This window comes from Streptomyces sp. NBC_01429 (assembly GCF_036231945.1).
Classification (GTDB): Bacteria; Actinomycetota; Actinomycetes; order Streptomycetales; family Streptomycetaceae; genus Streptomyces.
This window is the reverse complement of record NZ_CP109599.1, coordinates 4,987,501-5,045,171: the sequence shown is the minus strand read 5'-3', so window position 1 is coordinate 5,045,171 and position 57,671 is coordinate 4,987,501. Positions and strand designations below refer to the sequence as shown.

42 protein-coding genes, 2 rRNA genes and 1 other RNA gene (2 of these 45 only partly in view) are annotated in these 57,671 nt (G+C 70.8%); 19 read left to right on the top strand and 26 right to left on the bottom strand.

Translation table 11 applies throughout. The features are described 5' to 3' along the window. From OG627_RS22215 to ftsE, 7 genes are all read right to left on the bottom strand, one after another. Window positions 1–1,739, bottom strand: partial view of a glycosyltransferase gene (locus OG627_RS22215; RefSeq protein WP_329072876.1) — the 5' portion only. The gene continues 391 nt to the left of window position 1, outside the view; the window shows 1,739 of its 2,130 coding nt (coding positions 1–1,739); its start codon is at window positions 1,737–1,739; its stop codon lies beyond the left edge, outside the window. Between the two features lie 65 nt (window positions 1,740–1,804). Then, complete coding sequence (locus OG627_RS22210; RefSeq protein WP_329067725.1) at window positions 1,805–2,554, bottom strand: hypothetical protein; 750 nt, start codon at window positions 2,552–2,554, stop codon at window positions 1,805–1,807. Window positions 2,555–2,926: 372 nt separating this feature from the next. Next, window positions 2,927–3,313: a transfer-messenger RNA gene (ssrA, locus tag OG627_RS22205) on the bottom strand. A 159-nt stretch (window positions 3,314–3,472) separates the two neighbouring features. Continuing rightward, on the bottom strand, window positions 3,473–3,952 hold the full coding sequence (smpB, locus tag OG627_RS22200) for an SsrA-binding protein SmpB (protein WP_329067723.1): 480 nt from the start codon (window positions 3,950–3,952) through the stop codon (window positions 3,473–3,475). A gap of 34 nt (window positions 3,953–3,986) precedes the next feature. Beyond that, entirely contained in the window at window positions 3,987–5,258 is a 1,272-nt protein-coding gene (locus OG627_RS22195; RefSeq protein WP_329067721.1) for a S41 family peptidase, read from the bottom strand. Window positions 5,259–5,325: 67 nt separating this feature from the next. After that, the gene (gene ftsX / locus OG627_RS22190) at window positions 5,326–6,243 is read right to left on the bottom strand and encodes a permease-like cell division protein FtsX (protein ID WP_329067719.1); all 918 of its coding nucleotides are present in this window, start codon (window positions 6,241–6,243) and stop codon (window positions 5,326–5,328) included. 65 nt (window positions 6,244–6,308) lie between these two features. After that, a complete protein-coding gene (gene ftsE, locus OG627_RS22185; RefSeq protein WP_114622971.1) occupies window positions 6,309–6,998 on the bottom strand; it encodes a cell division ATP-binding protein FtsE in 690 nt (229 codons plus the stop codon). A 294-nt stretch (window positions 6,999–7,292) separates the two neighbouring features. Here ftsE and OG627_RS22180 point away from each other — a divergent pair, with 294 nt between their 5' ends. Beyond that, window positions 7,293–7,487 (top strand): hypothetical protein, encoded by a 195-nt coding sequence (locus tag OG627_RS22180; RefSeq protein WP_329067717.1) that lies wholly within the window; start codon window positions 7,293–7,295, stop codon window positions 7,485–7,487. Window positions 7,488–7,654: 167 nt separating this feature from the next. On the opposite strand, the gene OG627_RS22175 is transcribed toward OG627_RS22180, so the two are convergent. From OG627_RS22175 to OG627_RS22160, 4 genes are all read right to left on the bottom strand, one after another. Next, on the bottom strand, window positions 7,655–8,494 hold the full coding sequence (locus tag OG627_RS22175; protein WP_329067715.1) for a hypothetical protein: 840 nt from the start codon (window positions 8,492–8,494) through the stop codon (window positions 7,655–7,657). Window positions 8,495–8,796: 302 nt separating this feature from the next. Continuing rightward, a complete protein-coding gene (gene prfB, locus OG627_RS22170; protein ID WP_329067714.1) occupies window positions 8,797–9,903 on the bottom strand; it encodes a peptide chain release factor 2 in 1,107 nt (368 codons plus the stop codon). Between the two features lie 145 nt (window positions 9,904–10,048). After that, window positions 10,049–11,284 (bottom strand): serine/threonine-protein kinase, encoded by a 1,236-nt coding sequence (locus OG627_RS22165; RefSeq protein ID WP_329067712.1) that lies wholly within the window; start codon window positions 11,282–11,284, stop codon window positions 10,049–10,051. Between the two features lie 136 nt (window positions 11,285–11,420). Next, on the bottom strand, window positions 11,421–13,124 hold the full coding sequence (locus tag OG627_RS22160) for a serine/threonine-protein kinase (protein ID WP_329072874.1): 1,704 nt from the start codon (window positions 13,122–13,124) through the stop codon (window positions 11,421–11,423). A 482-nt stretch (window positions 13,125–13,606) separates the two neighbouring features. On the opposite strand from OG627_RS22160, the gene OG627_RS22155 reads away from it, so the two are divergent. The 4 genes from OG627_RS22155 to OG627_RS22140 all read left to right on the top strand — a co-directional run bounded on the left by OG627_RS22155 (window position 13,607) and on the right by OG627_RS22140 (window position 21,346). Next, window positions 13,607–17,488, top strand: a complete 3,882-nt coding sequence (locus tag OG627_RS22155) for an FHA domain-containing protein (protein WP_329067710.1) — start codon at window positions 13,607–13,609, stop codon at window positions 17,486–17,488. A gap of 210 nt (window positions 17,489–17,698) precedes the next feature. Next, on the top strand, window positions 17,699–19,117 hold the full coding sequence (locus OG627_RS22150) for an ABC transporter substrate-binding protein (protein WP_329067708.1): 1,419 nt from the start codon (window positions 17,699–17,701) through the stop codon (window positions 19,115–19,117). A gap of 4 nt (window positions 19,118–19,121) precedes the next feature. Then, on the top strand, window positions 19,122–20,468 hold the full coding sequence (locus OG627_RS22145; RefSeq protein WP_329067706.1) for a carbohydrate ABC transporter permease: 1,347 nt from the start codon (window positions 19,122–19,124) through the stop codon (window positions 20,466–20,468). Further along, window positions 20,465–21,346 carry a carbohydrate ABC transporter permease gene (locus OG627_RS22140; RefSeq protein ID WP_329067703.1) on the top strand — a complete coding sequence of 294 codons (882 nt, stop codon included), beginning with the start codon at window positions 20,465–20,467 and terminating at the stop codon, window positions 21,344–21,346. Before OG627_RS22145 ends, OG627_RS22140 begins: the two co-directional genes overlap by 4 nt. Before the next feature lie 127 nt (window positions 21,347–21,473). Here the strand turns inward: OG627_RS22140 and OG627_RS22135 are convergent, their stop codons facing one another. Both OG627_RS22135 and OG627_RS22130 read right to left on the bottom strand, forming a co-directional pair. Next, window positions 21,474–22,238 carry a dienelactone hydrolase family protein gene (locus OG627_RS22135; RefSeq protein WP_329067702.1) on the bottom strand — a complete coding sequence of 255 codons (765 nt, stop codon included), beginning with the start codon at window positions 22,236–22,238 and terminating at the stop codon, window positions 21,474–21,476. A 323-nt stretch (window positions 22,239–22,561) separates the two neighbouring features. Continuing rightward, window positions 22,562–23,185 carry a TetR/AcrR family transcriptional regulator gene (locus OG627_RS22130; protein ID WP_329067700.1) on the bottom strand — a complete coding sequence of 208 codons (624 nt, stop codon included), beginning with the start codon at window positions 23,183–23,185 and terminating at the stop codon, window positions 22,562–22,564. Window positions 23,186–23,406: 221 nt separating this feature from the next. Here OG627_RS22130 and OG627_RS22125 point away from each other — a divergent pair, with 221 nt between their 5' ends. From OG627_RS22125 to OG627_RS22100, 6 genes are all read left to right on the top strand, one after another. Further along, a complete protein-coding gene (locus tag OG627_RS22125) occupies window positions 23,407–24,363 on the top strand; it encodes an ABC transporter permease (protein WP_443073521.1) in 957 nt (318 codons plus the stop codon). Then, complete coding sequence (locus tag OG627_RS22120; RefSeq protein WP_329067698.1) at window positions 24,356–25,168, top strand: ABC transporter ATP-binding protein; 813 nt, start codon at window positions 24,356–24,358, stop codon at window positions 25,166–25,168. The genes OG627_RS22125 and OG627_RS22120 overlap by 8 nt, the downstream gene beginning before the upstream one ends. Before the next feature lie 167 nt (window positions 25,169–25,335). Continuing rightward, window positions 25,336–26,520: a helix-turn-helix domain-containing protein gene (locus tag OG627_RS22115; RefSeq protein ID WP_329067696.1), complete on the top strand. Its 1,185-nt coding sequence runs from the start codon at window positions 25,336–25,338 to the stop codon at window positions 26,518–26,520. Window positions 26,521–26,625: 105 nt separating this feature from the next. Continuing rightward, the gene (locus OG627_RS22110; protein WP_329067694.1) at window positions 26,626–27,276 is read left to right on the top strand and encodes a hypothetical protein; all 651 of its coding nucleotides are present in this window, start codon (window positions 26,626–26,628) and stop codon (window positions 27,274–27,276) included. Beyond that, complete coding sequence (locus tag OG627_RS22105; RefSeq protein ID WP_329067692.1) at window positions 27,273–27,674, top strand: hypothetical protein; 402 nt, start codon at window positions 27,273–27,275, stop codon at window positions 27,672–27,674. Before OG627_RS22110 ends, OG627_RS22105 begins: the two co-directional genes overlap by 4 nt. Continuing rightward, window positions 27,671–27,898, top strand: a complete 228-nt coding sequence (locus OG627_RS22100) for a hypothetical protein (protein WP_114622986.1) — start codon at window positions 27,671–27,673, stop codon at window positions 27,896–27,898. The genes OG627_RS22105 and OG627_RS22100 overlap by 4 nt, the downstream gene beginning before the upstream one ends. A 325-nt stretch (window positions 27,899–28,223) precedes the next feature. On the opposite strand, the gene OG627_RS22095 is transcribed toward OG627_RS22100, so the two are convergent. From OG627_RS22095 to OG627_RS22085, 3 genes are all read right to left on the bottom strand, one after another. Further along, the gene (locus tag OG627_RS22095) at window positions 28,224–33,224 is read right to left on the bottom strand and encodes an NAD-glutamate dehydrogenase (protein WP_329067690.1); all 5,001 of its coding nucleotides are present in this window, start codon (window positions 33,222–33,224) and stop codon (window positions 28,224–28,226) included. A gap of 416 nt (window positions 33,225–33,640) precedes the next feature. Then, a complete protein-coding gene (locus OG627_RS22090; RefSeq protein ID WP_329067688.1) occupies window positions 33,641–34,309 on the bottom strand; it encodes an HAD family hydrolase in 669 nt (222 codons plus the stop codon). 73 nt (window positions 34,310–34,382) lie between these two features. Beyond that, entirely contained in the window at window positions 34,383–34,889 is a 507-nt protein-coding gene (locus OG627_RS22085) for a DUF6912 family protein (RefSeq protein ID WP_329067686.1), read from the bottom strand. Window positions 34,890–35,172: 283 nt separating this feature from the next. On the opposite strand from OG627_RS22085, the gene OG627_RS22080 reads away from it, so the two are divergent. Then, entirely contained in the window at window positions 35,173–35,676 is a 504-nt protein-coding gene (locus OG627_RS22080) for an Rv3235 family protein (protein ID WP_329067684.1), read from the top strand. A gap of 146 nt (window positions 35,677–35,822) precedes the next feature. Here the strand turns inward: OG627_RS22080 and secA are convergent, their stop codons facing one another. Then, on the bottom strand, window positions 35,823–38,654 hold the full coding sequence (gene secA, locus OG627_RS22075; protein WP_329067682.1) for a preprotein translocase subunit SecA: 2,832 nt from the start codon (window positions 38,652–38,654) through the stop codon (window positions 35,823–35,825). Window positions 38,655–38,895: 241 nt separating this feature from the next. On the opposite strand from secA, the gene OG627_RS22070 reads away from it, so the two are divergent. Continuing rightward, window positions 38,896–39,468: a GNAT family N-acetyltransferase gene (locus OG627_RS22070; RefSeq protein ID WP_329067680.1), complete on the top strand. Its 573-nt coding sequence runs from the start codon at window positions 38,896–38,898 to the stop codon at window positions 39,466–39,468. Window positions 39,469–39,516: 48 nt separating this feature from the next. Further along, window positions 39,517–40,713 (top strand): winged helix-turn-helix domain-containing protein, encoded by a 1,197-nt coding sequence (locus tag OG627_RS22065; protein ID WP_329067678.1) that lies wholly within the window; start codon window positions 39,517–39,519, stop codon window positions 40,711–40,713. A gap of 13 nt (window positions 40,714–40,726) precedes the next feature. Here OG627_RS22065 and OG627_RS22060 read toward each other — a convergent pair whose 3' ends face one another. From OG627_RS22060 to mtnA, 7 genes are all read right to left on the bottom strand, one after another. Further along, entirely contained in the window at window positions 40,727–41,488 is a 762-nt protein-coding gene (locus OG627_RS22060; protein WP_329067676.1) for a response regulator transcription factor, read from the bottom strand. Window positions 41,489–41,738: 250 nt separating this feature from the next. After that, window positions 41,739–42,437 (bottom strand): ribosome hibernation-promoting factor, HPF/YfiA family, encoded by a 699-nt coding sequence (gene hpf / locus OG627_RS22055; protein WP_329067674.1) that lies wholly within the window; start codon window positions 42,435–42,437, stop codon window positions 41,739–41,741. Between the two features lie 313 nt (window positions 42,438–42,750). Further along, entirely contained in the window at window positions 42,751–43,473 is a 723-nt protein-coding gene (locus tag OG627_RS22050) for a ComF family protein (protein ID WP_329067672.1), read from the bottom strand. A gap of 198 nt (window positions 43,474–43,671) precedes the next feature. Further along, window positions 43,672–45,564, bottom strand: a complete 1,893-nt coding sequence (locus tag OG627_RS22045) for an LpqB family beta-propeller domain-containing protein (protein ID WP_443073520.1) — start codon at window positions 45,562–45,564, stop codon at window positions 43,672–43,674. Continuing rightward, window positions 45,554–47,605 carry an MtrAB system histidine kinase MtrB gene (mtrB, locus tag OG627_RS22040; RefSeq protein WP_329067670.1) on the bottom strand — a complete coding sequence of 684 codons (2,052 nt, stop codon included), beginning with the start codon at window positions 47,603–47,605 and terminating at the stop codon, window positions 45,554–45,556. Before mtrB ends, OG627_RS22045 begins: the two co-directional genes overlap by 11 nt. A gap of 1 nt (window position 47,606) precedes the next feature. Continuing rightward, window positions 47,607–48,284 (bottom strand): two-component system response regulator MtrA, encoded by a 678-nt coding sequence (gene mtrA, locus OG627_RS22035; RefSeq protein ID WP_114659522.1) that lies wholly within the window; start codon window positions 48,282–48,284, stop codon window positions 47,607–47,609. A 238-nt stretch (window positions 48,285–48,522) separates the two neighbouring features. Then, window positions 48,523–49,671, bottom strand: coding sequence for an S-methyl-5-thioribose-1-phosphate isomerase (gene mtnA, locus OG627_RS22030; protein ID WP_329067665.1), 1,149 nt, complete (start codon window positions 49,669–49,671; stop codon window positions 48,523–48,525). 194 nt (window positions 49,672–49,865) lie between these two features. Between mtnA and OG627_RS22025 the strand changes: the two genes are divergently transcribed. From OG627_RS22025 to OG627_RS22005, 5 genes are read left to right on the top strand one after another with little or no spacing between them, the layout of a single operon-like run. Continuing rightward, window positions 49,866–51,077, top strand: a complete 1,212-nt coding sequence (locus OG627_RS22025; RefSeq protein WP_329067663.1) for a DUF7544 domain-containing protein — start codon at window positions 49,866–49,868, stop codon at window positions 51,075–51,077. Between the two features lie 4 nt (window positions 51,078–51,081). Next, a complete protein-coding gene (locus OG627_RS22020) occupies window positions 51,082–51,765 on the top strand; it encodes a DUF4129 domain-containing protein (RefSeq protein WP_329067661.1) in 684 nt (227 codons plus the stop codon). Further along, window positions 51,762–52,961, top strand: a complete 1,200-nt coding sequence (locus tag OG627_RS22015) for a DUF4350 domain-containing protein (protein WP_329067659.1) — start codon at window positions 51,762–51,764, stop codon at window positions 52,959–52,961. The genes OG627_RS22020 and OG627_RS22015 overlap by 4 nt, the downstream gene beginning before the upstream one ends. Then, window positions 52,958–53,959 carry an AAA family ATPase gene (locus OG627_RS22010; protein ID WP_329067657.1) on the top strand — a complete coding sequence of 334 codons (1,002 nt, stop codon included), beginning with the start codon at window positions 52,958–52,960 and terminating at the stop codon, window positions 53,957–53,959. Before OG627_RS22015 ends, OG627_RS22010 begins: the two co-directional genes overlap by 4 nt. An 11-nt stretch (window positions 53,960–53,970) precedes the next feature. Beyond that, window positions 53,971–55,281, top strand: a complete 1,311-nt coding sequence (locus OG627_RS22005; RefSeq protein ID WP_329067655.1) for a DUF58 domain-containing protein — start codon at window positions 53,971–53,973, stop codon at window positions 55,279–55,281. Window positions 55,282–55,429: 148 nt separating this feature from the next. Here the strand turns inward: OG627_RS22005 and rrf are convergent. Together rrf and OG627_RS21995 are read right to left on the bottom strand one after the other, a co-directional pair. Beyond that, window positions 55,430–55,546: ribosomal RNA gene (gene rrf / locus OG627_RS22000) — 5S ribosomal RNA — on the bottom strand. A gap of 96 nt (window positions 55,547–55,642) precedes the next feature. Beyond that, window positions 55,643–57,671, bottom strand: a 23S ribosomal RNA gene (locus tag OG627_RS21995); it runs 1,094 nt beyond the window's last position.

Genomic DNA, 57,671 nt, shown 5'->3' with positions numbered 1-57,671 from the left:
CGCCCGAAGCGCCCGGAGGGGCCGCGCTCCACGAGCGCGCGGCGGTGCTTCCAGATCGCCTGCATCGTGCCGTAACTCCAGCGGTAGCGCTGGGACCACAGCTGCTGTACGGACTCGGGCGCCTCGGTCCAGGCGCGGGCGCGCTCGGCGTAGACGACGCGCCAGCCGTCGCGGTGCAGGGCCATGGTGATGTCGGTGTCCTCGGCGAGGGTGTCCTCGCTCATCCCGCCGACGCGCTCCAGGGCCCGCCGCCGGAAGGCGCCCACCGCGCCCGGGATGGTGGGCATGCAGCCGAGCATGTCGTACATGCGCCGGTCGAGGTTGAAGCCCATCACGTACTCGATGTGCTGCCACGCGCCGATGAGGGTGTCGCGGTTGCCGACCTTGGCGTTGCCCGCGACCGCGCCCACGCGCGGGTCGCCGAAGGGCTGCACCAGTTCGCGCACGGTGGACGGTTCGAAGACGGTGTCGCCGTCCATCATCACGACGATGTCGTGACTCGCGTGCGCGATGCCGTTGTTGAGGGCGGCCGGTTTGCCGGAGTTCGGCTGGCGTACGACACGGACGTTCGGCAGCCGGAGCGCCTCGACGATGTCGGCGGTCCCGTCGTTCGAGCCGTCGTCGATGACGATGACCTCGATGCGATGTTCGCTCGCCGTCAGCGAGTTGACCGTGTTGGCTATGCACTCGCGTTCGTTGTACGCGGGCACCAGCACCGTGACCGGTTCGGTGACGGGCGGCCCCCAGGCGAAGTCCCTGCGGCGCACCTTGCGCGCGTGCGCGAAGGACAGCAGCAGCATCAGGCCGAACCGGGTGATGACCAGGACGCCGATCACCGACAGTCCGACGACCAGGACCGAGGTGATGTTGTCCGAGAGGGCGACGGCGGCGACCCACGCCTTGCCCTTCCAGAGGGCTGTGCCGGTGACCGGGGTGTGGGCGCTGGGCGCGCCGAGCGCCTCGGTGAGGTTGGTGAAGCGGAAGCCGCGCTCCTTCATCTCGGGCAGGTAGCGGCCGAGCGCCTCGACGGTCTGCGAGCGGTCGCCGCCGGAGTCGTGCATCAGCACGACCGCTCCCCCGGTGCCCCGGGGGGTGGCCCGCTTGATGATCTCGTCGACGCCGGGGCGCTTCCAGTCCTCGCTGTCGGAGCTTTCGAGGACGGTGATGTAGCCGCGGGTGCCGATGTACCGGGCGACGGGCCAGGTCTTGTCGTCCATCGCGTTCGCGTCGGAGGAGTACGGCGGCCGGAAGAGCGAGGAGCGGATCCCGGCGGCGCCCGCCAGCGCGAGCTGGTTCTGCGACAGCTCCCAGTCGATGTCGGACGTGGTCTGGAGGGAGAGGTCGGGGTGGTTGAAGGTGTGCAGGCCGACCTCGTGGCCCTCGGCCACCATGCGTCTGACCAGTTCCGGGTAGCGCGAGGCCATGGTGCCGGTGACGAAGAAGACGGCGTGGGCGTCGTACCGCTTGAGCTGGTCGAGCACCTTCGGCGTCCACTCGGGGTCGGGGCCGTCGTCGAAGGTGAGGACGAGTCTGCGGTCGGGGACGCTCAGGGAGGTGGGTGCTCCGGTGCCCCGCGCGTCGATGACGGGGCCGCCCCGGAGGATGTGGTCGGGCACCTGGTCGGTGGCGGCCGGGGAGCCGACCCGGTGGTCGGCGAGGATCTCGCTGTGTACGTAGCCGCGCAGCATGAGCATGGCGAGCAGCGCGACCAGGATGAGTGTGGGCAGCAGATAGCGCATGGGCAGTACGCGCCGTCCGGCCCGTGCGTTCCTGCGGCCGCGGGCCCGCCTGCGGGAAGAGGCCACTACCGCGCGCCTTCCGCGGCGGCCAGGTCCTGGCCGCCGCCGTCGAGTCCCGGCTGGGGGTCGGCGGAGGTGGCCGGGTCCGAGGGGGTCGGCTCCGGTTCCGAGGGCTGCGTCGACTGGCTCGGCTGCCCGTCGCCGCCACCGGTGCCGGCCGCGCCGCCGCTGGTTCCGCCGGTGACCGCGGTGGCGGTCGCGGACGGTACGCCGGGGGCGGGCTGGGTACGGGTGGCGGCGCCGGCCGGGGCGGGGCCCGCCGTGCCGGAGGCGCCGGGCGCGGGCGCGTCGGCGTCGCCCGCGCCGCTCGGCGCCGTCCTGCCGGGGGTACGGGGGACGGCGGCCGGGTCGTCGGAGTCGGGATCCGGCGCCGAGGTCCCCTCCCCCGGCGCGCCGGGGCTCGCCGGGACGGAGCCGCTCGCGGTCACACCGGGCCGTATCTCGACGCTGTCCGCCTTGCCCTTCTCCGCGAGGCCGGGTATCGGGAGCCAGGGCGCGTCGGAGTTGCCGCCGACGAGCGCCGCCACCACCGTCACCGCGTAGCAGGCACAGGCGACGGCGACGAACCAGCCCGCCTTGCGGAGCTTCCTGCTCCGCCGGCCGCTCTCGTCCACGAAGACCGGCCCGTCGGAACCCTCGGGTCCCGCTTCCGGTACGGCGGCGGCGAGGCCGGCGGGACGTGATCCGGCCGGGAGTTCGGAGAGTTGACGGCCCAGGCCGTCCAGTTCGACGGTGACGTCGTTCGGTTCGTACACATGCCCCTTTTGCGCACTATTTCGCACATTTTCCACTGCTGGATGCACATCCCCCACCACTCAATTCACTGATCCGGGCAGATACGCAGCTGGTCGGTTCCCTCGCCGGCCGGGTCCCCACCCGAACCGGACGCCCCCCTACCACACCGCACCCGGGGGATGAATGTAGCCCACGCCGCCGACGCCAGAGTTACGTTTCAGCGGTTGCCGTACATCAATGCGGTGGCGGTGGTAGGGAGCCAACTCCCGGGAGGCCGCTCCAGCCACCCCGTCGCGGCACCCAACTCCCTTGCGGCGCCGGACAGTCGGACCGCGCACGACACGACGAAGGCCCCGCTGCCTGAGCAGCGGGGCCTTCGCCTCACATGAGAATTGTGGAGATGGCGGGAATCGAACCCGCGTCCAACGGTGCGGAACCAGGGCTTCTCCGAGTGCAGTCCGCTACGATTTTCTCGGCCCCGGAGATCACACGGACAAGTCTCCGACGGGCTCAGTCACTGTTTGATTTCCCTCTGTGTCCCGTGACCGGGCTCAGAGGTTTAGTCCCCTAATTGATGCCAGGATCCGGGTCGGGAACAGCCCCGGGCTGACACTCCGCAGAGTCTTCGCTAGCTGCTAATTAGGCAGCGAGGGCGAAGGCGGAGGAATCGCGCTTGGAAGTGGCGATTATTGTTTGCGACATATGGTTAACGAGATCATTGCCGCTTCCTCGACTCGCTTCCCCTGCTTCGACATCCGATGTCGAAACCGATCATCCCCATGTGTTTTTTTCAAAAGCCCATTTTCATGGGCGGATGCTCACTTTCATGAGCGTGTACCCGCTGTGTGCCGGTACGTGTTCCATCCTACGTGACCAACGCACCACCGTGCCAGCCTATTCCCGCCGGACGCGCGGCCGGGGCCGCTCTCACGCCGCGCTCACGCCCGCTGACGCCGCTTGACCGCCGAGATCGCCCGGTCGGTCTCGCGCCGGTCCTGCTTCTCCCGCAGCGTCTGGCGCTTGTCGTACTCCTTCTTGCCCTTGGCCAGCGCGATCTCGATCTTGGCCCGGCCGTCCTTGAAGTACAGCGCCAGAGGCACGATCGTGTGACCCGACTCCTGGGACTTCGACTCCAGCTTGTCGATCTCGGCGCGGTGCATGAGCAGCTTCCGCTTGCGCCGGGCGGTGTGGTTGGTCCACGTCCCCTGGCTGTACTCGGGTACGTGGACGTTGTGCAGCCACGCCTCGTGTCCGTCGATCTGTACGAAGCCGTCGGCCAGGGAGGCCCGTCCCTGGCGCAGGGACTTCACTTCCGTGCCCGTCAGCACGAGACCGCACTCATAGGTGTCGAGAATGAGGTAGTCGTGCCGCGCCTTCTTGTTCTGCGCGATCAGTTTGCGCCCTGTTTCCTTAGCCATAGTCCCGCCATTTTCGCACCCCGGCGCAACTCCTTTACTCCTTGCCGCCGAGGCCGCTCAGCACCGTCCTGGCCCGCTCCTGGGCGCTGCGGCCCACCAGCAGATCCGGCGTGACGCCCTGGCCGTCCACCCCGTGCCCCGCCGGGGTGCGGTAGTGGCCGACGGTCAGTTCGGCGACGGAGCCGTCGGGCAGCTTGCTGGGCATCTGGACCGAGCCCTTGCCGAAGGTGGGCGAGCCCACGGTGACGGACCGGCCCCGGTCCTGGAGGGCGCCGGTGAGCAGCTCGGCGGCGCTCATCGTGCCGCCGTCGACCAGCACCACCACGGGCCGCTCGGTGTCGCCGCCCTGCTCGGCGTAGAGGGCGCGCTGCTCACCGCGTATGTCGTACGTGGCGACGAGGCCGCCGTCGAGGAAGGCGGAGGCGGCGGTCACGGCCTCGGCGACCAGCCCGCCCGCGTTCCCCCGCAGGTCCAGCAGGACGCCGGCGCCGCGCGGGGCGTCCAGGACGGCTTCGCGCACCAGCTCGCCCGAGCCCTTCGTGAACGCGTTGACCTTGATCCGCCGGGCGCCGCCCTCGATCGGGTCGACGGTGACGGACTCGGTGGTGAGCCGGGCGCGGCGCAGGCTCTGCGTCCAGCGGTGGCCGTCCCGCTCCAGGCCGATCGCGACGCGGGTGCCGACGGCGGACGTCTTCTTTCCGGCCGCGCCGCGCCCACCGGCCGGGTCGCCGGCCCTGTCGCGCTCACCGGCCGTGCCGCCCGCGCCCGTCGTACCCGTACCCGCACCGCTACCGGCCTTGTCGCCGCGCAGCAGCGCCATGACCTCGGTGACGGGCCGCTTCGCGACGCCCGTGCCGTTGACGCTCCTGACCATGTCCCCCGGGCCGATGCCTGCCTTCGCGGCCGGGCCGCCGGGCTGGACGCGGGTGACCTCGATCAGGCCGCCCGCCGTGCGCCGGGCCGAGAGCCCGACCCCGGTGTACTCGCCGTCGAGGGCCTGCTGGAACTCCTCGTACTCTTTCTTGTCGTACACCGCGCCCCAGCGGTCGCCGCTGCGGCTGACGACCTCCTCGGCCGCCTCCGTGGCCGACTTGCCGTCGGCCATGGCCTTGGCCGCCGCCCGGGTCATCTCCTCGCGGTCGACCGTCGAGGCGGCCGGGCGGGAGGCGACGCGGGACGTCTCCTCCTCGCCGCGCGGCAGCGAGTTGGTGGCCGCGCCCGCGGCCAGCACACTCGCGAAAACCAATGTCAGAGCCGCCCCGCGGCCCATGCCGCGGGGTCCTCGGTACGCATCGGAGCCCGACATGGCGTCGAGTCTAGGACAACGACGGACACCCGAAAGGTGCTTGCCGAGAGCGCGCCAGGGGCGCTTGTCACACCCGGAGGTACTTGCGCAGCGCTATGAAAGCCGCAATGGCGGGCATCAGCAGGCCGATCGCGAGCACCAGCGGAAGCTTGGCGAGCACCGCGTCCCAGCCGATGAAGTTGACGAGTTCCATCTTCTGGGCGAGGGCGAGACCGTGATCGATCAGGAAGTAGCGGCCGACGAGCAGCATCGCGCAGGCGACGGCGCCGCCGATCAGCCCGGCGAACGCGGCCTCCATGATGAACGGCATCTGGATGTAGAAGCTGGAGGCGCCGACGAGCCGCATGATCCCGGTCTCCCGGCGGCGACTGAACGCCGATACGCGCACGGTGTTGACGATCAGCATCAGCGCGATCACCAGCATCAGCGCCATCACCCCGAGCGCGGCGATTCTCATCCCGCTCATCAGATCGAAGAGGTTCTGGAGGATGTCCCGCTGGTCCTGGACGGACTGGACCCCGTCCCGGCCGGCGAAGGCCGTCGCCACCACCTGGTACTTCTCGGGGTCCTTGAGCTTGACGCGGAACGACTCCGGCATCTGGTCCGGGGTGATGGTGGCGGCGATGGGGCTGTCGCCGTACCGCTCCTTGTAGTGCTTGAACGCCTCGTCCGACGTTTCGTAGTGGACGGTCTGGACGATGTCCATCTTCTCCAGATCGCCCTTGATCTGGTCCCGCTGCTGGCCCGTCGCCGCGCCCTTGACGCACTTGGGCGTGGTCGCCGCGTCGTTCTTGTTGCAGAGGAAGATGGAGACGTTGACCTTGTCGTACCAGTAGTCCTTCATCACGCTGACCTGCTCGCTCATGAGCAGCGCGCCGCCGAACAGAGCGAGCGAGAGGGCTACGGAGACGACGACCGCGAAAGTCATCGTGAGATTCCGGCGAAGACCGACGCCGATCTCCGACAGGACGAACTGGGCGCGCATGGCGTCCTTTCAGCTTTTGATACTCGGTGCGCAGATGCTGCTGGCGCCGCTGATGGCGCTGATGCTCAGTGCTGGTAGCCGTAGACGCCGCGCGCCTGGTCTCGGACCAGACGGCCCTTCTCCAGCTCGATGACGCGCTTGCGCATCTGGTCGACGATGTTCTGGTCGTGGGTCGCCATCACCACGGTCGTACCGGTGCGGTTGATGCGGTCCAGCAGCTTCATGATGCCGACGGAGGTCTGCGGGTCGAGGTTGCCGGTCGGCTCGTCCGCGATCAGCAGCATCGGGCGGTTGACGAAGGCCCGGGCGATCGCGACGCGCTGCTGCTCACCACCGGACAGCTCGCCGGGCATGCGGTCCTCCTTGCCGCCGAGACCGACCAGGTCGAGCACCTGGGGTACGGCCTTGCGGGTCTCGCCGCGCGGCTTTCCGATGACCTCCTGCGCGAACGCGACGTTCTGCGCGACGGTCTTGTTGGGAAGCAGCCGGAAGTCCTGGAAGACCGTGCCGAGCTGACGGCGCATCTGCGGCACCTTCCAGTTCGACAGGCGCGCGAGGTCCTTGCCGAGGACGTGCACCATGCCGTGGCTGGTGCGCTCCTCGCGCAGGAGCAGTCTCAGGAAGGTCGACTTACCGGAACCGGACGAGCCGACCAGGAAGACGAACTCCCCCTTCTCGATTTCGAGGGAGACGTCACGCAGGGCGGGGCGGTTCTGCTTCGGGTAGGTCTTGGAGACGTTGTCGAATCGAATCACGAGATGCACCACGGTCGGCAGGGAGTAGGTGAGCGAGACATTACGCGAACCGGGCCGACGCGCGCAGTCCGCGTCCGAGGTTGGTGCCGGGACCGGGCCGCCCTGGTCCGCGCTTGGGGTGATTTATCACGGATGCGCGGGGAGCGCCAGAGGTGGCGGGCCGGCGGATTCCGGCCGACCGCGCCGAACCGGCCGGGAACTGGCACAGTAGGAGGGGGGAACGCTCGCGTTCCCCCGAGCGTTGAGCGAAAGACACCTGCTAGCGGCTCCGCCGCGCGGTGAGGAGGAATGCGCATGACCTACGACCGATTGGTGTGCGCCAACTGCGCGGGACCGGTCGCCGAGGGCCGATGCCGCGTGTGCCGCGCCCACCGGGACCGTCTCCAGCAGCAGGGCCCCCTGGGGGGCCTGAACCCCGCGGCTCTGCTGACCCTGCTGGTGCTGCTCGTGGCGGCGGTGGCGTTCGTGGCGGCACACCAGCCCGCGTGACCGGTGCGCGTGACCGGTACAGCCGCCCACGCGGCCCCGGGCACGTGACTTCGCGCACATAGAGATTCGTACGTGGAAGGGCCCGGACGCTGAACCAGCGTCCGGGCCCTTCCGTACCTCCCGCACCTGCCCGGCGATACGGGCGGGTACGGGTGCGGTACGGGGTGTTACGCGGCCGTGCGGCCACCGGCGACCAGACGCGGCAGCATCCGGAAGCCGATGCCACCCGCGATCATGGTCGCGGCGCCGATCAGCAGGAACGTGGTCTCGGCGGCGCCGGTCTCCGCCAGCTCCTCCTTGACCTCGCCCTGCTGGACCGGCTGCGAGCCGACACTGTCGGTGTCCGCGCCGTTGCCGCCGGTGGTCGAACCACCGGCGGTGGAGGTCGAACCGCCGTCGGCCGAGCCGCCGGTGGACGAACCGCCGGTGGTGGAGGTCGAACCGCCGGTGGTGGAACCGCCGGACGTGGCGCCGCCGTCGGTGCCGCCGGTGGTGGTCTCGCCGGTGGTGCCGCCGTCGGTGGAGCCACCGTCCGTCGTACCGCCGTCGGTCGTGCCGCCGTCCGTCGCGCCGCCGTCGGTGGTCCCGCCGTCCGTCGTACCGCCGTCGGTCGTGCCGCCGTCCGTGGTACCACCGTCGGTCGTGCCACCGTCGGTGGTCCCGCCGTCCGTCGTACCGCCGTCGGCCGTGCCACCGTCCGTGGTGCCACCGTCGGTGGAGGAACCGCCGTCCGTGGAACCGCCGTCCGTGGTACCGCCGTCGGTCGTGCCACCGTCCGTCGTACCGGCGTCGGCGCCGCCGTCGGTGCCGCCGGAGATCGCGCCGACGATGGTGTTGCCGTCGGTGGTGCCTTCGGTCTCGCCACCGAGGCCGCCGATCAGCGACGAGTCGGCGCTGCCGCTGCCGGAGACGGCCTGAGCGGCACCCGCGATGGTCAGCGAGGCACCCGCGGCGATCACCGCGCCGGCCGCCACACGTGCCACGCGCATCCGCGTCTTCTTGGTCATCTGGTTGCTACCCCCAGTAGGTCATTCGTCAGTGGTGCAGCGTCCGGGCCCGTGGCCACTGGGCGTCCCGCGTACTCCGCCCCCGTTCACACGCGCCCCGGAAATACGCATGCCAAACGTCAGAGTTCCGGGTTTTCAAATGAGCGTCAAGGTCGTTGCGTGCGCGATGACCGGAAATCACGCCACTTGTCCGACGTGCGGGGATGCAACTGTGACATAAAAGCGAACTGCCGCCCCGAAGGCGGCAGTTCGCTTCTGTACATGTCGATAAATCGCTGAGTTCCGGCGAGTTCTCGCGGGTTCTAGCGTTCCTGCTGCTTGCGCCAGCGAATTCCGGCTTCCAGGAAACCGTCGATCTCACCGTCAAGTACGCCCTGCGGATTGCCCACTTCGAACTCGGTGCGCAGGTCCTTGACCATCTGGTACGGGTGCAGAACATAGGAACGCATCTGGTTGCCCCACGAGTTGCCGCCGTCGCCCTTGAGCGCGTCCATGGCGGCCTGCTCCTCCTGGCGGCGGCGTTCGAGCAGCTTCGCCTGGAGGACGTTCATGGCGCTCGCCTTGTTCTGGATCTGGGAGCGCTCGTTCTGGCAGGAGACCACGATGCCGGTCGGGAGGTGCGTGATGCGGACGGCGGAGTCGGTCGTGTTGACGCCCTGTCCGCCCGGGCCCGAGGCGCGGTAGACGTCCACGCGCAGCTCGGTCTCGTCGATCTCGACGTGGTCGCTCGACTCCACGACCGGGAGCACCTCGACGCCCGCGAAGGAGGTCTGGCGGCGGCCCTGGTTGTCGAAGGGCGAGATGCGGACCAGCCGGTGGGTGCCCTGCTCCACGGAGAGCGTGCCGTAGGCGTACGGCGCCTTGACGACGAAGGTGGTCGACTTGATGCCGGCCTCTTCCGCGTACGACGTCTCGTAGACCTCGGTGCCGTAGCCGTGCCGCTCGGCCCAGCGCAGATACATGCGCTGGAGCTGCTCGGCGAAGTCGGCGGCGTCGACGCCGCCCGCCTCGGCACGGATGTTGACGAGGGCCTCGCGCTCGTCGTACTCGCCGGAGAGGAGGGTGCGGACCTCCATCTCGTCCAGCGCCTTGCGCACCGACGTCAGCTCGGACTCCGCCTCGGCGCGGGTGTCGGCGTCGTCCTCGTCCTCGGCCAGCTCGAAGAGGACTCCGAGGTCGTCGATACGGCCGCGCAGCGCCTCCGTCTTGCGGACCTCGGCCTGGAGGTGCGACAGCTTGCTGGTGATCTTCTGCGCCGCGTCGGGGTCGTCCCAGAGGGACGGGACCGCCGCCTGCTCCTCGAGCACGGCGATGTCTGCCCTCAGTTTGTCGAGGTCCAGGACGGCCTCGATCGACCCCATGGTCGAGGAGAGGGACTTCAGCTCTTCGGATACATCGACGACTGCCACGGGTCCAGCGTAACGGCTGAGCGGCTGGACCCCGGACGCGCCTGTTTCCGGGGGTTCGGCTCGTCTCCGGCGCGCTCCGCGCCCCTGTCGGTTTGCCCGCGTCCGACAGGGGCGTTCACCCGCGGGTGGACGGAGCCGGGCGGGGCTACGGCACCGGCGATGTCGACTGCTTCGAGTCCCCCGGGGCCTCGTCCGTACCGCCGCCGCTCGTGGCGAACCAGCCGCCCACGCCCAGGGCGGCGACCAGCAGGACCGCCGCCGCGCCCAGGGTGATCCGGCGCTTGCGGACCGCGTCCGCCTTGTGGCGGGCCGAGCCGGGCCGGCGCTGGCCGGGCGAGCGGGGCGCGCGGGCCGTGCCCCTGGCGCCGCCCGCCAGCTCGTCGGGGCCCGGTACGCGCATGCTCGTATGGGTGTCGCGGTTGGAGTCGGGGGCCGCGCCCGGCACCAGCGGGACCGCGCCCCGGCGGCGCGGCTCCTGCGGAGCGGCCGCGCGCGGCTCCTCGTAGGGCTGCTCGGTGGGCTCGCTGTCCGGCTCGTCCACGTCCAGCGGCGGGATGCCGGCGAGGTGCGGCAGCTGCTCGCGCAGCCTGGCCGCCAGCTCCGAGGCGCGCAGCCGGGAGGCCGGGGCCTTCGCCAGGCACTGCACGAGGAGCTGCCACAGCTCCTCGGGGATGCCCGGCAGCGGGACGACGGTCTCCGTGACATGACGGCGCAGCACGGCCCCGGGGTGGCCGCCGCCGAACGGCGTGAAGCCGGCGAGCAGCTCGTAGAGGACCGTGGCCAGCGCGTAGATGTCGACGGCCGCGCGGGGCGGCAGCCCCTCGACGATCTCCGGCGCCAGGTAGTCGGGCGTGCCGATGATCCTGGACGCCTTGGTGCGCCGGGGGGTGTCGATCAGCTTGGCGACGCCGAAGTCGGTGAGCAGCGCGGGATGCGCGCCGCCGGGGCCGAGCGGGCCCTCCATGTCGAGGAGGATGTTCTCGGGCTTGACGTCGCGGTGGACGACTCCCGCGGCGTGCGCCGCCGCGAGTCCGTCGGCGACGTCGGCGATGATCGCGACGGCCGCCTCGGGGGCCAGCCGCCGTTCGCGGTCCAGCCTGGTCCGCAGGTCGGTGCCCCGGACCAGCTCCATGACGAGCGCCAGGTCGTTGCCGTCCACGACGAGATCGTGGACGGCGACCACGCGCGGGTGGTCGAGCCCGAGCAGGGCGGTGCGCTCCTGCACGAAGCGCCCGACCAGCTCCTGGTCCGAGGCCAGGTCCTCGCGCAGCAGCTTGATGGCGACGGGGCCCTCGGGCCCCTCGCCGAGCCACACCGTGCCGGCGCTGCCCCGCCCCAGGATCTGATGGGCGGTGTACCGGCTGCCGATATTCCGTGCCAAGACTGCTCCCTCAGCGGCTGGCGTTGCCCCTCAAAGTACGCGGGTATCGGGGTGCTCCGTGCCCCTGTTGACGCCGAGCCCTCACTTCGGCCGGTGTTATGTGCCGATCCGGGGCTTGTGCCCCGGGGCCCGGCTGTCAGCCGGACATGGAATCACTCAGCTGGGAGAACCAGTCCGACACCTTGGAGACCGCGTCACTGATCGTCTCGAAGTAGCCCTTGCCCGTGTCGAACCATTCGGGCAGCGGGGTCAGCGTCCACAGGAGCCAGCCCGCGACGAAGAGCAGGACCAGCGTGAACAGACAGCCCTTGAGGCAGCCGAGGCCCGGGATCCTCATCGGGTTGGCGCTGCGCTGGCGCGGCGGGCGCGGCTCCCGGGGCTCGCGCTCCGGGCGGGGCGCGGGGCGCTGGGTCCTGCGCTCGGGTGCCGGGGCTGGCGGGGCGTAGCGCTGTTGCTGCTGCTGCGGGGGCTGCTGTTGCTGGGGCGGCGGCGCGTACTGCTGCTGGCCGCCGTACGGCTGGCCCTGCTGCGGGCCCTGCTGCTGGCCGTACTGCTGCTGGCCCTGCTGCGGATACGGCGCCTGCTGCGGCTGGCGCTGCGGGCGGCGGCGCAGCGGGTCCTGGCTGGGGTCGAGGTACTGGACCTGCGTCTGGTCGTTGCGGTCGCGGGCGGCCTGCAACTGGCTCTGCCAGGGGTGCGGCCCGTCGGGCTCCGACGGTACGGGCGGCATCATGGCGGTCGGATCGGCGTCGCCGTGGCCGGAGCCGGGACCGGCAGCGCCGGTCGGCATGACGCTGGTCGCCGCGTTGGGGCCGGTGGACGGCAGGAAGCTGGTCGCCGCGTTCGGGTCGTACGAGCCCGCGTTGCTCGGCAGGACCTGCGTCGCGGCGGCGTCGCCGAAGGTCTCCGGCACGGGCACCTGCGCGGGCGACGGGTCGGGCGCGAGGAGCGCGGCGACGCCGAGGGCCGCGTCGGCCTGGGCGGGGGTGGAGTGCACACCGACCCCGGCGGCCACCGTGCGCAGGGCGCGGGCGAGGTTCTCGGCGCTGGGGCGCTGGTCGGGGTCCTTGCGCAGGCAGCGCTCGATGACCGTCCACAGCGGCTCGGGCACGTTGGCGGGGCGGCCGGGCTCCTCGCTGAGGTGGCGCTGGAGCACTTCGAGCGCGGTCGCCCCGGCGAACGGCGGGCGCCCGGTGACCAGCTCGTACAGCAGGATGCCCGCGCCGTAGATGTCGACGGCGGAGGTCTGCGGGCGGCCCTCTGCGGACTCCGGCGCGACATAGGCGGGCGTGCCGACGAATTCGTGGGTCCGGGTCAGGCCCGGCGAGTCCGCGAGGCGCGCGATGCCGAAGTCGGTGAGCATCGGGTGCAGTTGGTCGCCGTCGGTCCGCAGCAGGACGTTGGCGGGCTTGAGGTCCCGGTGCACGACGCCGTCGGCGTGGCTCGCGGCGAGCGCGTCGGCGATCTGGGCGGTCACCAGGGCGGCGGCGACCGGGCTGAACGGGCCGTTCTCGCGCAGGTAGCGGTGCAGGTCGGGACCCTCGATCAGGTCCATGACGAGCGCGAGCAGATCGCCCTCGACCACCAGGTCGCGGGTGCGCACGATGTTGGGGTGGGTGAGACGGAGCAGGACGGAGCGCTCCCGGAGGAAGCGCATCACCACGTCCGCGTCGTTCGCCAGCTCCTCCTTGAGGACCTTGATCGCGACGGTCTCGCCCGGCTGCCCGGCCACCGCCGCCTCGGCCCCCGCGGTCTCCCGCTGACGAGCCCGCCACACGGTGCCGGTGGCACCGCGCCCGATGGGCTCATCGAGCAGATACTTGCTGCCTACGGGCCGCACTCCATGCGCTCCCTGCTGATCGAGGTCGTCACTCAAGCGTTCCCGACCACCTTAGACCGGTCGGCACATGGGGGTGGCGGATCGCTGGTCGGTCATCTTCCGGCATCGTGGCGGTCCGGCTCCGTCGCCGGGACCGTCACGGGACGATCGTGTTCGAAGGGAAGACGTACGCATCGTACGGATGGTTGCCGGGGAGCGGAGCCGGTAGCGGCGCGGCACACATCACAGACGATCCCAAGCCGTATCGAAGCGGCGTCCAAGCAGGCACTTTTCCGCCAACCGCCGACCATTCAAGATCACTTGTTGCCGGTCGGCGGGCGTGTTGTCAGTGGCAGGTGCGAGGATGCCCCCAGCACGCGACGTGTGGATGGGGATCACATCGCCCGTGCCGACCTGTACCGGACGACGCGTCCGTGTGCGGTGGGGGGTGGACAGAGGGCACTCCTGCCGGGCACCCCGCGCAGAAGGGACCGCTGACGGCGATGCAGATCCGGCTGACCGTCCTCGCGCCGCGTAGCGGCCATGCCGCCGTGCGGGCGTGTGACGTGCTCGTCACCGCCCCGGCCGGGACGGCGCTGGCCGCCGTCGCCTCCGGCCTGGCCGCCGCCGCCTCGGGCCCCGACGCCCCCGGCACCGTCGTCGTCTACTCCGGCCGGGAGCGCCTGGACGCGCAGCGCTGCGCGCTCGGCGAGCCGCCGCTGATAGACGGCGCCGTGGTCTCCCTCCAGCTTCCCGGCGAGGACGAGGCGCCGGTGGACGACGTGCCGGCCCAGCTCCAGGTCGTCGCGGGCCCCGACGCGGGCGGCGTGCACCTGCTGCACGGCGGCCAGATCAGGATCGGCCGCTCCGCCGACGCCGATGTGCCGCTGGACGACCCGGACGTCTCGCGGCTCCACTGCGCGGTGACGCTCGCCGAGGACGGCTCGGTCACGGTCGCGGACCTCTGCTCGACCAACGGCACCTGGCTGGAGGGCTCCCGGGTCGGTGAGCGGCCGGTCGCGCTCGCCTCCGGCGCGCTGCTGCGGATCGGCGAGTCCGCGCTGCGCCTCACCCCCGGTGCCCGTGCGGCCGGGCTGCCGACCGCGCCGGACGGCGAGGGCCACCTGCGGCTCACCGCCCCCGGCCCGCTCCCCGGCACCCTGGATCCTGGCGCGCGCTCCGGCGGTGACGCGGCGGACGGCGGGGATTCGGGTACGAGCACGGGTGCGGGTGCGGATACGAGCACGGCTCCGGCGGACGCGGGGGCGGGCCCGTCGAGGGGCGCGCGCGGCGGCGACCGGACATCGGGCGCGTACGGGACGGGCGGCCACCCGGCGGACGGCCCGAGGCACGGCAGCGCGGGCGACCCGCGCGAGGCCGTCCCGGCGCACGGCGGGCAGGGCAGGCACGGCGGGCAGACCTCCGGACCGGCCGGGCCCCAGGGCGCGGGCGACGGCGGTATGGGCCAGCCGTACCGGACGGGACAGACGAGCCGGACGGGACAGACCAGCCGGATCCCGGGCCCGCAGTACGGCGGCTCGCAGTACGGAACCCCGCCGGGCGCCCCGCGCGTGCCGGACCCGCGCAGCGCGGACACGCACTACGGCGCGGGTCCCGGCTCTCTGCTCGGCGCCCCGGGAACCCCTCCCGGCTCTCCGGACGCGCCCGGCGACGTACCACCGCGCGGCGCCCGTACACCGCATGCCCAGGCACCGCACGCCCAGGCGCCTCACACACAGGCACCGCACGCGCAGCACCGGCCGCAGCAACCGCACCAGTCCTATCCCCAGCCCCAGTCCCAGCAGCCCCACCCGGCCCAGGGCACCCACAGCAGGGCGGCGGCGCAGGACGGGCCGGACGGCTCACCGTGGCCGGAGGACGGCGGCCGGGGCGACGACGGCCCCCACGGGCACAGCCGCACGAGCCGTACCGACGCCACGGCGTCCGGGCCCGCCGTCTCGCGGCGGCAGGACACGCCGCCGCGCGGGACGGAGGCGCCCCAGGTCCCCGACGCGCCCGACGCGGCGGCCAGACGGCGCGGCATAGGCGCCTGGGCGCGGCGGCTCGCCGGGAGCCGTGGCGAGGAGCTGCCGGAGGCCGCCCCCGGCCCGCTGAGCCCCGCCGGGGCCGCCGGCCGCGCCCCCCGCCCCGAGACCTGGCCCGATCCGGCCGCCGTGCTGCTGACCGCCCTCGGCCCCGGCCCCCGGCTGTGGGAGCGCGGCAGCCGCCACGCCGAGGCGCTCGCCGTCCGGCTGGGTACGGCGGACCGTCCGGCCGCCGACGGGCGGGGAGCGCTGCCGCTGGTGCCGGTGACGGTCGGCCTGCGCGAGGCCGGTTCGCTCGGTCTCGCCGGTCCCCGCGAGCGGCTGACCGGTCTGACCCGCTGGACCGTGGCCCAGCTCGCCGCGCTGCACTCCCCCGCCGACCTGGAGATCGTGCTGGTCAGCGCGGACCGGACCAAGAGCCTGGAGCAGCGCAGGCGCGACTGGGGCTGGCTGGGCTGGCTCCCGCACGTACGCCCGGCCCACGGCCAGGACTGCCGGCTGCTGCTCGCCTACGACCGCGACCAGGCGGCGGCCAGGATCACCGAGCTGACCCGCCGCCTCGACGACGGGCCGCTCGGCTCGGGCTGGGCCTCGGCCGACCCGTGGACGGTCACGGAGGCGGGCGCCCGGCACGACGGCCCGCACACGCTGCTGATCGTCGACGGCGACCCCGGTTCCGCCGCGCTGCGCGAGTCGACGGCGCAGCTGGCCGGGGCCGGGGCCGCAGCCGGTGTCCACCTCATCTGTCTCGCCGAGACACCGTCCGCCTCGCCGGACTCCCCGATCGCCGCGACGTACGAGACGGCGTGCGCGGCCTCGCTGCCGTTCCGCGAGTGCGGGGCCGTCGCGCTGCTCAGCGGCGATGTGGCGACCGCGCTGCGGCTGCTGCGTACGGCGGTGGGGCAGCCCGCCGGGCACGGCACGGTCGCGGTGGTGGACGCGGTGTCGCCCGCCTGGGCCGAGCGTTTCGGCCGGGCGCTGGCTCCGCTGCGCGCGGCGGCCGGGAGCGGCCGGGAGCGGCCGGCTGCGGCGCTGCCGCGCTCGTCCAGGCTGCTGGACGAGTTGGGCCTCGCCCGCGCCACCCCGGCTTCCCTGATGGCCCGTTGGGCGTCCGCCGCCGACCGTACGGACGACTGCACGGTGGTGCTCGGCGCGGGGCCGCGCGGCCCGGTGAGCTTCGATCTGCTGGAGGAGGGCCCGCATCTGCTGATCGAGGGGCCCGCCGGCAGCGGCCGTACGGAGCTGCTGCGCTCGATCGCCGCCTCGCTGGCGGCCGCCGCGCGCCCCGACCGGCTGGGGCTGCTGCTGGTCGACGGCGCGGGGGGCGAGCGCGACAGCGCGGCGGGCGGGCTGTCCGTCTGTACGGATCTGCCGCATGTGACCGAGCATCTGATCGCCTCCGACCCGGTGCGCATGCGGCACTTCGCGCAGGCGCTGGGCGCGGAGCTGAAGCGGCGGTCCGAGCTGCTGGGGCGGCTGGACTTCGCCGAGTGGCACAGCCGCCAGGAGGCGCAGGAGGCGGCGGACCGGGTGATCGGCCAGCGCAGGCCGAGCGCGGCGGAGCAGCGGGCGGGCCGGCGCGGTGAGGAGCACCGTACGGACCGGACGGACCGGACGCGCACCGACCAGACCCGTCAGGACACGCACCGCGCCGACCAGCGCCTCGATCAGCGCCTGGACCACCGGACCGACCAGCGCACCGACCACCGGACCGACCGGGACTCGCCGACCGCCGGCGGCGGCACGCTCCGGCTGCGCCCCGACTCCCTTCCGCAGGAGCGCGGCAGGGCCCAGGAGCAGCCGCCCGCGCCGCTCCCCCGGCTCGTCGTCCTGGTCGACGACTTCGACGCGCTGGTCGCGCCCGCGCTGGGCAGTCCGGGCCGGCCCGCCGCCGGTTCCGTCGTACGGGCCCTGGAGGCCGTGGCCCGCGAGGGTGAGCGCCTCGGCGTGCATCTGGTGGCCGCCTCGGCCCGCCCGGAACGCACGGTCGACACGGAGCTTGCGCACGGCGCGCGGCTGCGCGTCGTGCTGGACGCGCCGCCCGTCGCGCCGGGCCCGGACGAACCGGCCCCCGGGCGCGGCCGGCTCGGTCATCCGGACGGCCGGGTCACCCCCTTCCAGGGCGGCCGGGTCACCGGCCGTATTCCGCGGACGGCCACGCTGCGGCCCACCGTCGTGGTGCTGGAGTGGGAGCGGATGGGCGACCCGCCGGCCAGGCGCCCGGTCAGGGAGCTGGGCAACGGTCCGACGGATCTCGCGCTGCTGGCCAGCGCGTTGGAGCGGGCGGCCAGGTCGGTCGGCGCCGCCCCCGTGGCACCACTGACCCCGGCTCACCCATGAAGATCCGTGCGGAGCTGTTGTCCACCCCCTTGCGTGCGACGTCACGAGCCCATCACGATCAAGGACTTGAGACCGGTATCGCTATTGCGGCCCCTGGTCACCCGGCGTAGGACTGAGCGCACGGGACGAGAGCAGAGCCGCCACGTCACGGCCGCGACGCCGGTCCCGCCTGCGTAGATCCGTACGCACACGGGAAGAGACGGGGCAGTGATGCGCACAACTCGGACAACGAGCAAGGTTCTTGGTGCCGGAAGAGGTTCCGGCGGAGGATCCGGCCGGACAGGGCCGGTCTCCCGCCGGGCGGCCGTGGCGCTCGTCGCCGTCGGCGCGGTGGCCCTCAGCGGCTGCGGCGGCTCGGACGACGACAAGGGCTCGGGCGACGCCACGGGCAAGCCGCCGGCGGTCACGGTCGAACTGCCCAAGCTGGACGGCGAGAAGATCCAGGTCGCGGCCGTCTGGACCGGCTCGGAGCAGAAGAACTTCACGAAGGTGCTGACCGAGTTCGAGAAGCGCACCGGGGCGACGGTCACGTTCGTCCCCGCGCAGGACCCCATCGTCAACTTCCTCGGTACGAAGATAGCCGGGGGCAGTCCGCCCGACGTGGCGATGCTGCCGCAGGTCGGCGCGATCCAGCAGGCCGTCGAGAAGAAGTGGGCCAAGCCGGCCGGTGCCGAGGCCAAGGCCCAGCTGGAGAAGAACTACGGCAAGGGCTGGCAGGACCTCGGCGCGGTGGACGGCGAGCAGTACGGCGTCTACTTCAAGGCCGCCAACAAGTCGCTGATCTGGTACAACAACGCCGCGTTCGAGAACGCGGGCGCCTCCGTGCCCAAGACGTGGAAGGACTTCCTGTCGACGGCCGAGACGATCTCGGCCTCGGGCGTCACCCCGGTCTCGGTGGGCGGCGCCGACGGCTGGACCCTCACCGACTGGTTCGAGAACATCTATCTCTCGCAGGCGGGCCCGGAGAAGTACGACCAGCTGGCGAAGCACGAGATCAAGTGGACCGACGGGTCGGTGAAGGACGCGCTGACCACCCTCGGCCAGCTGTTCGGCAAGCCGAGCCTGATCTCGGGCGGCACGGACGGCGCGCTCCAGACGGAGTTCCCCACGTCCGTCACGCAGACGTTCACCGGTGGTGACCAGCCCAAGGGCGCGATGGTCTTCGAGGGCGACTTCGTCGGCGTCAACATCGCGGAGACCGACGCCAAGATCGGTACGGACGCGAAGGTCTTCCCGTTCCCGGCGGTCGGCACCGACTCGCCGGTGGTGACGGGCGGTGACGCGGCCGTGGCGCTCAAGGACACCAAGGGCGCGCAGGCGCTGCTGACCTTCCTGGCCTCCGCCGACGCGGCGAAGATCTGGGCGGAGTCGGGCGGCTTCGTCTCGCCCAACAAGTCCCTGGACGTCGCGGCTTACCCCAACGACGTGCAGCGCGACATCGCCAAGGCGCTGATCGCGGCGGGCGACGACTTCCGTTTCGACATGTCGGACCAGATGCCGCAGTCGTTCGGCGGGACGCCCGGCAAGGGCGAGTGGAAGGCTCTTCAGGACTTCCTGAAGAACCCGAAGGACATCGCGGGCGTCCAGCGGCAGCTGGAAGCGGCCGCGGCCAAGGCGTACCAGAGCTGACGGGATGACTTCCCCGGTCAAGGGGGGCGCCGCAGCGGCGCCCCCCGCTCCCCGTACACGTAAGAGCGTGACAGGCACACGTAAAATCGTCGCGGTCGGCTTTCTGCTGCCCGCGCTGGTGCTGCTCGGCGCGCTCGTGGTCTACCCCATCGGGTTCTCGGTCTACCGGTCGTTCTTCGACAAGTCCGGCAGCAACTTCGCCGGACTCGACAACTATGTGGAGCTGTTCACCGACGACACGATCCTGACGGCGGTCAAGAACAACGCGATCTGGGTCGTCGTCGCCCCGACCGTCGCCACGGCGCTCGGGCTGATCTTCGCCGTACTCACCGAACGGGTGCGCTGGGGCACGGCCTTCAAGCTGATCGTCTTCATGCCGATGGCGATCTCGATGCTCGCCGCCGGCATCATCTTCCGGCTGGTGTACGAGCAGGACCCGGGCCGGGGCATCGCCAACGCGGTGGTGGTCGGGGTGCATGACACCTTCAGCGACTCGGCGGGCTATCCGAAGGCGCATCCGCTACCGGTGCATCCGCTCAAGGCGGGCGGCGGCGGCACGTTCGTCACCAAGGAACCCGTGCGGGCCGGTACGGAGGTGCTGCTGCCGCTCGTCGGGGTGCCCCCGGCCAAGATGCCCTCGGACGCGCGCCCGGCGCAGCCGGCGAAGACCGGGGACGGCACGGTCACCGGCACGGCCTGGCTGGACTTCACCCCAGGCGGCGGCGGGAAGCCCAACGTCATCGACCCCGAGGAGCTGGGACTCAAGGGGCTCACGGTGGAGGCGGTGAAGGACGGCAAGGTGGTCGCCACCACCACGGCGGGCGCCGACGGTAGGTTCAGCCTCCCCGCGGCCGCCGACGGAGCCCAGCTGCGGCTGCCCGAATCCAACTTCAAGGAGCCGTACAACGGGGTGGAGTGGCTCGGTCCCTCGCTGGTCACCCCGGCGATCATCGGCAGCTACCTGTGGATGTGGGCCGGGTTCGCGATGGTGCTGATCGCGGCGGGGCTGGCGAGCGTGCCCAGGGAGCTGATGGAGGCGGCGCGGGTGGACGGCGCCACCGAGTGGCAGGTCTTCCGCCGGATCACCGTGCCGCTGCTGGCCCCGGTCCTCGCGGTCGTCATGGTCACGCTGATGATCAACGTACTGAAGATCTTCGACCTGGTCCTGATCATTCCACCGGGCTCGTCCCAGGCCGACGCGAATGTGCTGGCGCTCCAGCTCTACCGCTCGTCGTTCGGCACGGACGCGGATCTCGGGGTCGGCAGCGCCATCGCCGTACTGCTGCTTCTGCTGGTGCTGCCGGTGATGCTGTTCAACATCCGGCGCATGCGGAAGGAGACCCGCCGATGACCACTCAGGACACCACGGTCAAGGCGAAGCCGTCCCTCGGCGGCCGGATCGCGGCCCACGCGGGCGGCGGGGTGATGCGGGTCTTCCTCGTCCTCGTCGGCCTGTTCTGGCTGATGCCGACGATCGGCCTGCTGATCTCGTCGCTGCGCGACTCCTCGGACATCAACGCCAGCGGCTGGTGGAAGGTCTTCACGGCCCCCGCCCAGCTCACCACCGCGAACTACGCGCGGCTGCTGGAGAACGACACGATCACCAACTCGCTGTTCTCCACCATCATGATCACCGTTCCCTCGACGCTCCTGGTCGTGGTGATCGGCTCGCTCGCCGCGTACGCCTTCGCCTGGCTGGACTTTCCCGGCCGCGACTGGTGGTTCCTGGCGGTCGTGGGGCTGCTGGTGGTCCCCGTACAGGTCGCGCTGGTCCCGGTGGCGAAACTGTTCGGCGCCATAGGCATCTTTGAGACAACTTTCGGCGTGATCATCTTCCATGTCTCCTTCGGACTGCCCTTCGCGATCTTCCTGCTGCGGAACTTCTTCGCGGAGATCCCGAGGGAGCTGCTGGAGGCCGCCCGGCTCGACGGGGCGGGTGAGCTACGGCTGTTCACCCGGGTCGTGATGCCGCTCGGCGGGCCGGCGATCGCGTCGCTGGGCATCTTCCAGTTCCTGTGGGTGTGGAACGACATGCTGGTCGCACTGATCTTCGCGGACTCCAAGAACCCGCCGATCACGGTCGCGCTCCAGCAGCAGGTACGGCAGTTCGGCAACAACATCGATGTGCTGGCGCCGGGCGCGTTCGTCTCGATGATCATCCCGCTGGTCGTGTTCTTCGCGTTCCAGCGGCAGTTCGTGTCCGGCGTGATGGCGGGCGCGGTGAAGTAGCGCCCGTCGGGAGCGCGGGAAAGCCCAGGTCATAGGGTCTATGACCTGGGCTTTCCCGCTGAGCGGGGATGAGGGGCTGCGCCGGCCGGTATCAGCTACCGTCTGCTGCCGGTCCGACGGTCCGATCTCACCTCAGATGCCGGGTGAAGAACCGGGCCGCGGCGTCCCCCGCGAACCGCGGGACGCCGGTGTGCCCGCCCATATGGGCGTGCAGGGACTTCTCCTTGGAGCCGAGGGCGTCGAACAGGTCCAGGGCCGCCTGCCGGTCGTTCCCTTCGTCGTCCCACTGGAGCAGGACGTGCAGGGGGACGGTGACCTGCCGGGCCTCCTCGAACAGGGCGCGAGGCACGAAACTCCCGGCGAACAGAACGGCGGCCGAGACGCGGGGCTCGACCACCGCCAGCCGGATGCCGATGGAGATCACTCCCCCCGAGTACCCGACCGGGCCGCCGATCCCGGGCAGCGACAGAAGGGCGTCCAGCGCGGCCTGCCATTCCGGGACCGCCTTGTCGACCAGCGGGAGGATGAGGGCGTCGATGATCTCGTCGCCGACCGGCTCGCCGGCCTCCATCGCCCGGCGCAGGTCGGCGCGGGCCCGCTCGACGGCGGGCCAACGGGGCCGGTCGCCGCTTCCGGGAAGCTCGATGGTGGCCGTGGCGAAGCCCTCCGCCGCGCAGTGCCGGGCCCGGGCCACCAGCCGGGGGTACATCCCGCGCAGCCCGAGGGGCGGGTGGCCGAGCAGGATCAGCGGCGCCGGTGCGGGTGCTGACGCGGGGGCGGGTGCCGATGCGGGTGCCGGTGCGGGTGTCCACAGAATGCCGGGGATCTCGCCGAGGGTGAATTCGCGTTCGAGGACGCCGTCGTCGAGGCGTTGCTCGGAAGTGAAACGCATGGTCGTGCCTTTCGGGAGTGCACTGGAACGGCGCTCCCGGACGACCTGCCTATCGCCCGACCGTGACCCCGGAGGGGAGCACCCATGTCGATACTGCGTTCACAGGTACCACCTCCTCGGTCTCTCGCACGGCCTCCGGAAACGTAGCAGCGGTGCACCTCGTCCCCCCAACGGTTTTTCGCGGAGTCTCCGTGACCGGGCCGGATGCCGCGGAGACACTACGCAGAGCTGCTTGGGGGACAGATCACTCGTACTACTGGATCACAGCGGCCTGCTGGATCACAGCGGCCGGACCCTGATCCGCTGCCCGCACGCCGCTCGCTTCAGCGGCTGAGCGCGAGCACCGCGGACGCCGCCAGATCGTCCAGGTAGCCCTTGGGCAGCTCGCCCCGTACCACCACGAGCCGCCAGTAGAGCGGTCCGACGATCAGATCGAGGGCCCGGTCGGGGTCCGCGCCCTCCGGCAGCTCGCCGCGCTCCACCGCCTCCCGGACGATCACCGCGGCGATGCCCTGCTGTCCGTCCAGCAGCGCCGCCTTGATCGCGTCGGAGATCTCGGGGTGCCGGGCCGCCTCCACCAGCAGATCCGGGATGACCTGCGAAGCGACCGGGTGGCGCAGCGCGTGCGCGGCCACTTCGAGCAGGGCGCGCACGTCCCCGTACAGCGAACCGGTCGCCGGGGCGGGCAGCCCCCGCGCCGCGAAGGCCGAGACCAGATCGAGGACGAGCGCCAGCTTGGACTTCCAGCGGCGGTAGACGGCGGTCTTGCCGACACCGGCGCGGCGCGCGATGCCCTCGATGGACATCCGGGCGAACCCGACCGCGGCCAGCTCCTCGAAGACGGCCGCGCGGATGGCGTCGGTCACCTCTTCCCGGAGCACGGCGGCGCCCGCCGGGGCACGGCGAGCGGTGCGGGCGGCGGCCGGGGGGCGGGATTCCGTAGTCATTACCGCCGAGCATAGCGTCATCGACGTTACGACGACACGGTTGCGTTGCGACGCTCACCGCTCTACCTTGTCGTTACGACGATACGGACCCGTTCCGACGTCAAGGGACGGCAAAACGCCGCCTCGGAGCAGTCGGCGGAACACGTCCCCGCCCACCCCGCACCGTCTCCCCGCCCCACCCCGCACCGTCTCAGAGACAGCCACCGTCGAAAGCGACACCTGTGAGCCAGACGATCGCATCGCCCTCCCCACCGGCCCCCGGGTCCACGGCCGGGACCACCCCCGCGACCACGGCCGGGACCACCCCCGGGACCGACCTCACCGCCCTGGCCCTGCGGCACGGCCTCACCGTGAGCGGCGCCCGCCCGTCCCTGCCGGAGTACGTCGGCCGGCTCTGGTCGCGGCGGCACTTCATCACCGCGTTCGCCACCGCGCGGCTGACCGCCCAGTACAGCCAGGCGAAGCTGGGCCAGATCTGGCAGATCATGACCCCGCTGCTCAACGCGACGGTCTACTACTTCATCTTCGGGGTCCTGCTCGACACCAAGCGGAACGTGCCGGACTTCATCCCGTTCCTGGTCACGGGCGTCTTCATCTGGACCTTCACCTCGAACTCGATCATGGCGGGCACCCGCGCGATCTCCGGCAACCTCGGTCTCGTCCGGGCCCTGCACTTCCCGCGCGCCGCCCTGCCGATCGCGCTCGCCCTCCAGCAGCTCCAGCAACTGCTGTTCTCGATGGGCGCGCTGGTGGTGATCCTGGTCTGCTTCGGCCAGTACCCGCGTCCCAGCTGGCTGCTCGCGGTGCCGGCGCTGCTGCTCCAGGCGCTGTTCAACACCGGCGTCTCGCTGGTCGTGGCGCGGCTGGCCGCCAAGACCCCCGACATCTCGCAGCTGATGCCGTTCCTGCTGCGCACCTGGATGTACGTGTCCGGGGTGATGTGGAGCGTCGACCGGGTGACGAACGGCGACCACCTGCCCCACTTCGTCACGGTGGCCCTGGAGTGCAACCCGGCCGCCGTCTACATCGACCTGATGCGCTTCGCGCTCATCGACAGCTTCACCGCCGGACAACTGCCCCCGCACATCTGGACCGTCGCCCTCGGCTGGGCGGCGCTCACGGCCGTCGGCGGATTTCTGTTCTTCTGGAAGGCCGAGGAGGAGTACGGACGTGGCTGAGCCCGAGCCCACCCCCACCGTCGTCGTCGACGGCGTGCACATCACCTACAAGGTCCACGGCACCAAGGGCGGCCGGGGCAGCGCCACTTCCGCGCTCAGCCGCATCGTCTCGCGCAAGTCGGCCCCCGGCGTACGCGAGGTGCACGCCGTCAAGGGCGTCAGCTTCGCCGCGTACAAGGGCGAGGCCATCGGCCTGATCGGCTCCAACGGATCCGGCAAGTCGACGCTGCTCAAGGCCATCGCGGGGCTGCTGCCGCCGTCGCACGGCAGGGTCTTCACCCGGGGGCAGCCCTCGCTCCTCGGGGTCAACGCGGCGCTGATGAGCGATCTGACCGGCGAGCGCAACGTCATCCTCGGCGGGCTGGCCATGGGCATGTCGCGGGAGCAGGTCCGTACCCGCTACGACGACATCGTGGAGTTCTCCGGGATCAACGAGAAGGGCGACTTCATCTCGCTGCCGATGCGCACGTACTCCTCGGGCATGGGCGCCCGGCTGCGCTTCTCGATCGCCGCCGCCAAGAGCCACGACGTCCTGCTGATCGACGAGGCACTGTCCACCGGCGACGCCAAGTTCCAGCGCCGCAGCCAGCGGCGCATCAGCGAACTGCGCGAGGAGGCGGGCACCGTCTTCCTCGTCAGCCACAGCAACCAGTCCATCCTGGACACCTGCGACCGGGCGATCTGGCTGGAGTCGGGAACGCTGCGGATGGACGGCCCCGTGGCGGAGGTCATCGCGGCGTACGACGAGTTCACCGGAAAGGGCGGCAAGGGCGCCGAAGGCGCCGAGGGCGGGAAGAGGGGCTGACGCGGCGGGACGGAGTTACGGCGGGCGGAGTTACGGCGAGCGGCGTCACGGCGGGTGGTGCGGCCAGCCGGACCGACGTCCCCGGTGGGTGGTGCGCGCCTCGGTTCCTGTACCCGCCGGGCCGAGCGCGGGTACCGTTCTGGTGTCGAGTCAGAACAGGAGCCTGTATGCACGCCCTGCCCCATGACCACACAGGCGCACGCATCAAACGTCTGCGCATGGAAAGACACCTCACTCAGCGTGCCCTCTCCGACCTCTCAACAGTGCCCTACAGCACTCTCACCAAGACCGAGCAAGGCGTGCTGCCCGCCAGCCCCCACGTCATCGCGAGTCTCGCCCGTGCCCTCCGGGTCGAGGTGGCGACCATCACCGGCCAGCCGTACGTGACCGAGCTGCGCGCCGACGAACTCGACGTTCTGATAAGGCCGATCCGGGAAGCCCTGGACGTGTACGACCTCGGCCCGGACCCGGACATCACCCCGCGCCCGCACCAACTCCTGAGCGACGACGCCGACCACCTCCTCGTCATCGTCCGCGCCGGTGAGATCAAGAGGGCGGCCGGTGAGGTGGCCGGTCTGATCCAGGAGGCGACGACCGCCGCGCACACGGCGGGGACCACCGAGGGGTGGCTCCTGCTGGCGAGCACGTACCGCACGGCCTACGACGTCGCGGCGAAGCTCGGGTTCAACGACCTCGCGTCGATCGCGCTGTCGCGCATGGACTGGGCGGCGGAGCGTGGATCGGACGCGGTGGTCGGCGGGATGTACCGGTACATGCGCGCCCTGACCTATCTCAGGGAGGGCCAGTACCGGACGGGCGAGCGCCTGGTGGCGCTCGGTCTGACGACGTTGGAGCAGGCCGAAACGGGCCGCGAGCGGGACGTCGTGACCGGACAACTCCACCTGGGTGCGGCCGTGATGGCGGGCCGGGCCCAGAACAGGACCCGGGCCGGTAGCCACCTCGACCAGGCGGACGAGATCGCCCGGGGCACCGGCGAGGCGGCGGAGGTCCACTGGCTCAGCTTCGGACCGACCAATGTGGCCGTGCACCGGGTCTCGGTGGCGGCCGAGCTGGACCAGTACGAGGACGCGTCACGGATCGGACGGGCCGTCACCATGCCGCGCGGCTGGCCGGCCTCGCGGCGCAGCCACCACCATGCGGAGCTGGCCCGCGCGCAGATGTGGACGGGCGACCTGGACGCCGCGTTCGCGAATCTGCTGTCCGCCCGCAAGGCCGCTCCCCAGCAGGCGCGTTACCACGCGACGGTCCGGGAGACGTACGCCGGATTGGAAGCGGCGAAACGCCAACTGCCCGACGGCTTCCTCTCATACGGCTCCTGGCTGGGCGCCTGACGTACCGTAACCCCCTGGCCCTGGCTATCACTATCCCGTGATAGCCAGGGCTTTTCCGCGCTCCCACCATGGCCCTACGCACCCACGAGGCCCTTGGAGCCGACCATGTCCGATCCCCACGGCGCACCCACCCGCCCCTACCGTCTTCCACGTCCGGCGAGTTCCGGGCCCCGGGCCCGGAAGGCCATCGCGCGGTGGCTGTCCCTGACCGCCAAGGATCCGGACATCCCGCTCCGGGACTGGAAGGAGCGGCGCCCGGCGATGCTGCCGACCGGGCGGCGGTTCGACGCCGTCAAGATGCACCCGGACCTGGTGCACGCGGCCGTCGGCAGCACCGCCGAGGACGGGGTACGCGCCGGGTTGGCCGCCGCGCTCGACGGGCCGGTGATCTCCCGGCACGACCTGTGGTACTACGCCCTCGTACCGCCTCGGACGACCGAGACGTGGATGTCCCCGCACGCCGTGGTACTCGGTCGCGGCGCCTGGCTGGCCGTCCCCCGGGTCGACGCCACGCCGCGGCGCTCGGCCGACCCGTACTGGGCGACGCCCCTGGAGAGCCCGGACCGGCTCTGCGTCCCGGACGCCGTCGCGACCGTACTGCACGCCGGGGCCGAACGGCTGGAGAACCCCGCGCTGCCCCACGCGCACGCCTGGCGGAACCTGCTGGACCACCTCATCGCGTGTCCGTCGTGCACCAGCGGCGATCTGTGCGACGAGGGCGCCGTCCTGCGCCGGGCCGAACGGGCGGCCCGATGACGTGGGAGCCGGGCATCGGCCCCGACACGCCCGCCGGATACCTCGCGGGCACCCGGTGCGAGGAGAGCGGGATGACCATGCTGTGGCACGGCCCGCCCCTCGGGGAGCCCGAACCGTCCGACCTGTCCGAACCGTCCGACCTGTCCGACGCAACCGACCCGGCCGACGCGTCCGACCCGTCCGACCCGTCCGGCGTCGGCGTGCCCGCCCCGTGCCCGCCGTGCCTGGCCGCCGACATCTTCGAGCTGCGCTCACCGCACCGCTGCGCGGGCACGACGTACGTCCAGGCGCTGCCCCGCACGCTGGCGCTCTCGGGCCCCCGGCCCTGCCCGTGCCCGTGCCGGAACCTCGACCAGAGCCGGAGCCGGAGCCGGAGCCGGACGGCCGAAGGCCCGTGACGGCCTGGGACGCCCCCGCCGACACCAACGCCCCGGTCCAGCTGGGCGACTGCTTCCGCTGCGACCGGGGCGGCGTGCAGGTGATCCGGGTCGGCGAACTGGTCGGCCCGTACGGCGAGACGCCCCTGTACGCCTGCCGGTGCTGCGTCGAACGCCTGGTGGCCATGGGACACCACACGCAGGAGACGCCCGTACGCCCCTACGTCGGCGCGTCGACGTGGTGACGGGCCGGGACCGGCACTGGCGCAGGCGTGTGACGGTCACGCTGATCGCCACGGCCCTGACGCAGATCGCGTGCGCGGCGGCCGTGGCCGCGCTGGTCATCACCGCGGCGCGCTGACGGGCCAGGACGTACGGGAGGCCCGAAACCCGTCCCGGGCCCGAGCCCTTTCGGGCCGAAACCCCGTCCGGGCGAAACACTGTCCGCCCGAAACACCGTCCGCCCTAAACCCCCTCCGGCCGAAACCCCGTCCGCCCTAAACCCCGTCCGGGCCGGAGCCCGAAGGCCCCGGCCCGGACGGGTGCTGGGTCAACCGCCCAGCCGACGCGTCAGCTGTGCGTCCGCAGCAGCGTGCGCATCGTCCGCATCGCGACCGACAGGTTCGCCAGGTCGAACGCGTCCGAGCCCTGGATCTCGTCCAGCGTGGACCGCGAACGGCCCAGGATCGCGGCGTTCTTCTCCTCCCACGCGGTGAACCGCTCCTCCGGCGTCGAGTTGCCGTTGCCCACCGCCAGCACGTCCGCCGTCAGCGCCGCGTGCGCCGCGTACAGATCCTCGCGGATGGAGGCGCGGGCCATGGACTGCCAGCGGTCGGCGCGGGGCAGCTCGATGATCCGGTCCATCAGCTGGGTGATCCGCAGCCGGTCCCCGAGGTCGTAGTACACCTCGGCGACGGAGAGCGGGTCCTGCTCCGTACGGTCCGCGATCGCCACGATGTCGAGCGTCGGGAAGGCGGGCGAGAAGCCCGCCACCCGTACGGCGAGTTCCTCCGGAACGCCCGCGTCCGTCAGCTCCGCCAGGATGGACTGATACCACGCCAGCTCGGCGCCGCGCAGCATCGTGGGCAGCTGCGCCCAGACCCGCTCCACGCCCGCCGCGAAGAACTCGATGGTCCCGGCGATCTCCAGCGGCTGCGGCCGGTTGCCCAGCAGCCAGCGCGTCCCGCGCTCGACCAGCCGCCGCGAGTGCAGCCTGATCCGGGTCTGGACATCGGCAGCGACCTGGTTGTCCAGCGCCTCGACCGCGTCCCAGACGGCGCTCAGCCCGAAGATTCCCCGGGCCGCCGTCTGCGCCCGTACGATCTCCTCGACCGACGCCCCGGTCTCCTCGCGCAGCCGGTGCAGGAAGGTCGAACCGCCCGAGTTGACGGTGTCGTTGACCAGCACCGTCGTGATGATCTCGCGGCGCAGCGCGTGCGCGTCGATCTGCTCGGCGAACCGCTCGCGCAGCGGCTGCGGGAAGTACGCGTGCAGCAGCTTGCGCAGGTACGGGTCGTCGGGCAGCTCCGTGTGGATCAGCTCGTCCGCCGCCGTGATCTTGGTGTAGGCGAGCAGGACGGCCAGCTCGGGCTGGGAGAGGCCCTTGCCCGAGCTGAGCAGCTCGCGGACCTGCCGGTCGGCGGGCAGGAACTCCAGCGCCCTGTCGAGGTGTCCGTCCCGCACCAGCCGGCGCATGAAGCGCTGGTGCGCGTGGAGCAGGGAGGGCGCCTGGGAGGCGGCGTTGCCGAGCGCGGTGTTCTGCGCGTAGTTGTTGCGCAGGACGAGCGCGCCGACCTCGTCGGTCATCTCCGCCAGCAGCGCGTTGCGCTGCTTGACGGTCATGTCGCCCTCGGTGACCACGGCGTTGAGCAGGATCTTGATGTTCACCTCGTGGTCGGAGGTGTCCACGCCCGCGCTGTTGTCGATGGCGTCGGTGTTGATCCGGCCGCCGTCGCCGCCGGCGCCGCGCCGGGCGAACTCGATCCGGCCGAGCTGGGTCAGCCCGAGGTTGCCGCCCTCGCCGACGACCTTGACGCGCAGGTCCTCGCCGTTGACGCGGATCGCGTCGTTGGCCTTGTCGCCGACGTCGGCGTCCGTCTCGGTGGACGCCTTGACGTAGGTGCCGATGCCGCCGTTCCACAGCAGGTCCACGGGGGCCTGGAGGATCGTCTTCATCAGCTCGGCGGGCGTCAGCTTCGTGATGCCGGGCTCGATGCCGAGGGCCTCGCGCACATGCGCGTTGACCGGGATGGACTTGGCGGTACGGGGGTGGATCCCGCCGCCCTGCGACAGCAGCGACTTGTCGTAGTCGGCCCACGAGGAGCGCGGCAGCTCGAACAGCCTGCGGCGCTCCGCGTAGGAGGTGGCCGCGTCGGGGTGCGGGTCGAGGAAGATGTGCCGGTGGTCGAAGGCCGCGACGAGCCGGATGTGCTCGGAGAGCAGCATCCCGTTGCCGAAGACGTCGCCCGACATGTCGCCGACGCCGACGACGGTGAAGTCCTCGGTCTGCGTGTCGTGGCCCCGCTCGCGGAAGTGCCGCTTGACGGACTCCCAGGCGCCGCGCGCCGTGATGCCCATGCCCTTGTGGTCGTATCCGGCGCTGCCGCCGGAGGCGAAGGCGTCGCCGAGCCAGAAGTCGTAGGAGACCGCGACGTCGTTGGCGATGTCGGAGAAGCTGGCGGTGCCCTTGTCGGCGGCGACGACCAGATAGGTGTCGTCCCCGTCGTGGCGGACCACGTCGGCCGGGGGCACGACCTCGCCCGCGACCATGTTGTCCGTGATGTCGAGCAGCGCCGAGATGAAGATCTTGTACGAGGCGATGCCCTCGGCGAGCCAGGCGTCCCGGTCGGCGGCCGGATCGGGCAGCTGCTTGGCGACGAAGCCGCCCTTGGCGCCGACCGGCACGATCACGGTGTTCTTGACCATCTGCGCCTTGACCAGGCCCAGGATCTCCGTACGGAAGTCCTCCCGCCGGTCCGACCAGCGCAGACCGCCGCGCGCGACCTTGCCGAAGCGCAGGTGGACACCCTCGACGCGCGGGGAGTACACCCAGATCTCGTACGCCGGGCGGGGCGCGGGGAGGTCGGGGATGGCCTGCGGGTCGAACTTCATCGACACGTAGGCGTGCTGCCGGCCGTCCGTCCGCTTCTGGAAGAAGTTCGTCCGCAGCGTGGCCTTGATGAGGGTGAGGAAGGAGCGCAGGATCCGGTCCTCGTCCAGGCTCGCCACCTGGTCGAGGGCTCCGTCCAGCTCCTCCAGCATCGCTTCCGTCAGCTCGATGCCGGCGCTCTGCCGCTCCGGCGCCATCCTGGCCTCGAAGAGGGAGACCAGCAGCCGGGTGGTGTGGACGTTGTTGCGGAGGGTGTCCTCCATGTAGTCCTGGCTGAACGTCGAACCCGACTGGCGCAGGTACTTGGCGTACGCGCGCAGCACCATCGCCTGGCGCCAGTCCAGACCGGCCCCCAGGACGAGGGAGTTGAAGCCGTCGTTCTCGGCGGCTCCGGTCCAGACGGCGGCGAAGGCGTGCTGGAAGCGCTCGCGGTCGTCCTCGGTCAGGTAGTCGCCGCCCCCGGCCCCGCTCTGCGGCAGCCGCAGGCCGAAGTCGTAGATCCAGACGTGGGTACGGTCCGAGCAGCGCAGCTCGTAGGGGCGCTCGTCGACGACCTCGACGCCGAGCCGCTGGAGGACCGGCAGGACGGCGGAGAGGGAGACCTGCTCGCCCGAGCGGTAGATCTTGAAGCGCCGCTCGCCCGGTCCGGCGTCGACCGGCTCGTACAGCGAGAGCGAGAAGTCCGACTCGGCCTTGTCGAGGGCCTCCAGATGGACCAGGTCGGCCACGGCGGCGCGCGGGGCGTGGTCGGCCTTGTACCCCTCGGGGAAGGCGGAGCCGTAGCGGCGCAGCAGTTCGGCCGCGCGCTCCTCGCCGCATTCGGCGTTCAGCGCCTCGCCGAAGGCATCGGCCCAGGAGCGGGCGGCGGCGACGAGGCGGGCCTCGATCCGGTCCGTGTCGGCGTCGGTGAGCTTGGCCAGCTCGGTGCCCCGGGGGACCCGGACGACGAAGTGCAGCCGGGAGAGAATCGATTCTGTGTTCCAGGCGGTGAAGTCGACGCTGGTCCCGCCCAGCTCCTCCTTCAGGATGTCGACGAGCCGCAGCCGGACACCGGTGGTGTAGCGGTCGCGCGGCAGGTAGACGAGCGCCGAGTAGTAGCGCCCGTACTCGTCCTGGCGGAGGTAGAGCCGCAGCCTGCGGCGCTCCTGGAGGTAGAGGACGCTGGTGACGATCGAGCGGAGTTCGTCGACGGGCGTCTGGAAGAGTTCGTCGCGCGGGTAGGTCTCCAGGATCTGGAGCAGGTCGCGGCCGTCGTGGCTGTTGGGCGAGAAGCCGGCGCCCTTCAGCACCTCGGCGACCTTGCGCCGGATCACCGGGACCCGGCGTACGGACTCGGTGTACGCGGCGGAGGAGAACAGCCCGAGGAAGCGCCGCTCCCCGATGACGTTGCCCTTGGCGTCGAACTTCTTGACCCCGACGTAGTCGAGGTAGCCGGGCCGGTGGACGGTGGCGCGGCTGTTGGCCTTGGTCAGGACGAGCAGCTTGTGCTCGCGGGCCTTGGCGCGGGCGTCGGCGGGCAGCCGGCTGAAGGACGGGCTGACCGGGTGGTCGTCGCTCTCGCTGTGGATCGGATCGGAGCGCAGCACGCCGAGGCCGGTGCCGGGCACGGCGGACAGGGCGTCGCCGTCGGTCAGCTGGTACTCGCGGTAGCCGAGGAAGGTGAAGTGGTCGGCGGCGAGCCAGCGCAGCAGCTCACGGGCCTCCTCGACCTCCTGGTCGCGCAGATCGTCCGCCGTGGGCTCGCTGGGCAGTTCGTCGGCGATGCGCAGCGCCGAGCCGCGCATCTTCTCCCAGTCCTCGACGGTCTCGCGGACGTCGGACAGGACGCGCAGCAGGTCGGAGGTGATCTGCTTGAGGTCGGCGCGCTCGGTCTCGCGGTCGACCTCGACATGGATCCAGGACTCGGTGACCGCGTCGTGGGGCAGCTCGCCCGAGGTGGCCGTCCCCTCGGGGAGCACCTCGATCAGCTTCCCGGCGACGTCGCGGCGCACCACGATCTGCGGGTGGATGACCGCGTGGATGCCGCGGTTCTGCCGGGACAGCTCGTTGGTGACGGAGTCCACGAGGAAGGGCATGTCGTCGGTGACGACCTCGACGACGGAGTGGCTGCACGTCCAGCCGTTCTCCTCGACCGTGGGGGTGTGCACCCGGACGCTGGCGGTCCCCTGGGGGCGGCTCGCGGCGAGCCGGTAGTGGGAGAGCGCGGCGCCGACGATGTCGAGCGGGTCGCGGCCCGCCAGGTCCTCGGGAGCGGTGTGCAGGTAGTAGCGCTGGAGGTACGCCAGAAGCGCGTCCTGACCGGCTGGACCCTCCCCGTGGCCGGCGGTGCGGGACCCGGCCGAGGCGTTGTCCTTCCTGGGGCCGTTGACCGGCCCCCCCGTACCCCCCGCCGGGCTGTTCTCAGCGGCCCGGGCCGCCTGTTCGAGCAGCTCGGCCTTGGCTTCGTCCAGCTTGGTCTGCATGTCCTCTGGCTCCTGTCGCGCGCCATTGCGTGACGTAGGTGAAGGAAGCGACACAACGCCACGACGCGGGGTTTCCGGTCTGAGTCGACGTTATGCCGCGATGAGAGATGTCCGGGGCGTTATTGGCCAATTCTGGCCGCCAGTCCGGGTTCCAGGGCGTGTCGCTCCTGGTGACCAACGGCCGCCCGGGCGCGGTGGCGCTCCGGGCGCAGGCCGGGGGCTTCGCTGCCCCCACGGCGTATCGCGCTGATCACGACCCAAGGCTATCGCTCTCCACCGGGGGGCCGTCATGAGCCGCATGTGTACAAAAGTGGTGCCCGAGTTGGACGCTATGGACAGCGACAGGAACGCGGCCGGTGGTCCTCGGGCCCGCCGTGAACGGCGGAGCCCCCGGCGGTCACGTCAGGTCCAGGCGGTCACGTCAGGTCCCGCGCGACGGCGACGGCCTCCGCGAGGCTGTCCACCACCGGGACGCCGACCGCCTCCAGGGCGGTCCGGCTGTGCGATCCCCCGGTGTACAGCACGGCCCGCGCGCCGACGTGGGCCGCCGCGACCGCGTCGTCCACCGCGTCCCCGATCACCACCGTACGGTCGGCGGATATCGAGCCCGCGGCGGCCAGTGAGGTCAGATGGCGCTCCATGTGCACGGCCTTGCTGCCGCCGGAGGGGCCGGTGCGTCCGTCGATCCGGAGGAAGTGGCGCTCGATCCCGTATGCCCGCACCACGGGGAGCAGCTCCCGGTGCCCGTACATGCTCAGCAGCGAGTGGCTGCCGCCGGCCAGCGACCACTCGGAGAGCAGCTCCTCGACGCCCGCGGTCAGCCCGCAGCCGGGGCGGCGCTCCGTGTAGTGCCGGTGGAAGGTCTCGTCCATCGCGGCCCACTCGGCGTCGCTGGGGAGCCGGCCCATCAGCCGCTCGTAGAAGCGCGGGATCGGGACGCGGTACAGCTCGCGGTAGCGGTCCAGGGAGATCGGCTCCAGACCTATCTCCGCGAAGGCCGCGTTGGTCGCCCCGATGACCGCCTGGATGTCATCGAGGACGGTGCCGTTCCAGTCCCAGACCAGATGCGCGTACTGCTTCCCCATGCCCAGAACCGTACCGGCAGGGTCTGACAGCGGCCCCGGCCGGACCCCCGCGGGGGCCGGGCGCCCGGGCCCGTCAGCCGAGCAGGTTCTGGATCTCCTGGATCCCGTACCAGAGCAGCTCGTGGTCCTCCGCGCCGTCCACCGTGAACCGGGCGTCGTCGTCGCCGTGGTCCGCCGCTCCCAGGGCAGCCGCTGCGGCGCTCACATCGGCGTCCGCTTCGTCGGAGTCGACGTGCACGGCCGCCGCCTTCGCGAGCGTGATCGCCGAGGCGATGCGCACCTCGCCGAGACCGGCCGGGTCCAGCGCCAGGTCGGGGTCGGCCACGGCCTCCCGGTCCGGTACGTCGGCCGCGACGACCACTCTGCGGCGCCCGGCGCCGGGGTCGGCGGCGAGCAGCCGGAGCGAGGCGGCGGCGGCCCGGTTGAGGGCCGCGTACTCCAGCTCCTCGATGTCGTCGGAGACGTACCACTCGCGCAGCCCGGGGGTCACCGCGTAGGCGATCAGCGGTCCAGGCCCCACTTCGCCCGTCCTGTGCGCCTCTGCGAGACCGGGAAGGGTCAGGGGGACGTAGACGCGCATTGGCTGGCCGCTTTCGGTAGGAGGAGAGCTTTCAAAGGATACGTGCGGCAGTCCCCCTTCGGGGTGATGACCGTGGCGCCTTCGGGCGTCCACCGGGAACCCGCTCATCAGTGCGTCATCAGGGCCGGCACCGCCCGTGGGTCACTCGGATAGGTGATTTCACGACCCGCCGTTGTCCGCGCCGGGGCTCCTTGCGCCCGCCCGCCAAGGAACCGTAAAAGATCCCCCAACAAAAAGTTACCGACCGGTATCGCGCCGGTCGGGCAGAACGGGGGCGATCTGCGTGAACAGGACCAGCACGACGACCACCACTCCCGGTACCGCGACGGGCGCCGTTCCCGCGCGCGCGGCGGCCGCCGACCGGGCGGCGGCCCGAACCGTCGCCCCGGCCCGGCCGCCCGGCAGGCGCGACCAGCGCGGGCCCGCCACCACGCGCCCGCGCCGGCGCACGCACATCCCGCCGCACGAACTCTTCGCCGAGCGGCTGCTCGCGGTCCTCAGCGGCCGCCGTCCGGTGCACTGGATGCTGGGCCACACCGTCGGCGAGGCGTACGAGCAGCTCGTGCGCCTCGCGCCCGGCACCCCGCTCAGGGCGCGGGGCGCACGCCCCGTGGTCCGCACCTGCCGGGGGTTCCAGCCGTGCGACGGCGTGGTGGAGGCGTCCGCCAGCATCGCGGCGGGCGAACAGGTGCGCGCGCTGGCCTTCCGGCTGGAGCGGAGCGCCGATCTGCGCTGGCGCTGCGCGGCGGTCGAGGTCGGCGGCGAGCGGATCACCGCCGAATCCTGAGCGGACGGGGAGCCGCCCGCCCGCGCGGCCACGACAGCGGGCCGGGGCGCCGCGCAGCGAATGCGCGGCGCCCCGGCCCGGGGTGCGAGCGGTACGGGACAGGGCGGGCGGCCCGGAGGCCGCGGGACCGTCCTGGCCCCCGCCGTCTACTTCTTGCGGCGACGCCCGCCGGCCGTGCCCTTCTGGGCCTTCCGGCGCTCGGCGCGCGTCATACCGTCCGACGTGGAACGCGTCGGGCCGCCCGCACTCTCGTTCTGGAAGTCGCCCTCCACGATGCCGCCCTCCCCGTCCACTGTGGGGGCGGAGAAGTGCAGCCGGTCGGGCCGCTGCGGAGCGTCGAGCCCCTTGGCGCGGATCTCGGGACGCGCGGCGCCCGCGGGCACCGCGTCCTCCTTGGAGAGCGAGGTGCGCTCGCCGGAGTCCTGCACCGGGACCTCCTCGACCTGCTGCTCGACCTGGACCTCCAGGTTGAACAGGTAGCCGACGGACTCCTCCTTGATGCCCTCCATCATGGCGTTGAACATGTCGAAGCCCTCGCGCTGGTACTCGACCAGGGGGTCCTTCTGGGCCATCGCGCGCAGGCCGATGCCCTCCTGGAGGTAGTCCATCTCGTAGAGGTGCTCACGCCACTTGCGGTCCAGGACGGAGAGCACCACGCGCCGCTCCAGCTCACGCATGATGTCCGAGCCGAGCTGGGTCTCGCGGTCCTCGTACTGGGCGTAGATGTCGTCCTTGATGGACTCCGCGATGAACTCGGCGGTGATCCCGGCACGGTCGCCGGCCGCGTCCTCCAGCTCCTCGACGGTGACCTTCGTCGGGTAGAGCTGCTTGAAGGCGCCCCACAGCCGGTCCAGGTCCCACTCCTCGGCGAAGCCCTCGACGGTCTCCGCCTGGATGTACGCGTCGATCGTGTCGTCCATGAAGTGGCGCACCTGGTCCTGGAGGTCCTCGCCCTCCAGGACCCGGCGGCGCTCGCCGTAGATGACCTCGCGCTGCCGGTTGAGGACCTCGTCGTACTTCAGGACGTTCTTACGCGTCTCGAAGTTCTGCTGCTCGACCTGCGACTGCGCGGAGGCGATCGCGCGGGTCACCATCTTGTTCTCGATGGGGACGTCGTCCGGCACGTTGGCCATGGCCATGACGCGCTCGACCATCTGCGCCTTGAACAGCCGCATCAGGTCGTCGCCGAGGGACAGGTAGAAGCGGGACTCGCCCGGGTCGCCCTGACGTCCGGAACGGCCGCGCAGCTGGTTGTCGATCCGCCGCGACTCGTGGCGCTCGGTGCCCAGGACGTAGAGCCCGCCCAGGTCCTTGACCTCCTCGAACTCCGCCTTGACCGCCTGCTCGGCCTTCTCCAGCGCGGCCGGCAGCGCCGCCGCCCACTCCTCGACGTGCTCGATGGGGTCGAGGCCGCGCTGGCGCAGCTCCGCCTCGGCGAGGTCGTCGGGGTTGCCGCCGAGCTTGATGTCCGTACCGCGGCCGGCCATGTTGGTGGCGACCGTGACGGCGCCCTTGCGGCCGGCCTGGGCGACGATCGTCGCCTCCCGGTCGTGCTGCTTGGCGTTGAGCACCTCGTGCTGGACGCCGCGCTTGCTGAGCTGCTGGGAGAGGTACTCGGACTTCTCGACCGAGGTGGTGCCGACCAGGATCGGCTGCCCCTTCTCGTGCTTCTCCGCGATGTCGTCGACGACCGCCGCGAACTTGGCGACCTCGGTGCGGTAGATCAGGTCGGACTGGTCGGCCCGCTGCATCGGCCGGTTCGTCGGGATCGGCACGACGCCCAGCTTGTAGATCTGGTGGAACTCGGCGGCCTCGGTCATGGCCGTACCGGTCATGCCGGAGAGCTTGCCGTAGAGGCGGAAGAAGTTCTGGAGGGTGATCGTGGCGAGGGTCTGGTTCTCGTCCTTGATGTCCACCCCTTCCTTCGCCTCGATCGCCTGGTGCATGCCCTCGTTGTAGCGGCGGCCCGCGAGGATACGGCCGGTGTGCTCGTCGACGATCATGACTTCGCCGTCGATGACGACGTAGTCCTTGTCGTTCTTGAACAGTTCCTTGGCCTTGATGGCGTTGTTCAGATAACCGACGAGCGGGGTGTTCACCGACTCGTACAGGTTGTCGATGCCCAGCCAGTCCTCGACCTTCGCGACGCCGGGCTCGTGGATGGCGACGGTGCGCTTCTTCTCGTCGACCTCGTAGTCGCCGGTCTCCTCGATGCCCTTGAGCTGATTGCCGGGCTCGCCCCTGGTCAGCCGGGTGACCAGCTTGGCGAAGTCGCCGTACCACTTGGTGGCCTGGTCGGCGGGGCCGGAGATGATCAGCGGCGTACGGGCCTCGTCCACGAGGATCGAGTCGACCTCGTCGACGATCGCGTAGTTGTGGCCGCGCTGGACCAGCTCGTCCTGCGACCACGCCATGTTGTCGCGCAGGTAGTCGAAGCCGAACTCGTTGTTCGTGCCGTACGTGATGTCACAGGCGTACTGCTCACGGCGCTGCGCGGGCGTCATGTTCGCCATGATGCAGCCGACCTTGAGGTCCAGGAAGCTGTGGACGCGGCCCATCATCTCGGAGTCGCGCTCGGCCAGGTAGTCGTTCACCGTGATCAGGTGGACGCCCTTGCCGGACAGCGCGTTGAGGTACGCGGGCAGCGTGCCGACGAGGGTCTTGCCCTCACCGGTCTTCATCTCGGCGACATAGCCGAGGTGCAGCGCGGCGCCGCCCATCAGCTGCACGTCGTAGTGGCGCTGGCCGAGGACGCGCTTGGCCGCCTCGCGGACGGTCGCGAACGCCTCGGGAAGCAGGTCGTCCAGGCTCTCACCGTCGGCGTACCGCTCTTTGTACTCGGCGGTGAGCGCCCTCAACTCGGCGTCGGAGAGGTTGACGAAGTCCTCTTCGATAGAGTTGACCTGGTCCGCGATGCGGTGCAGTTTGCGCAGGACCTTACCTTCGCCTGCACGCATGAGCTTGTTGAAGACGGACACTGAGGCTGGTCTCCTTGCCGGTCGGGCCTGGCACGTGGGTCGTGTACGGACACGGGCGCGGGCACGGCAGGCGGGCCCCACCGCAACGGCCATCGTAAGCGAGGACCGGCCCGCGCCGGGAGGGCCGCTGCCACGCGGGCCCGCCGCCACCCGCAGTGAAGAACGCGCGGAAGCGCGGGAAGGTGCCGGTGGAAGGGGAAAACCACTCGTGCCCCGGGGGCGCGGTCCGCAGAATCCCTTCATGGAACCCGTCACCCTCACGACCGAGCGCCTGCTGCTGCGCCCCTTCACCCAGGCCGACACGGACACCGTGAACGCCGCTTGTCAGGATCCCGACATACAGCGCTGGACGACGATGCCGTCACCGTACGAACGCCGGCACGCGGAGGACTTCGTCCAGCGGCTCGTCCCGGACGGCTGGCGCGACAACACCGCGTACACCTTCGGTGTACAGCCGCGCGACGGCGCCGGGGTGATCGCCGCGGTCGCGCTGCACTTCCCCCGCTCCGACGGCTGGGAGGTGGGCTACTGGACGGCCAGGGAACACCGGGGCCACGGCTATATGACGGAGGCCGTACAGGCCGTCTCCCGCTGGGCCTTCCTCACGCTGGGCGCGATACGGGTGGAGTGGCGGGCCGAGGTCGGCAACACGGGCTCACGGGCCGTCGCCGAGAGGGCCGGATTCACGCTGGAGGGAACGCTGCGCGGCGGGCTGCTCAACAAGGGCACGCTGCGTGACTGCTGGGTCGGCGGACTGCTGCCGTCCGATCTGGGACTGCCGGACCCCCACCCGTATCTGCCCGCGCGCGCATAGCCACCGGGGCTGGACCGACTGTCAGTGCCGCCGTCTATCGTGCGGACCATGACGACCGTGCCGCCCCCCACCGCCGAACTGTCCGCCGACGAAGCCCGCCGTATCGCGCTGCGCGCCCAGGGGTTCCTCGGCGCCCCCGACCGGCGCGGCGGGGTGCGGGGCGTGCTGCGCCACCTCGGGGCCGTCCAGTTGGACACCATCTCGGTGCTCGCCCGGTCGCACGAGCTGATTCCCTACGCGCGGCTGGGCGCCGTCGGCCGCAAGCCGGTCGAGGACGCCTACTGGACCCCGTCGCCCGCGGGCACGTCCCCGGCGAGTCCGCACGCGTTCGAGTACTGGTCGCACGCGGCGTGCGTGCTGCCCATCGAGGAGTGGCCGCACTTCGCGTTCCGCCGCCGCGCCTACCGCGCCCGCCCGCACTGGTCCCACGAGCTGGCGGACGAGGCGTACGGAGCGGTGATCAAGCAGCTGCGCGCGGAAGGCCCGCTGACCGCCACCGAGCTGGGCGGCGCGAAGAACGGCGGGCTGTGGTGGGACTGGTCGGAGGCGAAGGTCGCCGTCGAGCGCGCGCTGATGTACGGGGAGGTCGTGTGCGTCGGGCGGCGGAGCTGGAAGCGGGTGTACGACCTGGCGGAGCGGGCCGTGCCCGCCGGTCTCCTCCATGACGAGCTGGACGACACGGAGTGCCTGCGCCGCCTCGTGGCGCTCGCGGGACAGTCGCTCGGGGTGGGCACGCGCGCCGACATCGCGGACTACCACCGGCTCAAGGCCGAGCAGGTCGAGACCGTGATCGCGGACTCGGGGCTGGTGCCGGTGACGGTCGAGGGGTGGGCCAAGGCCGCCTGGGCCGATCCGGCCGCGCTGGCGAGCGTCCCGCGCGGGCGCCACCGCACGACCCTGCTGTCGCCGTTCGACTCGCTCATCTGGGAGCGCGCCCGCACCGAGCGGATCTTCGGCTTCACCCACCGGCTGGAGGCGTACGTCCCCAAGCCGAAGCGGATCCACGGCTACTTCGCGATGCCGCTGCTGTCCGGCGGCAGGCTGCTGGGCCGGGTCGACCCGGCGCGCGAGGGGAGGACGCTGGTGGCCAAGCAGGTGTCGCTGGAGAGCCCGAAGGCCGTGGAGCCGATGGCACGGGCGCTCCGGGAGGCGGCGGAGTGGGTGGGCTGCTCGGACGTGCGGCTGGAGCGGATCGACGCGCCCGCACTGCGCGGCCCCCTCACCAAGGCGCTCGGCGCGCTCTGAGCGGGGGACCGCCTCAGCGGATTTCGAGGATCTTCTCCCGCATCGCGTAGACCACGGCCTCCATCCTGGAGTGCAGCTGAAGCTTCTCCAGGATGTTGCGCACATGGTTCTTCACGGTGTTCTCGGAGATGAACAACTCCTTGGCGATGTCACGGTTGTTCATACCGGTGGCCACCAGCTTGAGGACCTCCAGCTCGCGGTCGGTGAGCCGCGGCGCCGGGACGAGCCTGCGCTCGTCGGTGCGCTGGATCATCGACTTGAACTCGGTGAGCAGCTTGGACGCCATGGACGGGCTGATCTGGGACTGTCCGTCGGCGACGGCGCGGATCGCGGTGGCCACCTCGTCGGTGGAGATCTCCTTGAGGAGATAGCCGGTGGCGCCCGCCTTGATCGCGTCGTAGAGGTCCGCCTCCTCGTCGCTGATCGTCAGCATGATGATCTTGGCACTGGGGGCCACCTCCTTGATGGAGGTGCATGCCTCGATACCGCCGCGCTTGGGCATCCGTACATCCATCAGCACGATGTCGGGGAGCAGATCCGCGGCCTTGTCGACGGCCTCGGCGCCGTCGCCCGCCTCACCGACGACCTGGATGTCCTCCTCCTGGGCGAGGACGATCTCCAGTCCCCGGCGGAAGAGCGCGTGGTCGTCCACGACCAGGACGCGGATGGGCTCCTTGCCCGAGCCGTCGGGCTCGGCCTCGGTGTCGCCCCCGACGCCGCCCGCCGAGCCGTCAGCACCGCCCGCGTGGTGCACCGGTCCGAAACTGTCCGCCATCGTTCCCTCCCCTGAAGGCCGGGGCCCGAAATCCGGAGAGCCGGCCAACCGCAGTTCGCAGACCACCTGTTGGCTTGCCATGCCATGATTTCATGCCCGGACGACGGCGCGCCGGTCCTCCGGCGCGCAGGACAGTGCCCCCGAGGGCGCGAAGAGCGCTCAGGGGCACTGACGGAGCACGGATTTCAGTCTGATTCTGCGTTGGTTCCGGCCGGATTACGGTGATTCCGAACGGTATTCCCGTCGGGTATCAGCCGCCGAGAGCGCCGCCGGCGCCGCCCGCCTCCGAGCCCGCGAACGGGTCGGTCCGCAGATGGATGACGCCGTAGTCGTAGGCGTGGCGCCGGTAGACGACGCTGGGTTCCTTGGTGTCGGAGTCGACGAACAGATAGAAGTCGTGCCCGACCAGTTCCATCTCGTAGAGCGCCTGATCGAGGGTCATGGGCGCCGCGACGTGGGTCTTCTCACGGACCACCAGGGGCCCTTCACCCTGCACCTCCAGCGAGCCGACCATGGTCGTGGTCGTCGTGGCGGCCTCCTCGGCCGCCTCCTCGGCGGCGGTCGCGCCGTTCGCGTTCAACTGGGCGATGCCAGGAACGACATCGGGGACCTCGGCTGCCGTCAACCTGCCGCTGCCACGGCGGTTGAAGCGCTTCTCGTGCTGCTTGCGCAGCCGCGCCTCCAGTTTGCCGGTGGCCAGGTCGAGTGCCGCGTACGGATCGGCTGCCGCCGCCTCCGCCCGAATCACCGGGCCTCGGGAATGGAGCGTGATCTCCACCCGGTCGCTCCGGTCGGCCTGACGCGGATTGTGTTCCTTGGACACCTCGACGTCGAGGCTGATCACCTTGCCGTCGAGCTTCTGGATCTTCTCCAGCTTCAGCTTCTCGGCCACGTGCTTGCGGAACCGCTCGGGCACCTCGGTCTTGCGGCCCTTGACGACGATGTCCACGCAGAACTCCGTTCCCGGATCACTCCGCCTCGTTGCGGAGCTACTCCCTGTTGCACCAGGCCCCAGTCACCACTGGAGCCTCGGACTTGGCGGCTTTCACCTCCTCCTCCCCCCTCGGCAAGATCCCCACCCTCCGGATTTTCGAGGGTGTGAAAGCGCCGAAGCACACCAGTGCGTTCATCGAGTCATGACTTGCGCCACTCCTCATAACCGAACATAGACCCCCCGGACGGGTGTCGGCACCCGCTACCGGTACGAATCTCTGTTCCGCTGTTCTCCTGCCCTGTTTACCTGCAACGATGCGCGCTCGCCGTCAGTTCCGGTTTATTTCGAAGGAGAGCGGCGGCGCGGCCACGACAGCGGCGCTCACCGGCGGGAATCCGGGAATGCCGGGCCCCGTCGCGCCACGCAGCGCGCGGGCCGCCTCGGCCAGCGAGGCTCCGGTCGTCATGAGATCGTCCACCAGCACCACCCGGCCGCCCTCCAGCAGCCCCGCGCCCCCCACGGCGACCTCCAGGGCCCCCGACAGGTTCGACAGCCTCTGACGGGCGCCGAGGCCCGCCTGATCGGCCACCGCGCGCCGCTGCCGCAGCACCGGCAGCACCCGGCAGGGCCGTCCCGCCCGCCGCAGCTCACCGGCGGCGGCCAGCGCGATCCTGCGGGCGGCGTCATGCCCGCGCGCGCCCACCGCCCGCCGCGTGGACGGCACCGGTACGAGCAGCAGCGGCCCCACCCCCGTCCCCGGCGGCGCGGCGGCCCGCACCGCCCCGGCCAGCGCGCGCCCCAGCGGCCCCGCGAGCCCCAGCGCACCGCGCTCCTTGTGCGCCAGCAGCACCGCGCGCACCGCGTCCTCGTACGGCGCCGCCGCGTGCACCGGCGGCAGCCCGGCCGGCTCCGGGACCGGCCGCACCCGGCACGGCCAGGTCCCGTACAGCGCCCGTCCGCAGTCCTCGCACAGAGGTGTCCTGGGGCTGCCGCAGCCGCCACAGGCCACCGGCAGCACCAACCCGGTGATCTCACGCCACCACGCCCGCATGAGAGACACTGTGCCAACGTCGGAGGCACCCCGGCTACCCCTGTGGAAAACCGGGCCGGGTACCGGGCCCCGTACCGGAATCCGGCCGAAACGGCGCGCCCCACCGGATCCGCGGGATCCCTGTGCGATTCCCGTGAGATCCCCGTGTCATCCGCGCGGGAGAGCCCGGCCGTGGCCCGGCCTCCCCCGCGTCCCTCGTCAGCCGGGGTAGACCGGCGACGACCCCACCTCGACCATCGTCTGCCAGTTCGTCCCCGAGGGCAGCCGTACGATCCCGGCGTCCTCCGAGTCGGCGACCAGCGGCTGCCGGTCGTCGTCGGCCGCCGCGATCGCCGTCACCTGGTTCAGCCCGGGCAGCACCCCGGCGGCCGAGGTCGACCCGTCGGTCTGGATGTAGCGCACCTGCTGCACCCCGCCGGACTCCTTGCCGACGACCACCAGCCGGCTCGGACCGGCCCAGGACACCGCCGTCACCGTCTCCATCTGCGGCGCCACCGACTGGAGCCGTGTCACGGTCACCGTCGGATCGGTCTTGGAACCGTGCCGTTCCACCCGTCCGATCTGGAGCGTGTTCCGCCCGTCCTTCGTCAGCAGCAGCGCGATCCGCACACCGTCCGCGGACACCCTCAGCGACTTGATCCGCGCGCCGTCGAGCCCCTCGACCGTCACCGGCCGCGCCGGCCCGGCGCCGCCCGTGAACCGCAGCAGACGGGGCTTGGCCGCGTCGCGGTCCGCTATCCACAGATCGCCGCGCCCGTCCCAGCTCGGCGCGGACAGCGCGCCCTCTTCGCCCTTGCCCCCGCTGGTCACCAGCGGATCGCCCAGCTCGCTGTCGGAGAGGATCGACGACACGTACAGCGACTTGTAGTCCTCCGCCACCCCCGCCGCGTGCTTCTCGTCGCGCGCCACCGCGACCGACGAGAGCTTCACCGCCCCCGTACCGAAGGGCCCGATGACCTGCGAGCGGTCCACCGGCTGGTCGGCGCCCGCCTGAAGCAGCGAGAGCCGCCCGTGGTCGTCCACGAAGTACGGATTGACGCTCCGGCCCGTCGCGCGGTCGGGCGCGAACTCCTCCGCCTGGTCCCCGCTGAGCACACAGAGCGAGGAGCCGTCCGCCAGCAGCTCGACCTGGCCGACCGGGGTGGAGGTGAGATCCCGCAGGGTGAACAGGAGTTGCGCCGCCATCTTCCGGCACTGGGTGCGCCCCGCCTTGGCCGCCTTCTCGTTCAGCGGCACCTTCAGCGCGTTGCGGTCGTCGAACTCCAGCGTGGTGACACCCTTCTGGAGTGCCGTGCCGGCGGGGAACGGCGAGTCCACGACCGGCTTCAGCCAGTGCGTCGGCCCGTCGAGCAAAACCTTGACGGCCTGGGTGACCGGATCCATGCGGGTCGTGGGGTCTATTCGCTGCCGGATGTAGACCGGATCAGCGACCAGCCAGTTCTCATCTGAGGCAAAGTAATACTTGTTGACGGAACGGTAGTTCCGCTGGAAGTCCGACTCACCGAGCACCAGCCCCTGCGGCAGCGAGTCGATGCGCCACTCCTTGGTGTTCCCCACGGTCTGCCGCACCAGGTGGATGTCCCCGTCGTACGCCGTCGGCTCGATCGGCTTGTAGGCGTGCGCGGAATCCACATCGGCGATCCGGTCGCCGTAGAGCGGGTAGGTCAGCCCCGCCGACTCGCTGCCCGACGGCTCCTTCGGACCGGCCGGATCGGGCGCGGCACGCAGCACCGCCGTACCGGCCCCCGGCTGCCAGAACGCGGACGCGTCCTTCGTCAGATACTTCCTGGCCATCGCGAAGTCGGGATCGTCACTGGTCATGGCCTCCAGGAAGCCGTCCACGATCTCGTCGGGCTGCGCCTTCTCGCGCGGCGGCACCGCGTACACCCGTACCTGCGACTCCCCGGGCGGCGACGCCTTGACCGGCTCCACGCCCCCGCGGTCCGGGATCGACGCGCACCCGGCCAGCAGCACGGCGCACACCCCCAGCGCGGCGGGCGTCAGCGCCGCACGTCCCCGCCCGTACCGGCCCCTCGCGTACCGTTCCCGCCCGTCCCGTCCCCGCCCGTACCGACCGCGCTCAGCGCCCACGAATCGTGTCCTCCCGCTCCGCAGCCTGGCGTGCCGGGTCCTGAGACCCGCTGTCATCGGATTCACCGCCGGGATTCCGCTCCCCGGCGGGACGTGCCACCACCCGCGCGCCGCTGCCGGGCAGCGCCGCCGGGTCCACGGCGGCCGTCGGGCGCGCCGGGGCGGGCACCACCGGCGCGCCGGTCAGCGAAGGGCGGTCCGTCCGCGGCTGGCCCGGCACGGCCGCCAGCCGCTGGGCGCTCTCCTTGACGTCCTGGGCGCCCGCGCGCTCCCGGTTGCGCCGCGAGTCCTCGGGCTCCAGCGGTATGGGCGAGCCGCGCAGCGCCTCGTCCGCCGTACGCGGGAGCGTCAGCCGGAACTGGGAGCCGCCGCCCGGCTCCCCCCACGCCTGGAGCCAGCCGCCGTGCAGCCGGGCATCCTCGACGGCGATCGACAGACCGAGGCCGGTGCCGCCGGTGGTACGGGCGCGGGCGGGATCGGCCCGCCAGAAGCGGTTGAACACCCGGGTCGCCTCGCCGGGCTTGAGCCCCACCCCGTAGTCGCGTACGGCGACGGCGACCGCGCCGCCCGCCGCTCCCAGCCGTACGACGACGTCGCGGCCCTCGCCGTGCTCGACGGCGTTGACGACCAGATTGCGCAGCACCCGCTCGACCCGGCGGGCATCGGCCTCCGCGACGACGGGCTGCTCGTCCCCGAGGACCCGGATCCGGCTGCCCTTGGCCTCGGCCAGCGGTTCCGCGCCGCCGATCACCCTGCGTACGACCTGGCGCAGATCTATCGGCTCGGCCTCCAGGGCCGCCGCGCCGGCGTCGAAGCGGCTGATCTCCAGCAGGTCCGACAGCAGCGATTCGAAGCGGTCCAGCTGGTCCCCGAGCAGCTCGGCCGAGCGCGCCGTCACCGGATCGAAGTCGGCGCGCGCCTCGTGGATGACGTCCGCGGCCATCCGTACGGTCGTCAGCGGCGTGCGCAGCTCGTGCGACACGTCGGAGACGAACCGGCGCTGCATCCTGGACAGCTCCTCCAGCTGCTGGATCTTGTGCTGGAGGTTCTGCGCCATCTTGTTGAACGCCTCACCGAGCCGGGCGATGTCGTCCTCGCCGGTGACCTTCATACGTTCCTGGAGGCGGCCGGTGGAGAGCCGCTCGGCGATTCCGGCGGCCATCCGTACGGGCGTGACGACCTGCCGCACCACCAGCCAGGCGATGGCCCCGAGCAGCACGACCACGAAGAGTCCCGCCGTGGCCAGCGTGCCCTTGACCAGGTTGAGCGACTGTTCCTCCTGGGACAGCGGGAAGAGGTAGTACAGCTCGTACGCGTTGCCGTCGACATCGTTCAGCCGCTTGCCGACGATCAGCCCGGGCTCCGGATCCCGGTCCTCGGTGGCGCCGGTGTACCTGATCTGCGCGTACGCCTCGAACGACCCGTTGCCCTGCGCGACCGCCGTACGCAGGTCCGCGGGAACGCTGGAGAAGTCGACGCCGCCGGAGACCCGGGGCGCGCGGCTGGTGGCGTCTGCGGAATCCGGACTCAGCGCCACCACATTGAAGGCGCCCGGCCCGCCACTGGCGAGCTGTTCCACCAGGTCGGAGCGCCAGTTGACGGAGTTCCTGCCCGATCTGGCGCTCGTCGCGTCGCCGTCCCGGCCGCCGAGCGCCGCCGGCGAGTCGGCCTTCTCCTTCGCGACGGTGAAACCACCGGCCGCCTGGCTCTGGGCGGCCTTCTCCTTGGCCTCCAGGAGACCGTTGCGGACCTGTCCGATGACGACGAACCCGAGCAGCAGCACCACCCCGAGCGACATCAGCAGCGTCGTCGCGATGATCCGCAGCTGGATATTGCGCCGCCACAGCCGCACGGCGGGCAGCAGCGGACGCCTCACCCAGCGCACCACGAGCCGCAGCACGGGCGCGCCGGGCGAGCCGTCCTGAAGCAGCCGGCCGCTCCTGAACAGCAGCCCGAACCGCGAAAACGCATGCCGGGCCCCGGCAGCCCGCCCCGCACGGACTCCCGGCTCACCGGGGATCGGAGCAGTGCCGCCGGTCATCTCAGCTCGGTCCTGCCTTGTAGCCGACACCGCGCACGGTCACCACGATCTCCGGCCGCTCCGGGTCCTGCTCGACCTTGGAGCGCAGCCGCTGGACATGCACGTTGACCAGCCGGGTGTCCGCCGCGTGCCGGTATCCCCACACCTGCTCCAGGAGCACCTCGCGCGTGAACACCTGCCACGGCTTACGGGCCAGCGCGACCAGCAGATCGAATTCGAGCGGCGTCAGGGCGATGGACTGCCCCTCCCGCTTCACGGAGTGACCGGCCACGTCGATGACCAGATCACCGATCGTCAACTGCTCCGGCGCCGGCTCCTCCGACCTGCGCAGCCGTGCCCTGATCCGGGCCACCAGCTCCTTGGGCTTGAACGGCTTGACGATGTAGTCGTCGGCGCCGGACTCCAGCCCCACCACCACATCCACCGTGTCGCTCTTGGCCGTGAGCATCACGATGGGCACCCCGGACTCGGCCCTGATCAGCCGGCACACCTCGATACCGTCCCGGCCGGGCAGCATGAGATCCAGCAGCACCAGATCAGGCTTGGCCTCACGGAAGGCAGCCAGTGCCTTGTCACCGTCCGCTACGAACGACGGCTCGAAACCCTCACCACGCAACACAATGCCGAGCATCTCGGCCAGTGCGGTGTCGTCATCGACGACAAGGACGCGTCCCTTCATATCGACATCATCCCATTTTCGTTTCCGTTGCATAGACACGCGTGATCTCGGTCACTGACCGGCGGCGATCTGGGCCGACATCCGTGAGCGACCGTCGCTGTCCGCTGCCGCTGATGTCACGCACTGATGTCACACCCTCGCCTTGTCGACCACAGCTCCGACACCGAACCATAGCCACCCCGGCCGCCCTGCCGTCTTCCGTCACCCCGGGCACGGTGCGGCGAGCGGCCACATCCGGCTAGCCGGCCGCCACCTGGCCCGACCTGACACACAACTCCGCGATCCCGTCCCCGGTCACCGGGGACAGCACCCCGTATTCGGTGACGATCGCCGTCACCAGTTCCGGAGGCGTGACATCGAAGGCCGGGTTGTACGCCTGCGTTCCGAGCGGCGCCACCGGCATCCCGCCCCCCGCCTCCACTCCCGCCACGACGACCTGCGGCGCCGTGAGCTCCGTCACCTCGTGCCCCGGCCGCTGCTCCACCTCGATCGACGCACCGTCCCGGGTCGCCAGGTCGATCGTCGTCGTGGGCGCGACCACCACGAACGGCACGTGGTGGTACTTGGCGAGCACCGCGAGCGGATAACTTCCCACCTTGTTGGCCACGGAGCCGTCGGCGGCGATCCGGTCCGCCCCGATCAGGACGGCATCCACCTCCCCCGACGCGAGGAGCGAACCCGCCGCGTTGTCCGTGAGCAAGGTGTACGCCATCCCGTTCCGGGCCGCCTCGTACGCCGTCAGCCGCGCCCCCTGGAGGAGCGGACGGGTCTCGTCCACCCACAGCCGCCGCAACCGGCCGGCCCGGTGGGCCGACAGCGCCACGGCGAACGCGGTGCCCTCCCCGCCCGAGACGAGCGCCCCGGTGTTGCAGTGGGTCAGAATCCGGTGCCCGCCACCCGGCAGCAGCTCATCGAGGAGCGCGAGCCCGAACGCCGCCATCCGCGTACTGGCCTCGGCGTCCTCCCGGTGCAGCTCCCTCGCCTCGGCGAGCGTCGCGGCCGCCGCCCGCTCCGGATCGCTCCCCAGCGCGAGCGCGGCCCGATGGGCGTCCCGCGCTCGCCGCACCCCGTAGCCGAGGTTCACCGCGGTGGGCCGCGCCCCCGCCAGCTGCTCGGCAGCGTCCTCCACGTCGAAGCCGCGCGCCGCCGCCAGCGCCACCCCGTAGGCGCCCGCGATCCCCAGCAGCGGCGCCCCGCGCACCGCGAGCGTGCGGATCGCCACCACCAGCGCGGGCACGTCCGTGCAGACCAGCTCGGCTTCCTCGACCGGCAGCCTGGTCTGGTCGAGGAGCACCAGTACGGGGCCCTCGGGCGGCTCGTCCCAGCGGAGGGAAGGAAGCATGGGCAGCCCGGCGCCGACCGGGGTTTGTGCGTGCTGATCAGCCATCCGCCCAGTCTGCCCGCTGTCGCACGGCCGGAGAAGGCCCGCTTCCAGGGCGGAAGGGGATACGGGCACCGGTCCGCCCGGGAGCCGCGCGTGGCACGATGGCTGCCAGCCCGCCGCCCCGCTCCGCGGCCGGGCACCGCTGGAGAACCGGCTCGCCGAGCCGATTCCGCAACCAATCCACGAGGTGGACGACCGTGAACGACACGCCGGGCTGGGCCTCGCCCGGATCCGCCCCGTCCGACGGCCAGGACGCCACTGTGCCCGGACCGGCCGCACCCGCCGACGACACCGCCTCCAAGTGGTCCGCGTCCCAGCCGCCGGCCGGGCAATGGTCCGCGCCGAGCACCCCGGCCACCGGCCCCGGCGCTCCGCCCCGGCCGGCTCCCGGCTGGGGCAACGCGGGCCCCGGCGGCGGACCGGGCGGCGGCTGGGGCAAGCCGCCCGCCGCCAAGCCGGGCGTGATCCCGCTCCGCCCGCTCAGCGTCGGCGAGATCCTCGACGGCGCCGTGTCCACCATGCGCACGCACTGGCGCACGGTGCTCAGCGTCAGCCTCGTCGTCGCCGTCATCTCGCAGATCGGCGAGATACTCGTGCAGCGCTACCTCATCCCGCAGCCCGCCGCGATCGATCCGAACGCGACCGCGTCGGAAGTCCTCCGGCAGACAGCGGAATCGACGCAGTCGAGTCTCCTCGCCCAGGCGCCCTCGCTCATCATCACGATCATCGGCACCATCTTCGTCACGGCGGTACTCACCGTGGTGATCAGCCGCTCTGTGCTCGGACGCCCCGTCACGCTCTCCGAAGCCTGGAACGAGGCCCGGCCCCGGCTCCTCCAACTGCTCGGGCTCACCCTGCTGGTGCCGCTCATCAGCGTCGTCCTCATCACCGTCGGCATCCTCCCCGGTCTGCTGGTGGGATCGGCGGGAGGAGCCGTACTGGCCCTCCTCGGCGCGATGGCCGCCGTCGTCGCGATCATCTGGCTGATGGTCCGCCTCAGCCTCGCCTCCCCCGCTCTCATGCTGGAGCGCCAGGGCGTGCTGACCGCGTTGCGCCGCTCCGCGAAGCTCGTGAGCGGATCCTGGTGGCGCATCTTCGGCATCCAGTCCCTGACCGTCCTGCTGGTCATGTTCATCTCGCTGGTCATCGCCCTCCCGTTCAGCGTCATCGCGATGGCGGTGGACGGCTCCGTCCTCGACGGTCTGCTCTCCGGCGACGCCCCGGACTTCGGCTGGCCCTTCCTGATCATCACCGGCATCGGCGCCGTGATCGCCACGACGATCACCTACCCGATCTCCGCCGGCGTCAGCGTCCTCCTCTACGTGGACCAGCGCATCCGGCGCGAGGCCCTCGACCTCGAACTGGCCCGGGCCGCGGGTGTATCCGGCGACGGCACCCCCAGGGGCTGACACGGTGCCCATACCGGGGGGAGCGCACGCACTGCTGATCCGCGCGAGCGGCGACATACCGTTGGACACTCCCCGTCTCCCCGCCCGCGAGGCGGCGGAGCGGGAGCTGTCCAAACCGATGTACCACGAGAACGACCCGAACCTCCTGTCCCGCGCGATGAACACCCTGTGGGAATGGCTCGGCAGACTCCTCGACTCGGCCTCCGGCGCGGCCCCCGGCGGCCCGCTCGGCCTCGTCGTCATCGCACTGATCGTCGTAGCACTCCTCGCCGCCCTCTGGTGGCGGCTGGGCTCCCCCCGTCGCGTCTCCGACGGACCGGGACACCTCTTCGACGAAGGCCCGCGCAGCGCCGACGAACACCGCGCCACCGCCGAGGAGCACGCCGCCGCCGCACGCTGGACCGAAGCCGTCCAGGAACGGATGCGCGCGATCGTCCGCTCCCTGGAGGAACGGGCCCTCCTCGACCCGCGCCCCGGCCGCACCGCCGACGAGGCCGCCGCCGAGGCCGCCCGCCCCCTCCCCGACCACGCGGACCGACTGCGCACCGCCGCCCGGGAGTTCGACGACGTCACATACGGCGGACGCACCGGGGACCAGCGGGCATACCAGCGGCTGCACGATCTCGATCTCGACCTGGAACGCGCGAAACCCCAGCTAAGCGCCGTACCCGGAGGACCTGCCGAGTGACCTCCACGATCAGCCCCACCTCGCTCTCCCCGACCTCCCGTCAGATCTGGAACCGCAGCCGCGGGCTGCTGCTCGCCCTCGTCCTCCTTCTGGCCGCCGGCGTCACCCTGGCCGCCCTCCGCTCCGGCGATCAGCACGGACACCTCGACCCCCGCTCCGCCGACCGGTCCGGCAGCCGCGCCGTCGCCGAACTGCTCAAAAGCAGCGGCGTCACCATCGACGTGGTCACCACACTGGACAGGGCCGCCGCCGCGACCGGCCCCGACACGACGCTCCTGGTCACGGACCCGGATCTGCTGACTCCCCACCAACAGCGGGTGCTGCGCGCCGCGACGGCGCCCGCGGCCGGCCGCACCGTCCTGCTCGGCCCCGGTATCCCCTCCGTCGGCACACTCGCACCCGGCGTCCGCACCGTCGCCCCCGCACCGGTCGCCGCACGGGCTCCCCAGTGCACCCTGCCCGCCGCCGCGCGAGCCGGCAAGGCCGACATCGGCGGGGAGCGCTACGTCACCGACGCGCTCGACAACGACGCCTGCTACCCGGCCGACGGCATTCCGTCCCTCCTCCGGCTGAGTGAGCCGGACGCGGGCGACACGATCCTGCTGGGCTCCCCCGACATCCTCCTCAACGACCGCCTCGACCACGAGGGCAACGCGTCGCTGGCCCTTCAACTGCTCGGTTCCCGACCCCATCTCGTCTGGTACCTCCCCTCACTCAGCGATCCCTCCGCCTCCGACGGACGTGACAGCGGCGAAGACGGCGGCGACGACTTCCTCGATCTGATCCCTTCCGGCTGGCTCTGGGGCACCTTCCAGCTCTTCCTCGCCGCGGTGCTCGCCGCCGTCTGGCGTGCCCGCAGGCTGGGCCCTCTGGTACCCGAGCGCCTTCCCGTGGCCACCAGGGCATCCGAGTCCGCCGAGGGCCGCGCCCGTCTCTACCGCAAGACGAACGCCCGGGATCACGCCGCGTCCGCCCTGCGCTCGGCCACCCGCGACCGTCTCGCCTCCCTCCTCGGCGTACCTCCCAAGGAAGCGCACGCTCCCGAAACCCTGATCCCACCGGTCTCCGCCCGGATCCCCTCCACCGCACTGGACCCGAGCTTCCTGCTCTTCGGCCCGGCGCCGGCCGACGACTCCGCTCTCGTCCGCCTGGCGGACCAACTCGACGCCCTCGAAAGAGAGGTACGCACCTCATGAGTGCCCCGACCGCACAGAACGCCGGGAATTCCACGACCGCCGGGAACGCGGACAGCGCCCGCGCTTCCCTGGAAGCCCTGCGCGCCGAAATCGCGAAGGCGGTGGTCGGCCAGGACCCCGCCGTCACCGGGCTGGTCGTCGCCCTTCTCTGCCGCGGCCATGTCCTACTCGAAGGAGTCCCCGGCGTCGCGAAGACCCTTCTCGTACGTGCGCTGGCCGCATCCCTCGAACTCGACACCAAGCGCGTCCAGTTCACCCCCGACCTGATGCCGAGTGACATCACCGGGTCACTCGTCTACGACGCCCGCACCGCGGAGTTCTCCTTCCAGCCCGGCCCGGTCTTCACCAACCTGCTGCTGGCGGACGAGATCAACCGCACGCCGCCCAAGACCCAGTCATCGCTTCTGGAGGCGATGGAGGAACGCCAGGTCACGGTCGACGGGACAGCGCGCCCGCTGCCCGATCCCTTCCTCGTCGCCGCGACACAGAATCCGGTCGAGTACGAGGGCACTTACCCCCTTCCCGAAGCCCAGCTCGACCGCTTCCTCCTCAAACTGACCGTGCCGCTGCCTTCACGCGACGACGAGATCCATGTCCTGACCCGCCATGCGGAAGGCTTCAATCCGCGTGACCTCCAAGCCGCGGGGGTCCGGCCCGTCGCCGGGCCGGCCGACCTGGAGGCCGCGCGCGACGCCGTGGCCAGGACATCCGTCTCGCCCGAGATCACGGGCTATGTCGTCGATATCTGCCGTACCACTCGTGATTCCCCCTCGCTCGCCTTCGGCGTCTCACCACGAGGCGCCACCGCCCTGCTCTCCACCGCACGCGCCTGGGCCTGGCTCACCGGCCGGGACTACGTCACCCCGGACGATGTGAAGGCCCTGGCGCTCCCCACCCTCCGCCATCGCGTTCAGCTGCGGCCCGAGGCCGAGATGGAGGGCGTCACCGCCGACTCCGTCATCACCGCGATCCTCGCCCAAGTCCCCGTCCCCCGATGAGGCGTTGAACCATGGCCCTCACCGGACGAACCGCGCTGCTCGCCGCCCTCGGCTCTCTCCCCGTCGGCATGTTCGCCCCCAGCTGGGCGGGGATCCTTGCCGTCAACGCGCCCCTCTCCCTCGCCATTCTGTGCGACTACGCGCTGGCGGCACCAGTCAAATCGCTCCGATTCACTCGAAGCGGTGATACGTCAGTTCGACTGGGAGAGAGCGCCGAGGTCCACATCACCATCACCAACCGCGCAGGTCGCAGGCTACGGGCCCGGCTCCGGGACGCCTGGGAGCCGAGCAGTTGGATCACCGGAACCGAGCAGAGCCGCTCCCGCCACATGTTGACGATTCCCGCCGGTGAGCGCCGCCGTCTGACCACCGTCCTTCGTCCCACCCGCCGGGGCGAACGGCACGCGCAGCGGGTCACGGTGCGCTCGTTCGGCCCGATGGGACTGGCGGCCCGCCAGGGCAACCACGAAGTGCCGTGGGCCGTACGCGTCCTCCCGCCGTTCACCAGTCGCAAGCATCTGCCGTCGAGGCTCGCCCGACTGCGGGAACTGGACGGCCGCACCAGCGTGCTGACGAGGGGCGAGGGCACCGAGTTCGACAGCCTCCGCGCGTACGTGCCGGGGGACGACACCAGGTCCATCGACTGGCGGGCGACAGCGCGCCAGTCAGCCGTCGCCGTACGCACCTGGCGGCCCGAACGTGACCGGCACATCCTGATCGTGCTCGATACCGGCCGCACCTCGGCCGGCCGGGTGGGCGATGTCCCCCGTCTCGACGCGGCGATGGACGCGGCACTGCTCCTGACGGCTCTGGCCTCACGGGCCGGCGACCGGGTGGATCTCCTGGCCTACGATCGCCGCATCCGCGCACAGGTCCAGGGACGCTCGGCCGGCGATGTCCTGCCCGCCATGGTCAACGCGCTCGCCCCTCTGGAACCGGAGCTGGTGGAGACGGACGCTCGCGGCCTCAGCGCGGCCACCCTGAAGAGTGCCCCACGCCGATCGCTCGTCGTCCTGCTCACCGGCCTCGACGCGGCCGCTGTCGAGGAGGGGCTTCTCCCCGTCCTCCCTCAGCTCACCCGTCGCCACACGGTGCTCGTCGCCTCGGTGGCCGATCCACACATCCAGGAGATGAGCGCGGCACGCGGCACAGTGGACGCGGTCTACGAAGCTGCCGCCGGCACCCAGTCGCAGTCCCAGCGACGGCGAACTGCGGAACAGCTACAGCGTTACGGAGTCACCGTCGTGGACGCCACCCCGGACAACCTCGCACCGGCGCTCGCGGATGCCTACCTCGCTCTGAAGGCCGCAGGACGTCTCTGAGAGGCAGCGGCAGGGATTCCACTGGCCCGGGGGCAAGAAGGAGACCGGGAACCGGGCCGGTGAAATCGCTGGAAGGAAAGCCTCAAAAAAAGATCCTGAACGCAGAAATGCCCCGCACCATAAGGTGCGGGGCATCCCCACAATAATTGTTCGGCGGCGTCCTACTCTCCCACAGGGTCCCCCCTGCAGTACCATCGGCGCTGTGAGGCTTAGCTTCCGGGTTCGGAATGTAACCGGGCGTTTCCCTCACGCAATGACCACCGAAACACTATGAAGTTAAACAAACACCGGATACACATCTAATTAAAGACGGTCACGGCTGTTCGTTACTTCAGAACTAACACAGTGGACGCGAGCAACTGAGGACAAGCCCTCGGCCTATTAGTACCAGTCAGCTCCAACCGTTACCGGTCTTCCACATCTGGCCTATCAACCCAGTCGTCTACTGGGAGCCTTAACCCCTCTAGGAGGTGGGAGTCCTCATCTCGAAGCAGGCTTCCCGCTTAGATGCTTTCAGCGGTTATCCTTTCCGAACGTAGCCAACCAGCCATGCCCTTGGCAGAACAACTGGCACACCAGAGGTTCGTCCGTCCCGGTCCTCTCGTACTAGGGACAGCCCTTCTCAAGACTCCTGCGCGCGCAGCGGATAGGGACCGAACTGTCTCACGACGTTCTAAACCCAGCTCGCGTACCGCTTTAATGGGCGAACAGCCCAACCCTTGGGACCGACTCCAGCCCCAGGATGCGACGAGCCGACATCGAGGTGCCAAACCATCCCGTCGATATGGACTCTTGGGGAAGATCAGCCTGTTATCCCCGGGGTACCTTTTATCCGTTGAGCGACGGCGCTTCCACAAGCCACCGCCGGATCACTAGTCCCGACTTTCGTCCCTGCTCGACCCGTCGGTCTCACAGTCAAGCTCCCTTGTGCACTTACACTCAACACCTGATTACCAACCAGGCTGAGGGAACCTTTGGGCGCCTCCGTTACTCTTTAGGAGGCAACCGCCCCAGTTAAACTACCCATCAGACACTGTCCCTGATCCGGATCACGGACCCAGGTTAGACATCCAGCACGACCAGAGTGGTATTTCAACGACGACTCCACCTGAACTGGCGTCCAAGCTTCAAAGTCTCCCACCTATCCTACACAAGCCGAACCGAACACCAATATCAAACTATAGTAAAGGTCCCGGGGTCTTTCCGTCCTGCTGCGCGAAACGAGCATCTTTACTCGTAGTGCAATTTCACCGGGCCTATGGTTGAGACAGTCGAGAAGTCGTTACGCCATTCGTGCAGGTCGGAACTTACCCGACAAGGAATTTCGCTACCTTAGGATGGTTATAGTTACCACCGCCGTTTACTGGCGCTTAAGTTCTCAGCTTCGCCAACCCGAAGATTGACTAACCGGTCCCCTTAACGTTCCAGCACCGGGCAGGCGTCAGTCCGTATACATCGCCTTACGGCTTCGCACGGACCTGTGTTTTTAGTAAACAGTCGCTTCTCGCTGGTCTCTGCGGCCACCCCAAGCTCAGGAAGTAAATTCCATCACCTAGAATGGCCCCCCTTCTCCCGAAGTTACGGGGGCATTTTGCCGAGTTCCTTAACCATAGTTCACCCGAACGCCTCGGTATTCTCTACCTGACCACCTGAGTCGGTTTAGGGTACGGGCCGCCATGAAACTCGCTAGAGGCTTTTCTCGACAGCATAGGATCATCCACTTCACCACAATCGGCTCGGCATCAGGTCTCAGGCACATGTCATCCGGATTTACCTGGACAACGCCCTACACCCTTACCCCGGGACAACCACCGCCCGGGCTGGACTACCTTCCTGCGTCACCCCATCGCTTACCTACTACCACCTTGGATCAGCGGCTCCACCACTCCCCTTTGCCCGAAGGCTCCAGGACGGCTTCACGGCCTTAGCATTAATGGATTCGATACTGGGCGTTTCAAAGCGGGTACCGGAATATCAACCGGTTGTCCATCGACTACGCCTGTCGGCCTCGCCTTAGGTCCCGACTTACCCTGGGCAGATCAGCTTGACCCAGGAACCCTTAGTCAATCGGCGCACACGTTTCCCACGTGTGTATCGCTACTCATGCCTGCATTCTCACTCGTGAACCGTCCACAACTAGCTTCCGCTGCTGCTTCACCCGGCACACGACGCTCCCCTACCCATCACAGTCCCCGTTGGGGGTATGTACTGCAATGACACGACTTCGGCGGTACGCTTGAGCCCCGCTACATTGTCGGCGCGGAATCACTTGACCAGTGAGCTATTACGCACTCTTTCAAGGATGGCTGCTTCTAAGCCAACCTCCTGGTTGTCTCTGCGACTCCACATCCTTTCCCACTTAGCGTACGCTTAGGGGCCTTAGTCGATGC

Coding starts and splice junctions, on each gene's coding strand:
- smpB (WP_329067723.1), bottom strand. CDS start 3,952: ATGGCTAAGGAAACAGGGCGCAAACTGATCGCGCAGAACAAGAAGGCG.
- OG627_RS22195 (WP_329067721.1), bottom strand. CDS start 5,258: ATGTCGGGCTCCGATGCGTACCGAGGACCCCGCGGCATGGGCCGCGGG.
- ftsX (WP_329067719.1), bottom strand. CDS start 6,243: ATGCGCGCCCAGTTCGTCCTGTCGGAGATCGGCGTCGGTCTTCGCCGG.
- OG627_RS22180 (WP_329067717.1), top strand. CDS start 7,293: ATGACCTACGACCGATTGGTGTGCGCCAACTGCGCGGGACCGGTCGCC.
- OG627_RS22175 (WP_329067715.1), bottom strand. CDS start 8,494: ATGACCAAGAAGACGCGGATGCGCGTGGCACGTGTGGCGGCCGGCGCG.
- OG627_RS22155 (WP_329067710.1), top strand. CDS start 13,607: ATGCAGATCCGGCTGACCGTCCTCGCGCCGCGTAGCGGCCATGCCGCC.
- OG627_RS22150 (WP_329067708.1), top strand. CDS start 17,699: ATGCGCACAACTCGGACAACGAGCAAGGTTCTTGGTGCCGGAAGAGGT.
- OG627_RS22145 (WP_329067706.1), top strand. CDS start 19,122: ATGACTTCCCCGGTCAAGGGGGGCGCCGCAGCGGCGCCCCCCGCTCCC.
- OG627_RS22140 (WP_329067703.1), top strand. CDS start 20,465: ATGACCACTCAGGACACCACGGTCAAGGCGAAGCCGTCCCTCGGCGGC.
- OG627_RS22135 (WP_329067702.1), bottom strand. CDS start 22,238: ATGCGTTTCACTTCCGAGCAACGCCTCGACGACGGCGTCCTCGAACGC.
- OG627_RS22130 (WP_329067700.1), bottom strand. CDS start 23,185: ATGACTACGGAATCCCGCCCCCCGGCCGCCGCCCGCACCGCTCGCCGT.
- OG627_RS22115 (WP_329067696.1), top strand. CDS start 25,336: ATGCACGCCCTGCCCCATGACCACACAGGCGCACGCATCAAACGTCTG.
- OG627_RS22110 (WP_329067694.1), top strand. CDS start 26,626: ATGTCCGATCCCCACGGCGCACCCACCCGCCCCTACCGTCTTCCACGT.
- OG627_RS22105 (WP_329067692.1), top strand. CDS start 27,273: ATGACGTGGGAGCCGGGCATCGGCCCCGACACGCCCGCCGGATACCTC.
- OG627_RS22095 (WP_329067690.1), bottom strand. CDS start 33,224: ATGCAGACCAAGCTGGACGAAGCCAAGGCCGAGCTGCTCGAACAGGCG.
- OG627_RS22090 (WP_329067688.1), bottom strand. CDS start 34,309: ATGGGGAAGCAGTACGCGCATCTGGTCTGGGACTGGAACGGCACCGTC.
- OG627_RS22085 (WP_329067686.1), bottom strand. CDS start 34,889: ATGCGCGTCTACGTCCCCCTGACCCTTCCCGGTCTCGCAGAGGCGCAC.
- OG627_RS22070 (WP_329067680.1), top strand. CDS start 38,896: ATGGAACCCGTCACCCTCACGACCGAGCGCCTGCTGCTGCGCCCCTTC.
- OG627_RS22065 (WP_329067678.1), top strand. CDS start 39,517: ATGACGACCGTGCCGCCCCCCACCGCCGAACTGTCCGCCGACGAAGCC.
- OG627_RS22060 (WP_329067676.1), bottom strand. CDS start 41,488: ATGGCGGACAGTTTCGGACCGGTGCACCACGCGGGCGGTGCTGACGGC.
- OG627_RS22050 (WP_329067672.1), bottom strand. CDS start 43,473: ATGCGGGCGTGGTGGCGTGAGATCACCGGGTTGGTGCTGCCGGTGGCC.
- mtrB (WP_329067670.1), bottom strand. CDS start 47,605: ATGACCGGCGGCACTGCTCCGATCCCCGGTGAGCCGGGAGTCCGTGCG.
- mtrA (WP_114659522.1), bottom strand. CDS start 48,284: ATGAAGGGACGCGTCCTTGTCGTCGATGACGACACCGCACTGGCCGAG.
- mtnA (WP_329067665.1), bottom strand. CDS start 49,671: ATGGCTGATCAGCACGCACAAACCCCGGTCGGCGCCGGGCTGCCCATG.
- OG627_RS22010 (WP_329067657.1), top strand. CDS start 52,958: ATGAGTGCCCCGACCGCACAGAACGCCGGGAATTCCACGACCGCCGGG.
- OG627_RS22005 (WP_329067655.1), top strand. CDS start 53,971: ATGGCCCTCACCGGACGAACCGCGCTGCTCGCCGCCCTCGGCTCTCTC.